57 protein-coding genes (1 of these 57 running past the window's edge) are annotated in these 57,023 nt (G+C 64.4%); 33 read left to right on the forward strand and 24 right to left on the reverse strand.

Annotated features, from left to right (window positions below):
- Positions 1 to 292: MerR family transcriptional regulator (locus Q8814_RS02965; protein WP_330150515.1), on the forward strand; the 292-nt coding region annotated here is incomplete at its 5' end.
- A 100-nt stretch (positions 293 to 392) separates the two neighbouring features.
- A complete protein-coding gene (locus Q8814_RS02970; RefSeq protein WP_330150516.1) occupies positions 393 to 1,928 on the forward strand; it encodes an FAD-binding protein in 1,536 nt (511 codons plus the stop codon).
- 100 nt (positions 1,929 to 2,028) lie between these two features.
- Here the strand turns inward: Q8814_RS02970 and Q8814_RS02975 are convergent, their stop codons facing one another.
- The 3 genes from Q8814_RS02975 to Q8814_RS02985 form a co-directional block, all read right to left on the reverse strand.
- A complete protein-coding gene (locus Q8814_RS02975) occupies positions 2,029 to 2,481 on the reverse strand; it encodes a hypothetical protein (protein WP_330150517.1) in 453 nt (150 codons plus the stop codon).
- Between the two features lie 119 nt (positions 2,482 to 2,600).
- Positions 2,601 to 3,590: an LLM class flavin-dependent oxidoreductase gene (locus tag Q8814_RS02980; protein WP_330150519.1), complete on the reverse strand. Its 990-nt coding sequence runs from the start codon at positions 3,588 to 3,590 to the stop codon at positions 2,601 to 2,603.
- An 88-nt stretch (positions 3,591 to 3,678) separates the two neighbouring features.
- Positions 3,679 to 4,173, reverse strand: a complete 495-nt coding sequence (locus Q8814_RS02985; protein WP_330150520.1) for a flavin reductase family protein — start codon at positions 4,171 to 4,173, stop codon at positions 3,679 to 3,681.
- Positions 4,174 to 4,366: 193 nt separating this feature from the next.
- Between Q8814_RS02985 and Q8814_RS02990 the strand changes: the two genes are divergently transcribed.
- Together Q8814_RS02990 and Q8814_RS02995 are read left to right on the forward strand one after the other, a co-directional pair.
- The gene (locus Q8814_RS02990; RefSeq protein WP_330150521.1) at positions 4,367 to 4,774 is read left to right on the forward strand and encodes a nuclear transport factor 2 family protein; all 408 of its coding nucleotides are present in this window, start codon (positions 4,367 to 4,369) and stop codon (positions 4,772 to 4,774) included.
- Positions 4,775 to 4,803: 29 nt separating this feature from the next.
- On the forward strand, positions 4,804 to 5,328 hold the full coding sequence (locus tag Q8814_RS02995) for a nuclear transport factor 2 family protein (protein ID WP_330150522.1): 525 nt from the start codon (positions 4,804 to 4,806) through the stop codon (positions 5,326 to 5,328).
- 66 nt (positions 5,329 to 5,394) lie between these two features.
- On the opposite strand, the gene Q8814_RS03000 is transcribed toward Q8814_RS02995, so the two are convergent.
- Positions 5,395 to 6,585 (reverse strand): NADH:flavin oxidoreductase, encoded by a 1,191-nt coding sequence (locus Q8814_RS03000; protein WP_330150523.1) that lies wholly within the window; start codon positions 6,583 to 6,585, stop codon positions 5,395 to 5,397.
- A gap of 271 nt (positions 6,586 to 6,856) precedes the next feature.
- On the opposite strand from Q8814_RS03000, the gene Q8814_RS03005 reads away from it, so the two are divergent.
- Positions 6,857 to 7,489 carry a PadR family transcriptional regulator gene (locus tag Q8814_RS03005; RefSeq protein ID WP_330150568.1) on the forward strand — a complete coding sequence of 211 codons (633 nt, stop codon included), beginning with the start codon at positions 6,857 to 6,859 and terminating at the stop codon, positions 7,487 to 7,489.
- 27 nt (positions 7,490 to 7,516) lie between these two features.
- Here Q8814_RS03005 and Q8814_RS03010 read toward each other — a convergent pair whose 3' ends face one another.
- From Q8814_RS03010 to Q8814_RS03020, 3 genes are all read right to left on the reverse strand, one after another.
- On the reverse strand, positions 7,517 to 8,278 hold the full coding sequence (locus tag Q8814_RS03010; protein WP_330150524.1) for an IclR family transcriptional regulator: 762 nt from the start codon (positions 8,276 to 8,278) through the stop codon (positions 7,517 to 7,519).
- A 52-nt stretch (positions 8,279 to 8,330) separates the two neighbouring features.
- Positions 8,331 to 8,972, reverse strand: a complete 642-nt coding sequence (locus Q8814_RS26500) for an FAD-dependent oxidoreductase (protein ID WP_408015812.1) — start codon at positions 8,970 to 8,972, stop codon at positions 8,331 to 8,333.
- A gap of 67 nt (positions 8,973 to 9,039) precedes the next feature.
- Positions 9,040 to 10,014 carry an alpha/beta hydrolase gene (locus Q8814_RS03020; RefSeq protein WP_330150526.1) on the reverse strand — a complete coding sequence of 325 codons (975 nt, stop codon included), beginning with the start codon at positions 10,012 to 10,014 and terminating at the stop codon, positions 9,040 to 9,042.
- A gap of 223 nt (positions 10,015 to 10,237) precedes the next feature.
- On the opposite strand from Q8814_RS03020, the gene Q8814_RS03025 reads away from it, so the two are divergent.
- Complete coding sequence (locus tag Q8814_RS03025; RefSeq protein WP_330150527.1) at positions 10,238 to 11,158, forward strand: alpha/beta hydrolase; 921 nt, start codon at positions 10,238 to 10,240, stop codon at positions 11,156 to 11,158.
- A gap of 57 nt (positions 11,159 to 11,215) precedes the next feature.
- Here Q8814_RS03025 and Q8814_RS03030 read toward each other — a convergent pair whose 3' ends face one another.
- The 4 genes from Q8814_RS03030 to Q8814_RS03045 form a co-directional block, all read right to left on the reverse strand.
- On the reverse strand, positions 11,216 to 11,857 hold the full coding sequence (locus Q8814_RS03030; RefSeq protein WP_330150528.1) for a Dabb family protein: 642 nt from the start codon (positions 11,855 to 11,857) through the stop codon (positions 11,216 to 11,218).
- Entirely contained in the window at positions 11,850 to 12,197 is a 348-nt protein-coding gene (locus tag Q8814_RS03035) for a hypothetical protein (protein WP_330150529.1), read from the reverse strand. The genes Q8814_RS03030 and Q8814_RS03035 overlap by 8 nt, the downstream gene beginning before the upstream one ends.
- Before the next feature lie 123 nt (positions 12,198 to 12,320).
- A complete protein-coding gene (locus tag Q8814_RS03040) occupies positions 12,321 to 13,484 on the reverse strand; it encodes a Rieske 2Fe-2S domain-containing protein (RefSeq protein ID WP_330150530.1) in 1,164 nt (387 codons plus the stop codon).
- Positions 13,485 to 13,603: 119 nt separating this feature from the next.
- On the reverse strand, positions 13,604 to 15,022 hold the full coding sequence (locus Q8814_RS03045) for an MFS transporter (protein WP_330150569.1): 1,419 nt from the start codon (positions 15,020 to 15,022) through the stop codon (positions 13,604 to 13,606).
- 302 nt (positions 15,023 to 15,324) lie between these two features.
- Between Q8814_RS03045 and Q8814_RS03050 the strand changes: the two genes are divergently transcribed.
- Entirely contained in the window at positions 15,325 to 16,779 is a 1,455-nt protein-coding gene (locus tag Q8814_RS03050; RefSeq protein ID WP_330150531.1) for an FAD-dependent oxidoreductase, read from the forward strand.
- 18 nt (positions 16,780 to 16,797) lie between these two features.
- On the opposite strand, the gene Q8814_RS03055 is transcribed toward Q8814_RS03050, so the two are convergent.
- From Q8814_RS03055 to Q8814_RS03080, 6 genes are all read right to left on the reverse strand, one after another.
- Complete coding sequence (locus Q8814_RS03055; protein ID WP_330150532.1) at positions 16,798 to 17,829, reverse strand: ABC transporter ATP-binding protein; 1,032 nt, start codon at positions 17,827 to 17,829, stop codon at positions 16,798 to 16,800.
- The gene (locus Q8814_RS03060) at positions 17,830 to 18,918 is read right to left on the reverse strand and encodes an ABC transporter ATP-binding protein (RefSeq protein WP_408015815.1); all 1,089 of its coding nucleotides are present in this window, start codon (positions 18,916 to 18,918) and stop codon (positions 17,830 to 17,832) included. It abuts the gene before it with no gap.
- A gap of 38 nt (positions 18,919 to 18,956) precedes the next feature.
- A complete protein-coding gene (locus Q8814_RS03065; RefSeq protein WP_330150534.1) occupies positions 18,957 to 19,910 on the reverse strand; it encodes an ABC transporter permease in 954 nt (317 codons plus the stop codon).
- Positions 19,907 to 20,851: an ABC transporter permease gene (locus Q8814_RS03070; protein WP_330150570.1), complete on the reverse strand. Its 945-nt coding sequence runs from the start codon at positions 20,849 to 20,851 to the stop codon at positions 19,907 to 19,909. Before Q8814_RS03070 ends, Q8814_RS03065 begins: the two co-directional genes overlap by 4 nt.
- Positions 20,851 to 22,398 (reverse strand): ABC transporter substrate-binding protein, encoded by a 1,548-nt coding sequence (locus Q8814_RS03075; protein ID WP_330150535.1) that lies wholly within the window; start codon positions 22,396 to 22,398, stop codon positions 20,851 to 20,853. The genes Q8814_RS03070 and Q8814_RS03075 overlap by 1 nt, the downstream gene beginning before the upstream one ends.
- Before the next feature lie 176 nt (positions 22,399 to 22,574).
- Complete coding sequence (locus Q8814_RS03080; RefSeq protein ID WP_330150536.1) at positions 22,575 to 23,123, reverse strand: nuclear transport factor 2 family protein; 549 nt, start codon at positions 23,121 to 23,123, stop codon at positions 22,575 to 22,577.
- A gap of 137 nt (positions 23,124 to 23,260) precedes the next feature.
- Here Q8814_RS03080 and Q8814_RS03085 point away from each other — a divergent pair, with 137 nt between their 5' ends.
- Positions 23,261 to 24,094: an LLM class F420-dependent oxidoreductase gene (locus tag Q8814_RS03085; RefSeq protein ID WP_330150537.1), complete on the forward strand. Its 834-nt coding sequence runs from the start codon at positions 23,261 to 23,263 to the stop codon at positions 24,092 to 24,094.
- A gap of 207 nt (positions 24,095 to 24,301) precedes the next feature.
- A complete protein-coding gene (locus Q8814_RS03090) occupies positions 24,302 to 25,345 on the forward strand; it encodes a hypothetical protein (protein ID WP_330150538.1) in 1,044 nt (347 codons plus the stop codon).
- A 91-nt stretch (positions 25,346 to 25,436) separates the two neighbouring features.
- Here the strand turns inward: Q8814_RS03090 and Q8814_RS03095 are convergent, their stop codons facing one another.
- From Q8814_RS03095 to Q8814_RS03105, 3 genes are read right to left on the reverse strand one after another with little or no spacing between them, the layout of a single operon-like run.
- Positions 25,437 to 25,682, reverse strand: a complete 246-nt coding sequence (locus Q8814_RS03095; RefSeq protein WP_330150539.1) for an SDR family oxidoreductase — start codon at positions 25,680 to 25,682, stop codon at positions 25,437 to 25,439.
- A gap of 31 nt (positions 25,683 to 25,713) precedes the next feature.
- Positions 25,714 to 26,046: an SDR family oxidoreductase gene (locus tag Q8814_RS03100; protein ID WP_330150540.1), complete on the reverse strand. Its 333-nt coding sequence runs from the start codon at positions 26,044 to 26,046 to the stop codon at positions 25,714 to 25,716.
- 44 nt (positions 26,047 to 26,090) lie between these two features.
- A complete protein-coding gene (locus Q8814_RS03105; RefSeq protein ID WP_330150541.1) occupies positions 26,091 to 26,483 on the reverse strand; it encodes a VOC family protein in 393 nt (130 codons plus the stop codon).
- A 345-nt stretch (positions 26,484 to 26,828) separates the two neighbouring features.
- Between Q8814_RS03105 and Q8814_RS03110 the strand changes: the two genes are divergently transcribed.
- From Q8814_RS03110 to Q8814_RS03145, 8 genes are all read left to right on the forward strand, one after another.
- A complete protein-coding gene (locus tag Q8814_RS03110) occupies positions 26,829 to 28,076 on the forward strand; it encodes an ABC transporter substrate-binding protein (RefSeq protein ID WP_330150542.1) in 1,248 nt (415 codons plus the stop codon).
- Between the two features lie 32 nt (positions 28,077 to 28,108).
- Complete coding sequence (locus Q8814_RS03115; protein ID WP_330150543.1) at positions 28,109 to 30,907, forward strand: branched-chain amino acid ABC transporter permease/ATP-binding protein; 2,799 nt, start codon at positions 28,109 to 28,111, stop codon at positions 30,905 to 30,907.
- On the forward strand, positions 30,904 to 31,650 hold the full coding sequence (locus tag Q8814_RS03120) for an ABC transporter ATP-binding protein (RefSeq protein ID WP_330150544.1): 747 nt from the start codon (positions 30,904 to 30,906) through the stop codon (positions 31,648 to 31,650). The genes Q8814_RS03115 and Q8814_RS03120 overlap by 4 nt, the downstream gene beginning before the upstream one ends.
- Positions 31,651 to 31,846: 196 nt before the next feature.
- Positions 31,847 to 32,794 carry an SMP-30/gluconolactonase/LRE family protein gene (locus Q8814_RS03125; RefSeq protein ID WP_330150545.1) on the forward strand — a complete coding sequence of 316 codons (948 nt, stop codon included), beginning with the start codon at positions 31,847 to 31,849 and terminating at the stop codon, positions 32,792 to 32,794.
- 34 nt (positions 32,795 to 32,828) lie between these two features.
- Positions 32,829 to 33,737 (forward strand): SDR family NAD(P)-dependent oxidoreductase, encoded by a 909-nt coding sequence (locus Q8814_RS03130; RefSeq protein WP_330150546.1) that lies wholly within the window; start codon positions 32,829 to 32,831, stop codon positions 33,735 to 33,737.
- A gap of 42 nt (positions 33,738 to 33,779) precedes the next feature.
- Positions 33,780 to 35,030 carry a cytochrome P450 gene (locus Q8814_RS03135; protein ID WP_330150547.1) on the forward strand — a complete coding sequence of 417 codons (1,251 nt, stop codon included), beginning with the start codon at positions 33,780 to 33,782 and terminating at the stop codon, positions 35,028 to 35,030.
- Between the two features lie 9 nt (positions 35,031 to 35,039).
- Positions 35,040 to 35,360, forward strand: coding sequence for a 2Fe-2S iron-sulfur cluster-binding protein (locus Q8814_RS03140; RefSeq protein WP_330150548.1), 321 nt, complete (start codon positions 35,040 to 35,042; stop codon positions 35,358 to 35,360).
- Complete coding sequence (locus Q8814_RS03145) at positions 35,347 to 36,642, forward strand: NAD(P)/FAD-dependent oxidoreductase (RefSeq protein WP_330150549.1); 1,296 nt, start codon at positions 35,347 to 35,349, stop codon at positions 36,640 to 36,642. Before Q8814_RS03140 ends, Q8814_RS03145 begins: the two co-directional genes overlap by 14 nt.
- A 42-nt stretch (positions 36,643 to 36,684) precedes the next feature.
- Here the strand turns inward: Q8814_RS03145 and Q8814_RS03150 are convergent, their stop codons facing one another.
- The 3 genes from Q8814_RS03150 to Q8814_RS03160 form a co-directional block, all read right to left on the reverse strand.
- Positions 36,685 to 37,407, reverse strand: coding sequence for a GntR family transcriptional regulator (locus Q8814_RS03150; RefSeq protein WP_408015816.1), 723 nt, complete (start codon positions 37,405 to 37,407; stop codon positions 36,685 to 36,687).
- 23 nt (positions 37,408 to 37,430) lie between these two features.
- Entirely contained in the window at positions 37,431 to 38,699 is a 1,269-nt protein-coding gene (locus Q8814_RS03155; RefSeq protein ID WP_330150550.1) for a CaiB/BaiF CoA transferase family protein, read from the reverse strand.
- 62 nt (positions 38,700 to 38,761) lie between these two features.
- The gene (locus tag Q8814_RS03160) at positions 38,762 to 38,896 is read right to left on the reverse strand and encodes a hypothetical protein (protein WP_330150551.1); all 135 of its coding nucleotides are present in this window, start codon (positions 38,894 to 38,896) and stop codon (positions 38,762 to 38,764) included.
- Between the two features lie 121 nt (positions 38,897 to 39,017).
- On the opposite strand from Q8814_RS03160, the gene Q8814_RS03165 reads away from it, so the two are divergent.
- Both Q8814_RS03165 and Q8814_RS03170 read left to right on the forward strand, forming a co-directional pair.
- Positions 39,018 to 39,776 (forward strand): SDR family NAD(P)-dependent oxidoreductase, encoded by a 759-nt coding sequence (locus Q8814_RS03165; RefSeq protein ID WP_330150552.1) that lies wholly within the window; start codon positions 39,018 to 39,020, stop codon positions 39,774 to 39,776.
- Between the two features lie 29 nt (positions 39,777 to 39,805).
- Positions 39,806 to 40,174 (forward strand): VOC family protein, encoded by a 369-nt coding sequence (locus Q8814_RS03170; RefSeq protein ID WP_330150572.1) that lies wholly within the window; start codon positions 39,806 to 39,808, stop codon positions 40,172 to 40,174.
- A 114-nt stretch (positions 40,175 to 40,288) separates the two neighbouring features.
- Here Q8814_RS03170 and Q8814_RS03175 read toward each other — a convergent pair whose 3' ends face one another.
- The gene (locus tag Q8814_RS03175; RefSeq protein WP_408015817.1) at positions 40,289 to 41,020 is read right to left on the reverse strand and encodes an IclR family transcriptional regulator; all 732 of its coding nucleotides are present in this window, start codon (positions 41,018 to 41,020) and stop codon (positions 40,289 to 40,291) included.
- 264 nt (positions 41,021 to 41,284) lie between these two features.
- Between Q8814_RS03175 and Q8814_RS03180 the strand changes: the two genes are divergently transcribed.
- The 14 genes from Q8814_RS03180 to Q8814_RS03245 all read left to right on the forward strand — a co-directional run.
- Positions 41,285 to 42,442: a Rieske 2Fe-2S domain-containing protein gene (locus Q8814_RS03180; RefSeq protein WP_408015813.1), complete on the forward strand. Its 1,158-nt coding sequence runs from the start codon at positions 41,285 to 41,287 to the stop codon at positions 42,440 to 42,442.
- Positions 42,443 to 42,531: 89 nt separating this feature from the next.
- On the forward strand, positions 42,532 to 43,716 hold the full coding sequence (locus Q8814_RS03185; RefSeq protein WP_330150554.1) for an acyl-CoA dehydrogenase family protein: 1,185 nt from the start codon (positions 42,532 to 42,534) through the stop codon (positions 43,714 to 43,716).
- A 30-nt stretch (positions 43,717 to 43,746) separates the two neighbouring features.
- Positions 43,747 to 44,658 (forward strand): VOC family protein, encoded by a 912-nt coding sequence (locus Q8814_RS03190; RefSeq protein WP_330150555.1) that lies wholly within the window; start codon positions 43,747 to 43,749, stop codon positions 44,656 to 44,658.
- A complete protein-coding gene (locus Q8814_RS03195; RefSeq protein ID WP_330150556.1) occupies positions 44,655 to 46,328 on the forward strand; it encodes a flavin-containing monooxygenase in 1,674 nt (557 codons plus the stop codon). Before Q8814_RS03190 ends, Q8814_RS03195 begins: the two co-directional genes overlap by 4 nt.
- A 1-nt stretch (position 46,329) precedes the next feature.
- The gene (locus Q8814_RS03200) at positions 46,330 to 48,330 is read left to right on the forward strand and encodes a flavin-containing monooxygenase (RefSeq protein ID WP_330150558.1); all 2,001 of its coding nucleotides are present in this window, start codon (positions 46,330 to 46,332) and stop codon (positions 48,328 to 48,330) included.
- Positions 48,327 to 48,584, forward strand: a complete 258-nt coding sequence (locus Q8814_RS03205; protein WP_330150559.1) for a hypothetical protein — start codon at positions 48,327 to 48,329, stop codon at positions 48,582 to 48,584. The genes Q8814_RS03200 and Q8814_RS03205 overlap by 4 nt, the downstream gene beginning before the upstream one ends.
- A 47-nt stretch (positions 48,585 to 48,631) precedes the next feature.
- Complete coding sequence (locus tag Q8814_RS03210; protein WP_330150560.1) at positions 48,632 to 49,480, forward strand: SDR family oxidoreductase; 849 nt, start codon at positions 48,632 to 48,634, stop codon at positions 49,478 to 49,480.
- An 80-nt stretch (positions 49,481 to 49,560) separates the two neighbouring features.
- Entirely contained in the window at positions 49,561 to 49,818 is a 258-nt protein-coding gene (locus Q8814_RS26505; protein WP_408015814.1) for a hypothetical protein, read from the forward strand.
- A 77-nt stretch (positions 49,819 to 49,895) separates the two neighbouring features.
- Positions 49,896 to 50,783, forward strand: coding sequence for an SDR family NAD(P)-dependent oxidoreductase (locus Q8814_RS03220; protein WP_330150561.1), 888 nt, complete (start codon positions 49,896 to 49,898; stop codon positions 50,781 to 50,783).
- Between the two features lie 317 nt (positions 50,784 to 51,100).
- Positions 51,101 to 51,580, forward strand: a complete 480-nt coding sequence (locus Q8814_RS03225) for a nuclear transport factor 2 family protein (protein WP_330150562.1) — start codon at positions 51,101 to 51,103, stop codon at positions 51,578 to 51,580.
- Between the two features lie 74 nt (positions 51,581 to 51,654).
- Positions 51,655 to 52,593 (forward strand): alpha/beta hydrolase, encoded by a 939-nt coding sequence (locus tag Q8814_RS03230; protein ID WP_330150563.1) that lies wholly within the window; start codon positions 51,655 to 51,657, stop codon positions 52,591 to 52,593.
- A 20-nt stretch (positions 52,594 to 52,613) separates the two neighbouring features.
- On the forward strand, positions 52,614 to 53,486 hold the full coding sequence (locus tag Q8814_RS03235; protein ID WP_330150564.1) for an SDR family NAD(P)-dependent oxidoreductase: 873 nt from the start codon (positions 52,614 to 52,616) through the stop codon (positions 53,484 to 53,486).
- 147 nt (positions 53,487 to 53,633) lie between these two features.
- Positions 53,634 to 55,631 carry a flavin-containing monooxygenase gene (locus Q8814_RS03240; protein ID WP_330150565.1) on the forward strand — a complete coding sequence of 666 codons (1,998 nt, stop codon included), beginning with the start codon at positions 53,634 to 53,636 and terminating at the stop codon, positions 55,629 to 55,631.
- Positions 55,632 to 55,845: 214 nt separating this feature from the next.
- Positions 55,846 to 57,023, forward strand: partial view of a 3-ketosteroid-delta-1-dehydrogenase gene (locus tag Q8814_RS03245; protein WP_330150566.1) — the 5' portion only. Its footprint extends 532 nt past the window's final position; the window shows 1,178 of its 1,710 coding nt (coding positions 1–1,178); its start codon is at positions 55,846 to 55,848; the stop codon falls past the right edge of the window.

The following is a 57,023-nucleotide window of genomic DNA, read 5'->3' on the forward strand; positions in this document are numbered from 1 at the left end:
GCACGCCCTGGACACCCCGCACCGCACGAGCGGCGGCGGTCGCCGGTACTCCCCGCGCGACGTCGAGCTGCTCCGCGAGGTGCAGCGGCTCTCGCAGGACGAAGGCGTCAACCTCGCCGGGATCAAGCGCATCATCGAACTGACCAACCACGTCGAGGCACTGCAGCAGCGTGTCTCGGAGATGTCCGCCGAGATAGCGCAATTGCGCTCGGCGCGGCGCGATCTGGTGCCGATTCCGCGCAGCAGTGCGCTGGTGGTGTGGAAGCCGCGCCACCAGCGCGACCGATCCTGACCGGATACTCTCCCGCACAGCGAGACGAACCACCCCGTACACCCCGCTTCCGGCTTATTGTGACGCGTTCCACATCACGTACCAGCGGAAGGCAGCAAGCATGGTGGATTGGGCGGAAGAATGCGACGTACTCGTCGTCGGATCGGGTGCCGGCGGGTGCAGCGGTGCATACACCGCAGCGCGTGAAGGCCTGTCGGTCACTCTGGTCGAGGCATCCGAATACTTCGGTGGTACCACCGCGTACTCCGGTGGCGGCGGTGTCTGGTTCCCGACCAACGCGGTGCTGCGGCGCGCAGGCGACGACGACACCATCGAGGACGCGCTGACCTACTACCACGCGGTCGTCGGCGATCGCACTCCCCGTGAGCTGCAGGACGCGTACGTCCGCGGCGGTGCGCCGCTGATCGACTACTTCGAGTCGGACGACAACATCGAGTTCATGTTGCTGCCGTGGCCGGACTACTTCGGCAAGGCGCCCAAGGCCCGCGCCCAGGGGCGGCACATCGCCCCGAAGCCGCTGCCGATCGCCGATGATCCCGAGCTCAACGAATCGATCCGCGGACCGCTCGGCCGCGAGCGCAACGGCGAACCGCTGCCCGACGTGCTGATCGGCGGCCGGGCGCTCGTCGGCCGGTTCCTCATCGCCATGCGCAAGTACCCGAACGTGCAGTTGCATCGCAACACCCCGCTCGAGGAACTCGTGGTCGACGACGGCGCCGTGGTGGGCGCGATCGTCTCGAACAACGGGGAGCGGCGCGCGATCCGCGCTCGCAAGGGTGTCGTGCTCGCTGCCGGCGGTTTCGACCAGAACGACGAGATGCGCAGCAAATACGGGGTTCCCGGCGCGGCCCGCGACTCGATGGGGCCGTGGTCGAATCTCGGCAAGGCGCATCAGGCCGGTATCGCGGTGGGCGCCGACGTCGATCTGATGGGGGAGGCGTGGTGGTCACCGGGTCTGACCCACCCGGACGGACGCTCCGCGTTCGCGTTGTGCTTCACCGGCGGCATCTTCGTCGACCAGGACGGCAAGCGCTTCACCAACGAGTACGCGCCGTACGATCGTCTCGGCCGCGATGTGATCGCGCGCATTGAGAGCGGCGAGATGACGCTGCCGTTCTGGATGATCTACGACGATCGCGGTGGCCGGGTCCCTCCGGTGGGCGCGACGAACGTGCCCGTGGTGGAAACCGAGAAGTACGTCGACGCCGGGCTGTGGAAGACCGCCGACACGATCGCCGGGCTCGCCGAGCAGATCGGGGTGCCGGTCGAGGCGCTCGAAGCGACCGTCGCGCGGTTCAACGAGCTGGCAGCGAAGGGTGTCGACGACGACTTCGGCCGCGGCGACGAACCGTACGATCTCGCGTTCACCGGTGGCGGCTCGGCGCTGGTCCCGATCGAGCAGGGACCGTTCCATGCCGCGCAGTTCGGCATTTCCGACCTCGGCACCAAGGGCGGGCTGCGCACCGACACGGTCGGACGGGTCCTCGACACCGCGGGAGCACCGATCGCCGGCCTGTATGCGGCCGGTAACACGATGGCAGCGCCGAGCGGCACCGTCTACCCGGGCGGCGGCAATCCGATCGGTACGAGCGCGCTGTTCGCGCACTTGGCGGTCAAGGATGCGGCGACGCGTTGATCCCCGCGTGACCGGACGTCGCCCCGGGTCTCCACCGACCGGTGCGACGTCCGGCTGCACGCTCCAGGTTCGCGTGTCCCAGGTTTCCGTGCTTCAGGATTCAGGGCCGGGCGACGGTGAAGGTCACGTTCATGTACGGGTAACTGTCGTCGACCCGGGCGTCGACCGTGTAACCGTGCCGGTTGGCGCCGTCGATGCGCGTGCCGTCCGCGTTGGCGACACCGGTGCCGTGGTTGTTCGCCATCAGGACCACGCTCGCGTCTCCCGGCATCGTGTAGCTCACCTGCACACCGAAGCCGCGGCGGTCGGAGCTGGCGGCCGTGACCTGCTGCGTCGTATGCGCCGGTACAACCGTCGCCGGCTCGTCGACCCAGCGCCCGTACGGGTTGCTGTGTGTGTCGAAGACCATCGGAGCGTCGCTGTCGTTCTCGACGGTCATCGCGATGGTCGGAACGTCGGTGGGCAGCGTCTCGCTGCTCGCCGTCGCCGGGGCGCCGAGAGCGACGGCAGCGGTGAAAGCGAGGCCGGCAAGGGCCCGCGTGCGGTGTCTCATCGTCCTCCTAGGGGCTGAGGTCGGTGAACTTTCATCCGACCGGCCGTCGAAGTGTACCGGCCGGTAGGGAACTATGGCAGGACCGTGACCGAGTTGCCGCCGTACGCGAAACGGCAGTCTCAGGCGGGTACGAGTTCGCTGACCTCGGCCACCAGTTCCAGCGACCGCAGCCAGGCGTCGCGGCCCGGCGCCGACGACACCACGATCAGCTCGTCGGCCTGGGCGCGCTCGGTGAACCGATCGAGGTAGTCGCGCACCTCGCCGGGTGTGCCGACCGCCGTGTACCGCAGCATCGTGAGCACCTGCTGACCGGCGGGGGAGTCGAGCAGCAGGTCGATCTCCTCGTCGGTGAAGGTGCGGCCGCGGCCGACCATCTGCACGACACGGGCCCGCTTGGTGGCCTCGAACAGTGCCCCGGCCTCCTCGGTGGTGTCGGCGGCGATCACACCCACGCCGGCGATGACGTACGGCTCGGGGTGCTGCTCCGACGGCTGGTACTCGCGGCGGTACAACTTCACCGCGTCCTCGAGGGCCTGCGGCGCGAAATGCGATGCGAACGCGTACGGAAGACCCAGCAACGCAGCAAGTTTCGCGCCGAAGAGGGAAGAGCCGAGAATATAGAGCGGAACGTCGGTGCCCTTGCCGGGAACCGCATCGACGCCGGGGATGCGCGAGTCGCCGCGCAGATAGGCCTGCAGCTCGAGCACGTCCTGCGGGAAACTGTCGGACGACGACGGATCGCGGCGCAGCGCGCGCATCGTCTTCTGATCGCTGCCCGGCGCACGTCCCAGACCCAGATCGATACGACCCGGATGCAGCGTCGCGAGGGTGCCGAACTGCTCGGCGATGGTCAGCGGCGAATGATTGGGCAGCATGATCCCGCCCGCACCCAGACGGATCGTCGAGGTGTGCGCCGCGACGTGCGCGATGAGCACACTCGTCGCCGACGACGCGATGGTCGGCATGTTGTGATGCTCGGCGTACCAGATGCGCCGGTACCCCCACCGCTCGGCGAGCTGCGCCATCTTCACACTCGCAGCGAAACTGTCGCGGGCGGTCTCGCCCTTGCCGATGTGTGCCAGGTCGAGGATGGAGAGGGGAACGGTCACCGAGAATCCTTCGCGTCCGGGCCCGGCACCGGCCGCCGGGCACACCTGGGTGCAACGAGGCCGAGCCGGGCTCTATTCCGGATTCGCGTTACATGCGTGAGTAGTGGCCGTATTCGCCGCGGTAGAACAGCAGCGGCCCGCCGTTGTGCAGCGTGGTCAACCCCGTGACACGGGCGATGACGATGGTGTGGTCACCGGCGTCCACCTCGTTCTCGATGGTGGCTTCGACCCGGGCCAGTGCCCCCTCGATCGCGGGCGCGCCGTTGTCGCCCGGTGCCCAGCGGATCCCGCGAAACTTGTTGCCGCCGCTCACGGCGAACGCCGCGCACAGGGTGCGCTGGCTTTCGGCGAGCACGTTGATGGCGAACGTGCCGATCTCCCGGATCTTCGGCCATGTCGTCGAGGTCCGGGCCGGGCAGAACGAGACCAGCGGCGGGTCCAGCGACACGGACGAGAACGACTGGCAGGCGAAGCCGAGGGGATCGCCGCCGTCGAGTGCGGTGATGACCGTGACACCCGTGCAGAAGTTGCCCATCACGTCGCGCATCGTCCTCGGATCGAGCACAGTGTGTTCCGCCGCCATGTAGTTTCCTCTCGCCGATCGGTTGCCTCCAGTGTCCGCTACACCCGCGGCCTGCCGCGAGCGGCCTCCCGCTGAGCGGCCGTGCATCGGTCTCGCAGCACTGCGACGAGGCCGGGAGTCTGCCCTACGAGAACCTCCCGATCAACGGGAAGCCCGGCACGTGGGTGGATGGTGCCGCCGTAACGTCGCGCCCATGCCAGGTACCGACACCGACACGACCGACTCGTTCGCCCCCGCACCCGACGCGATCCGCGGGACCGTCGAGGCCTACCTCGCCGCGCTCCGCTCGGGTTCGTCGGCCGCCATCGTCGCGCTCTACGCCGACGACGCGACCCTCGAGGATCCGGCCGGCACCGCCCCGAAGGTGGGGCGGGACGCCATCGCACAGTTCTACAGCGCGCTCGACGGCTCGCCGCAGAAGGCGGAACTGCTGACGCTGCGCGTCAGCGGAGCGAGCGCGGCCTTCCACTTCCGGGTCACCTCACCGGTCGGCGACCACGAGTACGAGGTCGAACCCATCGATGTGATGACGTTCGACGAGCAGGCGCGCATCACCAGCATGCGGGCCTACTGGTCCTCCGAGAATCTGCGTCAGCTCTGACCCCGCATCCCTCGACGAACGGAGAAGCAGTGACCGACACTCTTGCCGGACTCACCCTGACGCCCGCGGAACAACTCGTGGCGCTCGAGGAGATCAAGAAGGTGTTCGCAGCCCGACTGCGCATCATGGACAACAAGCAGTGGGATCTGTACCCGACGCTGCACACCGACGACGTCGTCAGTGAAACCTTCCACGACGCCACCGACGACCACAGTCATCTCCCGCCCGCGCAGCGGCCGGGAGCCGTCGTGGGTGGGGAGGCGCTGAAGAACATGATCCGGACGTTCCTGGACGGCCCGGTCTCGGTGACCACCGCCCACCACGGCCACAACCCGGAAATCACGCTCACCTCGGATACCACGGCCACCGGCATCTGGGCGATGGAAGACGTGCTGTGGTGGACCAACGGTGATGTGGAGGAACACCTGCACGGTTGGGGTCACTACCATGAGGAGTACCGCAAGGTCGACGGGACGTGGTTGATCAGCTATCGAAACCTCACTCGGCTTCGGGTTGATCACACGCCGGCGTTCTACTCCTACCGAGGGAAATAGCCGACTGTCGTATTCGTGAACGAATCAGGGCCGAGCAGTTCACTGCCCGGCCCTGATTTCTATCCGTCAGTGCACGAGAGTGGGTGCCGCCAGTACACAGCGGGTGCCGGTGAAGATCGTGGGCATGCACTTGTTGCAGTGGATGCACAGGGAGCGGTGGCCCTGGTCGTCGGCGATCCGGTTGACCAGGTCGGGTTCGCGCAGCAACGCCCGTGCCATCGCGACGAACTCGAAGCCTTCGGCCATGGCCGTGTCCATCCCGGCGCGGTCGGTGACACCGCCGAGCAGAACGAGCGGCATCTTCACCGCCGCGCGGATCTGGCGAGCCTGTTCCAGCATGAACAGGGGTTGATAGGGATACGATTTGAGGAAGTGCTTGCCCACCAGTTTCATTCCGGTGCGGACGGGTTCACGCATCACCGCGGCGAACTCGCGCAGGGGTACGTCTCCCTTGAACAGATACATCGAATTGAGCAGCGAACTACCCACAGTGAGTTCGATGGCATCGAGTGAGCCGTCCTCCTCGAGCCATTGGGCGACCTGCACCGCCTCGTCGAGCCAGAAGCCGCCCGGCACACCGTCATCCATGTTCAGCTTCGCAAGGATCGCGATTTTGCCGCCGACGGCTTCGCGAACCGTGCGTGCAGTCTCACGCACCAGGCGGGCGCGGTTCGCCAGCGACCCGCCGTACTCGTCGTTTCGCTTGTTGATCTTCGGGCTCAGGAACGAGCTTGCGAAATAGTTGTGACCGAAGTGGATCTCGACCGCGTCGAAGCCCGACTCGACCGCGAGGCGGGCGGCATTCCCGTGGGCCAGACGGATCCGTTCGATGTCGTGGAGTGTCGCTCCATGAACAGTGCGCATACTGAGTGGGTTGAGTTGACGAGACGGGCCGAGTGCCGACGACCCGTTGCTTGCACCGTTGGCCACGGGGCCGGCATGCCCGAGTTGAGCTGAGGCCGCAGCACCCTCGGCGTGGATCGCGTCGGTGAGTCGCCGCAGGCCGGGGACCGCTTCAGGGCGCATCCAGAGCTGATCCGCCTCTGTCCGGCCCTCCGGTGCGACAGCGCAATACGCGACCGTGGTCATGCCGACGCCTCCGGCCGCCGGACGACGGTGATACTCGATGAGATCGTCGGAGACCAGCGCACCGGGAGTGGCGGCTTCGAATGTTGCGGCTTTGATGATGCGATTGCGCAGTGTGATCGGACCCAGCTGTGCGGGTGCGAGTACGTCGGGGATGTCACGGGGGGTCACGATGTCTCCTTGTCGGGCGGCCGGGCATCAGGTGCCTGCGGAAGCTGGGCGTCGGCTTCGGACACCGGCACGGCTTCTTCTGTGGGGACGCTGGGAAATGCCGGGTCTGCCGACGCTATCCGCGTCGAGGTGGTGATGAGGGGTGTCCATCCCGCGTAGCGGGAGATTCGTGACGCTGGATGCTCACCGTCGTTGTTACGCTTTCGTAGTGTCAGAATCCGGTGCCGACCAGTATCCCGCCCTGCCCGCCACGAGTTGGGCTGTCCTGGGCATGCTGTCGTTCGGCGAGGAACTCACCGGCAACGACCTGAAGAAATGGGCTGATTGGAGCATCGGGTTCTTCTACTGGAGTCCGTCCGTCAGTCAGGTCTATGCGGAACTGAAGAAGCTCGAGAAACTCGGATTCGTGCAGTCCCGGGTGGTGAGTGAGCCGGGTACACGCGGCCGGCGGGTCTACGCGATCACCGAGTCCGGCATCGACGCGGTACGCACGTGGTCGCGTGAGGCGCCCGTGGAGATACCGGTGCTCAAACACGGTGTCATGCTGCGGATGTACATGGGGCATCTCAACGACCCGGAGCAGCTGAAGGCGATTGTGCGCGACCACATCGTCAATCTCGAAGACAAGTTGCGCCGAGCCGGCGAACACGCCGAACACTCCGATCGTGAGCCCGGATGGGGGTTTTCACAGATGAGCCTGCGATGGGCCGAACGATACTTCGAGGCCGAAATCGAGCTGTCGAGGCAACTTCTCGACGACATCGATGAAGCCGCAGATCGTTTTGCTCGCAGTGACATCGGCGAGTTCGGTATGCCACTTCCGCAGAATCCGGGAAGCTGGAAAGGCGTGTCGGACGGGTCGGATCGAGACCCGTCCGACGACGCGGGATGCGCCGAGCAGTAATTGTCGGGCGCCCGCAACGGCTGCCTGTCAGGCGTATTGGGGCTCTCGTGCGCTGGGGGCCATGCGCAGGGGCAGGCGGCGCTGGAGTGTCGGAGCGACGTGGTTGCGGTCGAGCTTGCGCCAGATCGCGGTGGCGGTCATCCGAACCGGTGCGGTCAGGCGATGGTCGAAACGCAGGTGAGGCAACGGTCCGCACACGGATACTGCTGCGACCGCGGAGCCGATGGGGCCGATGGGAACTGCGATACAACCGAACCCGGGTAGGGATTCTTCTCTCTCGTAGGCGATCCCGTGCTCCCGGATGTCGTCGTAGGCGTCACCGGGTGTGCCCGAGTACGCCAGAAGCGATTTGCCGAGCGCAGTGGTGTCTGCCCGGCGCCGGCCACCGATGCGGGTGGGCACGACCGTGGCCAGTCGCCCACCGAGCTTTTCGAGATAGACGAGATCGTCCCCGTCGAGGACTGCGAGGTGGACGACGAATCCGGTGACACGGTGGAGTTCCTGCAGGTGCGGTAGTGCAGTGGTGTGCAGCCTGTCCTGGTGGACGGCGAGTGAGCCGAGTTCCATCAGGCGTAACCCGAGGGTGTAGTCACGACCTTCGCGGTGGAGCCAACGCATCGATACCAGTCGCTCGAGCATGCGGTGGGCAGAAGAACGGGGGAGACCCGTTCGGCGCACGATCTGGGCGAGAGTGAGACGGCCTGGGCCGTCGAACGCGTCGAGTACGAGACCGACGCGCTCGAGGACTGCGCTGGGTGTCGTGTGGTCGACTCCGACTTGGATCGTCATAGTTGCTCCTACAACCGCGGCGCCTGTGAGCGCGTACACGTGGGTGTTTCGATTAGGAATAGTGCCACATGCGCTCACCGTTGTGAAGCAGGTCACGAGAAGTGCCTGCCGAAGTTCGCGATCCACCGCGCCGATCTCCGACGTTCAGTCGGTGTGTCGAGCCGCGTGGGCTCCCGTGATCCGGCCGAACACGATCGCATCGGCGATGTGGAAGCCTCCGTCTTTCGCCCAGCTGAACGTCGAACTGACAGTCGACCGTGCCCGAGTAGCCCGTCGACGCAGTGCAATCCGCCGTGGCATTCGCTGCCCGGCAATTCCGGATACTCCGCGCCTGCGGAGTTGTAGTCGCCGTGGGGGCCACTGCGACACCGAGCGACTCCACCCACGCAGACACCTCTCGGGAGCCGTGTGCCCATGCCAGAACGACGGACTCGGGCAATGCCCCGTCGCCGCACAGCGCGCGGAGATACACCGCTACACGCTCGGGATCATCGTGGTGGAACCAGCCACCACCGGATACTCGCGTGTTTCCCCCGGCTTCGGTGGCCGCCGTCTTCTCCAGTACGACGACGGTGGCGCCTGCGTCGTGGGCCGTCAGTGCAGCGGCGCAGCCGGCGGCACCCATGCCGATCACCACCACATCCACGTGCTCGGTATCGCGGTTCTCCGCGTGTGATTCAGAATTTCGGGGCATCGTCGTCTCCTCGGCGTGTCGGGAGGGGCGCCGGATAGCGCCGCCCGTGGGAACGCTGTGTGCGTGGTCAGCCGGAATGTGCGAACCGGGCGGCGACCAGAGCGCCGACCTCCGTCATCGCGGCGCGAGCGCGGGCCAGGGCGTAGGTCTGCATGAAGAATCCGTGCCCGACGCCCGGGTAGCGGATGATCGCCGTCGACACGCCGGCTTCCTGCAGACGCCTCCCGTAGTCCTCGACCCCGTCACGGAGGGGGTCGGCGTAGCCACAGACCACGACGGCCGGCGGGAGGTTCGTGAGATCTTCGGCAAGAACAGGCGTTCCGTATTCATCGTCCGCGGCGGGATCGTCTCCCAGATACAGGGATTTCATCCAATCGATGTCGTCGGCTCGAAGAAACGGGCTGTCGCCGAAGCGCCGCATAGACGGGCGGTCACAGCGACGCTCGAGGCCCGGGTACACCAGGATCTGCTGTGCGATGTGAGGACCGTTGTCGTTCCGTGCCCGCAGGGCGGTAGCCGCTGCCAGACCACCTCCGGCGCTGTCCCCACCGACCCCGATACGCGTCGGGTCCACACCTCGATCGTGTGCACTGTCGTGTAGCCACTGCAGTGCGGCATAGGCCTCGTCGTGGGCGACCGGATACCGGTATTCGGGTGCGAGCCGGTATTCGACGTTGATCACCACGGCCCGTGTCGAGTCTGCGACTTCACGCGCGAGAAGATCGAACGAGTCGAGCGTGCCCATGATCATGCCTCCGCCGTGAAACCAGAGCAGCGCGGGAGCATCGTGTTCCGGTGTGGAGTGAGGGCGGTAGATGCGCACCGGAACGACGCCGTGGGGGCCGGTGAATTCGACGGCCTCCACCGAACGCATCTCGGGGCCGGGCGGCCGGGTGATCGACTCGAGTGATCGGCGGGCGCTGTCGATTCCTCTGTCCTGCAGGGAGCCGCCGCGGCGCGCGCGGATTGCTTCGACCAACTGCAGGGCGTCGGGGTCGTAGACGTCGTCGGGTGAGGGAGCAGTGCCGGGAGAGACGGCCATCGTGTCGATTCCTCCACGTTCCAGACGATGCACGGCGGGTGACCGTGCTGCGGATGTGCTTCACGGTTCATCGTCGACATCGAATCGGTCCGAATGAAGGTGTCGTCCCACTGAGCGTGACGAAGAGTTCTGCTGAGGTAGCCGACCGCTGGCCGGGAGACAGGGTTTCGGACCGCTCGACAGCGGACCTAGCGTGACGTCGCACCACGACGAGGAGACCGACATGTCATTGCACCCTGAAGCTGCGTCCATGCTGGAAGCCCTGAACTCCGGATTTCCCGACGTCACGACGGTTCCACCTCCGGAGTTGCGCGACGTCATCCGTAGCAGGCGCGCGCCGCTCCAGCATCTTCCTGCCATGCGCGAGGTGCACGACCTCACCATCGACGGCCCGGGCGGAGCCCTGGCGCTGCGTATCTATCGCCCCGAGAGCACCGAGCCCGAACTCCCGGTGGTCGTGTTCGCGCACGGCGGCGGATTCGTCTTCTGTGATCTCGACAGCCATGACGAATTCTGTCGCTCGATGGCCGAAGGAGTGGGTGTCGTCGTCGTGTCCGTCGACTACCGGCTTGCGCCTGAACATCGGGCACCCGCCGCGCACGAGGACATGTACGCTGCGCTCGAGTGGGCTGCCGACAACGCCACCACTTACGGTGGTGATCGGTCACGGATCGTGCTCGCGGGCGACAGTGCCGGCGGCAATCTCGCCGCGACGGTCGCGATTGCGGCTCGCGACAACGGCGGACCAGCCGTGTTCGGTCAGGCGCTGTTCTACCCGGTGATCGACGACGATTTCGACACCGAGTCGTACCGGAAATTCGGGTCGGGGTACTACAACACGACCAAGGCGATGAAGTGGTACTGGGAGCAGTACGCTCCGGACGGTACCGACGATGCCCGAGTGGTCCCCACACGGACCGGATCCCTTGCCGGACTACCTGCGGCCGTGGTGATCACTGCAGAGCTGGATCCGCCGTGCTCTTCCGGTGACGACTATGCGGAACGACTTGCAGCAGCGGGGGTGCGGGTTCGTCATCGGCGATTCGACGGTCTCTTCCACGGGTTCTTGACGTTCCCTTCGCTGTCGCTGACCGAGTCTGCACGCCAGGAGATCTGGAAGATGATGCGCGGACTGTTCGACTGAGTCGTCCCGACCCGCAGTGGCCCTCGGACTGTCATCGACAGTCCGAGGGCCCTTGCACTATTCGACGACGATGTCGTCGACGGTGCAGAACGTGTGGCACACACGATCGCGCACCACCGACTCAGGGCATTCCGGGTCGAACCAGCGGTCGACGACACTCCAGTGGACGGGGTGGTTCAGGTACTGGCCCATGAGCGCCGCGCGGTCGGTGAACTCCTGTTCCCAGACGTGTGTCCACTCGGTGCTGCCGACGGAGTCGGTGACCCGGCTCAGGCGCCACGCGACGATCGAGGATATGTAGTCGGGCATCTTCAGCAGGTCGCGTTCGAATCGCTCCACGGCGTCGGCAGCGACGCTCGGATCCACTCGTATAAGCAACGCCCGGTAGAGTGTTCGCGGCTCGTTCAGTCGCGCCTGCGCGGGACGTGCGGGATATCCGACCCCGTCGACCCTGACTGTGATGGGACCTCGAAGCGCCGCGTCGAGTTCGACGGTGTGGCGGGCGGCGACCTCGGCCGAGGGGAAGTGAAGGTGGACAAGTGCATCCCCACCGTTGATCACTCCGGGAAGGGTCGGCGCGACGAGTTGCCGTAATGCACCGAGTTCCTTGACGGCGATTCGTACCGTCTCGATGTACTCGGCGCGATCCGAGGCGTCGGCGGCCTCGGCGAAGTGCACGACTCTGATCACGTTATACATCGGAAAGCCCTTCGACATCAGCAGACTCGGCGGCCATGGTGCGCGAGCGTTCGATGACCAGCTCGTCCATTCTCGACCACCACCGGCCCAGGTCGGGGTCCCGCCGGCCCTGTCGGGTCATCTGCCACCACGACTCGACGCCGTCCACGGTCCACGTGATGGTGACGACGTTGGTTTCGTCGTCGGACCAGATCGGTGGGCTCACGAGAATCCGATCGAGAGTCATCCCCCGTTCGTGCCCGCCCGGTGCGTACTCCTCGATGTATTTGTCGACGAACGCGCGCGCACATCCGGCTTTTGTGACCACGCGGTCGACCACGAATATCTTCTCGTCAGCCATATCGAAAACCCTATGGTCCGTCAGGGTGCCTTCGTAGGCGGTATCCCGCTTCGCGGGATGATTTTCTGATAGAAAAAGGCAGGTCCAGACGGATTCCGTATGGACCTGCCATGAAATGTCGTGTCACATTGCCGCGTGCGGTTCGGCACCCATCCTCGCCAGGTTCTCGTCTACCTCTTGCGTCCAGCTCGACACCGCCCGGGTTGTGTCGAGTTCGAATTCGAAACGCTTGGTCATGTCGCTCGTGACATCCTCGACGTCGACGTAGAACTGGCTGTACCAACGACGGAGCTGGTACACCGGTCCGTCTTCCTCGGACAGCAGCGGGTTGTCGATCGAAGTCTTGTTCTTCCAGATTTCGACATCCTGCTCGAAGCCGACCTCCACGCCCGCGGCGAACTGGGCGGCCATCTCATCGGCCTCGGCATCGGTCAGACCAGGGAGCTTCTTGACCATGGCGCCGTACTGCAGGACGAAGGAATCATTCGTCACGGGGTAGTGGCAGTTGATGAGCACTGTTTCGATCTTCTGGCCGCTCGATTCGTTCTCGAGCCAGTCGATCATGTACGAGGGGCCGAAGTACGAGGCATACGACTTGTTGGGAATGTCCGGGTTGCCGTAGTTGGTACCCAGTGCGATGTCCTGTCGCCCTTTCGAGTTCATCATCTGGGTGGCGACGTGTCCCTCGAACACGTTCTTGAAATAGACCGGGAACGCATAGTGCACGTAGAAGAAATGGGCCATATCGACGACATTGTCGACGATCTCGCGACAGTGCGAACCCTTGATGAGGATCGAATTCCACGTCCAGTCAGACCATTCCGACGAGCCGACACCCTCGATCTCCGGGATCGTCACGTCCGGCGGGGGCGGATTGCCCTGCGGGTCGTGCCAGACGAACAGCTGCCCGTTGCGCTCGAGGGTGAGCCACGCGCGTGTCTTCGCCAGCGGCGGTACGCGGCGAGCGTAAGGAATATCGGTGCAGCGTCCGTTGCCGCCCCACCGCCAATCGTGGAACGGGCACGCGACCGAGTCACCCTTGACCGTTCCCTGTGCAAGGTTGCCGCCCATGTGCCGGCAGTATGCATCGAGAACCTTCAACTGCCCCTTGCTGTCGGCGAAGATGACGAGGCTGGAGCCGAACGCGTCTACCTGATGTGGCTTTCCGTCCCGGAATGTCCGCGCAAGGCCGAGGCAGTGCCATCCCCGAGCGAACCGGGTGGGTGGTGCCGCTGCCTCGATCTCGCGTACGTCATCGGATCCGGCTTCGACTGTGCTCTGTGACATGAGTCCTCCGGCTGCAGATGGGGCGGTTGGTGTGATGATCGTCATGGTGATGGACTGTCCGGGCGGAAGAACAGAGAGCGTCCCGCTGGTCGGAACACTGCCGGATGCGGGGTTCCCGGTCAGGCGGGAGCGGTCGACATATCGGCACCGTCTTCGTCGCCCACCGTGTCTGCCACGGTGACCGCCTCAGGCTTCGGACGGCCGATGAACAGGCAGATGGCCGCCACGACCAGCGAACACAGGACGAACCATCCCACGGCAAGGTTGAACGACGTCAGGGTGGGCATCGTGGTTCCCGGGACGGTCCACATGGAGAGCATGACCGACACGATGGCCACGCTCACCGCCGAGAACGCCTGCCGGGCGGTGGCCAGCACGCCGGTCGTGACACTTGTGACGTCCTCGGGGACCGACTCGATGACGATCTTCGGGTAACCGGTGTATGCGAATGCCGTTGCGACGGCGGCGACAACGAAGACACCGATCATGACAAGCAGCGACTTGTGACCGACGAGGATCATGAGATTGGCGACGGCGAACAGGGCGGCCCCGATGAAGAATGCGGTGCGGCCGCCCCAACGTCCGGCGACCATCCCGGCTACCGGAGAAGCTGCGAACCCGACAATGGCACCGATGCCGCCGATGAGACCCGCAACGGTCGCGGACATCCCGAGGCCGACGGGCAGGGACGTCGGAGCCTGGATAACCATCGGGGTGACGATCTGCACGGCTCCGACCGGACCGAGGGCGAGTACCGACACCGCAATCAGATTGAGCGACATCTGCTTGGTGGCGAGTACCCGGAGGTTGACGAGGGGTTCTTGCTGATGCAGTTCCCACACTGTCCACACGGCCAGGATCGCGAGGCCGCCGATGATGAGACCGACGACACCGAAACTCGTCCAACCCCGTGTCGGTCCTTGGGTGATGCCGTACAGAAGTGCGATCAAGCCCGGCGTCAGCAGCGCGGCGCCCAGATAGTCGAATCGTGGAAGTTCTGTGCGTGTGTGGGTTCCGGGAAGGACGAGCCAGGCCACCACAGAACCCACGACGGCGAGAACGGCCGCAAAGACGAAGATCATGTGCCAGTCGGCCACATCGAGCAGTACCCCTGCGATGAAGTAGCCACCCGATCCGGCGAGAAGCGCCGCTCCGCTGATGTATCCGACGGCGAGGGACACCTTCCCTGAGGGCAACGCTTCACGTGCGAGGCCGTAACAGAGCGGAAGGATTGCGCCGGCAGCGCCCTGCACACCCCGGCCGATGATGACGGCTCCCATCGAATCGCCGAAGATGCCGATCACCGAACCGAGTGTCGATATCAGCATGGCGATGACGAGAACCTTCTTACGGCCGTACATGTCGCCGAGACGGCCGCCGACGAGCGCAGTGGTCGCGGCCACCAGCATGTAGGCAGTCACTGCCCACCCGGTCGTCGACGCCGGTGCATCGAAGATCTCGCCGAACCGGGGCAACGCGATGAAGATCATCCCGGCTTCGAATGCGCTCACACATTCCGCCAGGACCAGAGCGGCAATGACCGAGGCCGTTGATTTCGACGCCGTTGCGCCATCGAGGCGACCGGTGAACGACCGGGGTGAGGAATCGGACATCGATTGTTCTCCTGAGACGAGACGGGGGTGGTTCGCCGCCTGAGGCGGCGACAAGCTGTGGACGAAGGCGGATCACGCCGGCCGAACACGAGTTGATACGAGTGTCGGAGGTCACTGACGCGATCACCCCGTCCACGGACCACTGAGCGGGAGGTTATCTCCCCTCGAACATCCCGGCGGTGAGACCGTGCGGCACGTTGCGATGTCGTCTGTTGGAGGAGATTCACATGCTTGTAGACACCGTCCGTCCGATTCCCGAATCCGAGATCGCGGCGTGGGACGCCGACGCCGACGTCGTGATCGCAGGCTATGGGGTGGCCGGCGCCGCGGCCGCGATCGAAGCCGCGCGCGCGGGTGCCGAGGTGCTCGTGCTCGAGCGGTCAGGAGGTTGGGGTGGTGCAGCATCGATGGCGGGCGGGTTCATCTATCTCGGCGGTGGGACGCCGCTGCAGAAGGCCTGTGGATTCGACGACACGGTCGAGAACATGAAGGCGTTCATGAAAGCAGCACTCGGCCCCGCCACCGATGACGAGAAGATCGACGTCTACTGCGAAGGCAGTGTCGACCATTACAACTGGCTCGTCGAAGCCGGAGTGCCGTTCAAAGAAGAGTTCTGGGGGGAGCCGGGCTGGGAGCCGGGCGGCGACGAAGGGCTGATGTACTCCGGGGGAGAGAACGCAGCACCCTTCAAGGACCTGATTCCGCCCGCACCGCGCGGGCATCTTCCACAGATGGACAACAAGAAGACCGGGGAACGCGGCGGTGGTTACATGCTCATGAAGCCGCTCGTCGACACGGCCGAAAAGCTGGGTGTGAAAGCCGAATACGATGTTCGCGTCCAGACTGTCGTGGTGGACGAGGATGGTCGTGTGGTAGGCGTGGTCGCGCGACGGTACGGTCACCAGTTCACCGTTCGAGCACGCCGCGGTGTCGTGCTCGCGATGGGAAGCTTCGCGTTCGACGAAGACATGGTGCGCGACAATGCTCCGGTTCTCGTCGGCCGTCCGGGTTCCGCGATCGACGCACACGACGGCCGCGCGATCCGGATCGGGCAGGCACTCGGAGCGGCGACGGCCCACATGGATGCGGCAGAAGTCGCCGTCCATACCTCACCGCAGCTGATGACCCGAGGAATCATCGTCAATGCGCACGGTCAGCGATTCATCACCGAGGACACCTACCCGGGCAGAATCGGACAGGCGATGTTGTTCCACCAGAACAACGAGGCATTTCTGATCATCGACCAGCAGGCACACGATGAAGTGCTGAAGCTGGGATCGACCGGACTGCAACCGACGTGGGTGTGTGAATCCGCTGCCGAACTCGAGGCAGAGATGGGACTACCCGGCGGAGCGCTGACCTCTACGGTGAATGTCTACAACATGCACGCCGAGAACGGATCCGACCCACTGTTCTCCAAGAGCGAGAAATGGGTGAGGCCCATCGGAACGCCGATCGCCGCCTTCGATCTGCGGGGAATGACGAGTGGCTTCCCCTTGGGGGGATTGAAGACGACCGCGGATTCCGAAGTCCTCCATGTCTCGGGGGAGAAGATCCCGGGGCTCTTCGCGGCGGGGCGGTGCACCACCGGTGTCTGTGCCGGCGGTTATGCCAGTGGCGCCAGCCTCGGTGACGGCAGTTTCTTCGGCCGTCGCGCCGGTATCAGCGCCGCGCGCAGGTAGGGAAGCGACCCCCAACGCTCAGTCCGTACCTCCTTCCGGGGCGGCGTGGATATCGGTGTCCAACGGAGAGTGGCATGCGACGAAGTGCTCGGGACGGACCTCCCGCATCTGCGGTTCCGTCTCGGCACACACCGCAGCAGCGCGGGGACACCGCGTGCGAAACCGGCATCCGCTCGGCGGGTCGATGGGCGACGGCAGGTCGCCGGACAAGGTGATCTCCGCGGGCACTACATCGGGATCGGGTTCGGGGATCGCCGACAGCAGCGCCTTGGTGTACGGATGCAGCGGTTCGGCATAGAGCAGGTCGGGGGAGGCGACCTCGCATACCTTGCCTAGATACATGACCATGACTCTGTCGCTGACATTCTTGACCACAGCAAGATCGTGGGCGATGAACAACAGCGTGAGGCCATAGCGTTCCTTCATGTCCTCGAGGAGGTTGAGGATCTGGGCCTGTACCGATACGTCGAGTGCGGACACCGGCTCGTCACAGATCACCAGCTCGGGCTCCACCACCATGGCGCGGGCGATGGAGATTCGCTGACATTGACCACCCGAGAACTCGTGCGGTCGTCGGTCTCCCGCGACGTCCGGGTCGAGTCCGACAACGGAAAGAATGTCGTCGACCATCGATTGCTTCTCCGCGCGGCTGCGACCACCGGCCACATCGAGGCCCTCGGCGACAATGTGCCGCACCTTGCGTAGCGGGTTGAGGCTCGAAATGGGGTCCTGAAAGATCATTTGAAGGGTGCGCCGTGCCGATCGCAGTTCCCGAGGGGACATCGCGGCGAGGTCGACTCCCTTGAACTTCACCTCTCCCGATGTAGGTCGTGGGAGTTGCATGACGGCCTTGGCCACGGTCGACTTGCCGCAGCCCGATTCGCCTACCACACCGAGTGTTTCACCACGCTTGATGTCGAAGCTGACGTCCGATACAGCCTGCACCTTCCCGGCGCGCCCGGTGTCGTACTCCATGACCAGATTGCGGACGGTGAGCAGTAGGTCGTCGGCATCCGTCTCCCGCAGGTGCGCGGTTCCTGTTCCAGCCATCTAGAGCACACTCCTCGAGTCCACGGAAAGACCTGCGGCGGTCTGCCCTTCATCCAGATTGGTTGTCCATGCGTCGTCTCCAGCCGGTGTGCCGACGGGGAAGAAGCACGCGTGGCGGTGCCGATCTCCGGCGTTTCCTTCTGCGGTCAGCGTCGGCGTCTCCGTGAGACAACGCGGTCGGGCATGCGGGCAACGTTTCGCGAATGCACATCCCGGCGGTGGATCGATGACAGTGGGAGGACGCCCCGGAATTGCACGCAGCCGAGTGTGGCTGGGGTCGGAGATGCGCGGGATCGATCCCACCAGCGCACGCGTGTACGGATGGCGCATCTCCCGGAAGAGCACAGTGGTCGGGGCCTGCTCGACGACTCGCCCCGCGTACATCACGGCGATCTCGTCGGATCGCCCTGCGACGACCCCGAGATCGTGCGTGATGAGGACCATCGCCATGTCCTGTTCTCGCTGTAGGCGCTCGAGGAGCGAGAGAATCTGGTGCTGCACTGTCACGTCCAGTGCTGTTGTCGGTTCGTCGGCGATCAGCAGACGAGGAGAACACGCCAGTGCGAGGGCGATCACCACACGTTGACGCATTCCGCCCGACAAGTTGTGCGGATACTGTTTCAGTCGCTTGCGCGGTTCCGGAATACCGACCAACTCGAGCAGTTCCTCGGCCCGGGCCAGCGCATCGGATTTGCTCACCGGCAGATGACGACGCAGTGTCTCGGTGAGCTGTGCGCCGATCGTCAGTACGGGGGTGAGCGAGGTCATCGGGTCCTGGAAGACCATCGCCAGCTGCGCACCCCAGAGTTGGCGAGCCTCGCCGCGTCCGAGCGCGGCAGTGTCACGGCCTTCGAACTCGATGCGTGAGCCCGGTTGCACCACAGCACTGGGAGCGAGGATGTTCATCACTGCTCGCGACAACACAGACTTGCCGGATCCGGATTCGCCGACGATGCCGAGGGTGCGGCCCGGCACGACGTCGAGAGTGACTCCGTCGACCGCGCGCACCATGCCGCGCGGGGTGTCGAACCAGACCCGCAGGTCGGTCACCGACAACGTCGGTGCGTCCGCACCCTTTGGGCGCTGCAGTACCTGTGTCACAGCACCGGTGTCCTTTCCGTTGGCGGTCACAGCGACGACTCCCGGCCCACACGTCCGCGTGCCCAGTCACCGACACGGTTGAGGGCGAACACGGTAAAGAAGAAGAATGTGCCGGGTACGAGCACCAGCGCAGGATTTTCGTAGAGGCTTTCCCGCCCGGCCGCGATCATCCCGCCCCAGCTGGGCGCCGGCGGGGGAACGCCGAGACCGAGAAAGCTCAGTGAGCCTTCGGCGACGACGAGAGTGGCGGCGACGACGGTGGCGAAGGAGACCACCGGGAGCAGCGCGTTGGGCAGGATCTCGCGCCAGAGTATCCGGGCACTGGTTGCACCCATGGACTTTGCCGCGATGACGAATTCCCGCTCCGCGTAGGCGATCGTGTTGGCGCGGGCGATGCGGGCGAACGTGGGTGCCCCCACTGCACCGAGCCCGATTGCGAGCGTCACGGCGCTCGGTTCCCGCAGTGCGACGAGCGCGATCAGCAGAATGAGTGGTGGAAAGGCGAGGATGGTGTTGGTGGTCAGATCGAACACCACGTCGAATGCACGACGGAAGTAACCCGCGACAAGGCCTGCTGCCGTGCCGGTCACCATGGCAACCAGCGTTGCGCCGATCGCTACCGCCAGCGACACCCGGGCGCCGTACAGGGCACGACTGAGCTGATCGCGGCCGAGTTGATCGGTGCCGAGGATGTGCTCGGGATTCTGGAACGGCGGCAGGGAGTACAGGTCGCCGATCGCGTCCGGGGCCGGCAACGGCAGCAGGTCGACGAACACCGCTGCAAGCACGATCACCACCAGCCAGCATCCGCCGAGGAAGGCACCGATATCGCGTCGGCGACGGCGACGCCGCCTGGGCGGCGCAGTGTCGGCGGGCAACGGAGTGAATTCGTCGACGAGAGGAGTCTCGTCTGTCGGTTCCAACGTGGGAGTCGGTTGTTCTCCGACAACCGGCGCGGATTCGTCCAGGCTGCGGCTCACGAGGTCCTCACTCTCGGATCCAGAAGCGGATAGGTCAGGTCGACAAGGGCATTGAGCAACACATATGCCACAGCCACTACCAGCACGATTCCTTGAACCAGCAGAAAATCCCTGCCGGTGATCGCGGTGATGACCAGCGTGCCGAGCCCGGGAAGCGCGAACAACGTCTCCACGATCACCGTTCCACCGATCAGACGTCCGAGCGATACGCCCATCACGGTCAGAAGCGAAAACGCAGACGGACGAAACGCATGTATCAACAGGATTCGAGGGGTGGAAAGACCACGAGCGCGGGCGGATAGGACGAAATCCTGTTGCAAGGTGGCCACCATGTCGTTTCGGAGCAACCTGATGAACCCGACGGTCTCGACGGCGGCCAGTGTCACGACCGGCAGAACCAGCCCGCGCACGTGCGGTACGAAGCCTTCGGACACCGGTGTCCACCCGGTGACCGGCAGGGCTCCCAGGCTCACAGCGAAGACGAAGACGAGCAGCACACCGAGAAGGAAACTCGGAATCGACAGGGTGATCGAGCACAGGAACGTCGCGATGCGGTCGACGATGCCGCCGGGTCGATATCCCGAGTAGACGCCGACCGGGATCGCGATGAGCAGGGCGAGGACGATGGACAGCGTGGCCAGTTCGAGGGTGACGGGCAGGCGTTCGAGGATCGACTCGGTCACCGGTACCTGCGACTGCATCGAGCGTCCGAGATCGCCTTGTAGTGCACCGCCGAGCCACCCGAAGAATCGCTCCACCGGCGACCCGTCCAAGCCGAATCGTTCCTCGGCGGACGCACGCATCTCCGGAGTCGCACCTTCGGGGAGGACGGAGGCGAGGCGGTCACCGGGGATCGTCTCCAGCAGGACAAAGGTCGTCACACTCACCAGCGCGAGTACCGCAATAAGTTTCGCAATCTGGCGAGTTGCGGATTTGTACATCACTGCACCCAGGCCAGCTCAGGTCGAAACCAGTACTGGTACGCCGGTTCGACACCGTGAACGTTCGCCGGACTGATCAGGTCGGTGCGGGCATGGCGCCAGAATCGGTAGGCGTTGGTGTCGACCAGTTCGTTGATGGCGGTCTTGTATGCGTTCTCCACCGTTGCCGGGTCGTTCGAAGTGTGGGTGAGGTCGAGAGCCTCGTCGACGGTCGGGTTCGAGTAGCCCGAGTTGTTGGACGATCCTCCGGTTCGGAAGACCTTGTCGAGATTGTCGGGATGCGCGCCCCCCAGGCCACTGACGATCAGGTCGTAGTCTCCGGACATCATCGCGGTAGCAAAGGCCGCGCCCTCGAGCGGGACGATGTGCACGCGCAGACCGTCGACCTGCTGCAACTGGGACTGGATCAACTCGGCCGTCTGGCTCAACACCGGGCTTCCGGCAGTGAGAACGTAGGTCAGTTCGAGGTTGGCGCTGCCGGTGCGTGTGCGATAGTCGTCGATGAGCCGCTGCGCCCCTTCGACATCTCGCGCGGGCCATGCCGATGCCGGATCGTAGAGCGGGCTGTCCTCCGGTGTGAAGCCGGAAGCCGCTGGTTCGCCGGGATAGATGGCGTTCATGATCTGCTCGTTGTCGATCAGTTTCGCAATCGCGGTGCGCACATCGGGATCGGCGAGGGCACCACGGTGGCTGAGACGCACTCCGGTTCCTCCGAGCAGCGGTGCGTGGACGACGTTCATGCCGGCGCTCTCTGCTCGGTCGGCATACTTCTGCACAGTGACGGCCATGACGTCGACCTCGCCCGCCTGCAGAGCGTTGAAGCGCTGGTCGTCGGCGGGAATCGTCTTGAGTACGAGACGGTCGACGTAGGGCCGAGGCTGGTCCCAGTAGCCCGGATTGCGATCGAGAGTCATCTCCGTGCCACGTGCCCAGGAGGTCAGTGTGAAAGGTCCGGCGCCCACCGGGTTACTGCCGAAGTCGGGGCCTTTCTCTTTGATCGCGGTGGGGGAGGCGATATAAGCGAGAGCTTCGGTGAGGCCGAAATCGAGCTGATAGTTCACATTCTTCGCCGTGACCGAGAGCGTCGTCGGATCGACGACCTCCCAGTCGATGGTTCTGGCGACCGAGGCGCTCGGTGACAGCAACGCGGGATCGAGAGAACGGTCCCAGTTGAAGGCGACGGCGGCTGCGTCGAAAGGAGTGCCATCGGTGAACGTCAGGTCGGGCCGCAGCTTCAGGGTCCAGACCTTCCCGTCCTCGGTTGTGAACGACTCTGCCATTCCCGGCTCGATCTCACCGGTTTCGATGTCGTAGTAGAGCAGTGCGCCGTACACCGCCTGACACGGAGCTACGCCGATACCGATCGCGCAGGTCGCCGGATCAACCGATTGCGCTTCGGTGTTGAACGAATACGCGAGGGTGCCACCGCGTACGGGGTCACCGACGGGTCCCGCGGAGGACGACGCCTCACCACCGCAGGCGGATGTGAACAGGGTGATGACGGCACCGATGGCGACGGTCGCCGCCAGGCCGGGTCGAATTCTCACAGCGCACTCCTCGGTGAAACCGGTAGCTGGGTATTGTGCGGACAAAGGCCGAAGGCCGCGAGTGGATTAGGACACGTTCCGCAGCGGCACAAGAACTGTTTGTTCCACTGAGCGGGCGGGCGCATCTGCCACCCATGTCATTCCACCCGTCGGATTCATTGCTGCTGTAGTACGAATCAGCCGATCACACCGTCGCCGTCCAGCTCCGATGCCATGGCGTACACCGGATCGGTGCGGTCACCGCGCCCGGGCACGGGGCCCGAGCCGGGAGAGCCCGGCGGAATACCGATCTCAGTGATCAGTTCGGCGATCACTCGCCTTTCGGCGATGCGCCATACCCGATCCTCTCGCCGTTCGAATCGATCTACGTATCGACCGTGACCCACGAAGTTCCGTGATAGGCCATCTGCCGGATCTCCCCAGTGATAGGTCAGCACATAGGATTCCGCGACTGCCGCATCCCTCGACACCTCGCACAGGTGATTGGACATCACGTGCCGGGTTCCATGCATCTGTGCCAATCCCGGCCAGCACCACTCGATGAACTCGTCCACAGTGCCCGAGAAGCCGACATGATGGTCGATGGCATCGCTGTGGTAACACGCGCGAACCAGGTCGCGGTCCATTCGATCGATCCCACGGCAGTAGCGGAGGACCACGTCTCGGATTGCCTGACGATCGAGCAACTCCGAAAGGCCGACGTGTTCCTCTGTCATCTTCGTCATGGTCGGATTGTCGGCCTCGGCCCGATATCGGAGAACGTTCCGTTCTACACAGCGGTCACGGACGTGAAGGATTCTCATGTCCGCTGAATGGACCACTGTGTACCCCGTGTGGGAATCCCCACTCAGAATCTTCACTCATGCGACATGGAGTAGTGATTTTCACCAGTGACCGCGGGATCATGCCGGCGACATTGGCGAAGGCAGCCGAGGAGCGTGGCTTCGACACAATCTACGTTCCCGAGCACACCCACATCCCAGTGAAGCGGGAGGCGGCTCACCCCGGAACAGGAGATGCGAGTCTGCCCGATGATCGATACATGAGGACTCTCGATCCCTGGATCGCTCTTGCAACGGCAGCCCAGGTGACCGAGAAGATCGAGTTGTCCACGGCGGTGTGCCTCCCCGTGCAGCATGACCCGATCGCATTGGCCAAAACACTGGCAACCCTCGATTTCCTGTCCGACGGTCGAGTGAGTATGTGCGCTGGTTTCGGTTGGAACGCAGATGAACTGGAACATCACGGTGTGCCGTTCACGCGGCGACGCACGGTGTTGCGCGAGTACGTCGAAGCCATGCGCGCGCTGTGGACCGAGGATGAAGCAGCGTACGAAGGCGAGTTCGTCTCGTTCGGTCCGTCGTGGGCATGGCCGAAGCCGAAGCACCATATTCCCTTGATCATCGGCGCGGAGGCAGGCCCGAAGACGCTCGAGTGGATCGCGGCGCACGCGGACGGTTGGCTGAGCACACCACGCACCGACGATGTGGTCCTGCGAGCACACGAGCTCAATGACGCGTGGGAAGCTGCAGGTCGCAGCGGGAAGCCGATCATTCGTGCGCTCGCTCCTGAGGCCGACCGACTTGATGAGTACGAAGCTGCTGGTGTCACCGACGCATGCTGGGGCGTGGGTGACGGGTCGGAGGAACAGGCGATGAAGGTACTCGATGAGGTCGCCGGCAAGTTCGATCTATGAGTATCGTCATCGCGGTTCTCGCTGCTTGCGGGATCGTGATGACGCTGCGTCGTTGCTCGGCCGGCTTCGGCGCCTACGGCTCCCCGTTCGGGAATGGGCCTCCCGCCTGATGGAACCACGTCTCGTCCGCACGTCGCAGCACGCCTACCTTTACTTCAATTGCCGTTTCTTCCAGGTGAATACCTTTGGTAGATAGGAGCTCCCCACATGACCACCGCTGAACGCCATCCGATGATCCCTGTCGCCCCGCCTTCCCTGATCGAGGACTTCTACACGCCCGAGGAGATCGAGACGATCTTCTCGGTGATTCGCCAGAACGGACCGTGGCGTCTGATCCTCGCGCACCACTTCTCGTCGACCGAGGAGTACCTGGCGATCTCGGGTGGCAACAACCGGAAGGCCGATGCGACACTGTCGGATTTCGTCGCACCGGTGTTCCGGGGATTCTTCGGCAACGAAGGCGTCGTCTTCTATCCTGAACTGCAGGACATTTACTTCGGGAGCAAGCTTCTCGACACCGCGAAGTCTCTCCATGGGGCGAAATACGGCATGGTGCACGACCTTCTGTTCAACCTGTCCGGGCCGTCGCACAGCTTCGACGCCGGCCACTTCGACACTGCCGTGTTCCGCGGCATGGGTCTGTTCAACACACCGATCTGGCTTCTGGCGATCATGTCGAAATGCGGTCTCTTCGACGAATGGGAAGTTAAGTCGGCGCAGGTTCTGACGTACTTCAACAGGTCCGATATCGACGGCGGGTTCACCTACTGGCCCGACGGGCCGGACGAGGATCCGGCGCGGATCTCGGCACCGTTCTGGAATACGGCGTTCCTGACCGACAATTCGCGGATGTACCACCGTCGTGAAGGCAACGGCGCCCGCGACCAGCGCGACTACCCCGAGCTGGACATCACCACCGAATTGCACTCCACTCCCGACGGACAATGGTCTATCCGCAACGGCGACAAAGAGATACGCCGGTTCGGAGAAGCCGACATGCGCATGCTCGTGCACTACACCGCACTGCTGTTCGACGACCTCGACGATGTTCGCCGCTATCAGGACCACACCGACGATCTCACCCGGGAGAAGGTTTTCGGGATGCTGATCGACGACATGCGCGCCAAGGGGACCACAGTCGAGGAGCCGAGCGACCCGATGAACGACACCGCGTTCGTGGCACGCCTGACCGAGTTCTACAAGATGGCTCCGAGCCGGTATCCGGCCGACGCCCCACTCGACGTGCAGTGAACAAGAACCGCTGACGCGTGTCCACCCCGAACTCGGGTTCGGGGTGGACACGAAGCGAACTACGCTTGCGCGCAGCGGCGTCGATGAACCGTCACCGGTCGGGCAAAGACGGATGCATCCGTATCCCGCCGTCGATGCGGATCGTCTCCGCATTGAGACACGGATTGTCGAGACAGGCCGACGCCAGTGCCGCCACCTCGTCCGTGCTTCCGAGACGGCGGGAAAACAGTACGTCCTGTGCGAGCCTCGCCTTGTACGTTGCCGACGTGTCGGAATTGCCGTAGATCGGGGTGTCGATGAATCCCGGTGCGATCGTGTTGACGCGGATGCCGTGCACAGCGAGTCTCGGGCCAATGACAGCGTCAGCCCTACCAGTGCTGCTTGGTGGCCGAGTACGCGACTTGACCTTCAAGGTCGTGCATGCGATGGTCATCGTCGCTTCCGGTCACTGTCCGTTCGGTGTGACCGACGCCGGCCGAAGCCACAACCCGGCGGAGCGGACCCGGCGCGACCGCGGTGTCGACCAGTGCGGCGACCTGTTCGGGCACGCTCGCGTCGCAATGGACGAAGGTGCCCCCGACTTCGCCGGCCACGGTCTTACCTGCTGCGGTGTGAACATCACCGATCACGATATGTGCACCCTTGCTCGGCAAGGCCGCGCGCAACAGCGGCGCCATTCCGGGCGCTCCACCGGTGACCACTGCGGTCGTCCCTATAACGTCTGCATGTGCAACACCTTTCGGATCTACAGATTCTGGGCGATCTCGATCAGGTGCCCTTCCGGATCCTTCACGAATGCCACTGCGAAACCGATGTCCGGCATCTGCTCGATCGGTGTGTCGACGGTTCCTCCCGCCTCCTCGACGGCGCGCACGGTGGCGGCGACGTCGGGCACGTTGAACCCGAGCACGGCTTCGCCGGGCGGGGGAGTGGGCCGCTCGATATAGCGCCACACGATCAGGGACGAATCGTCACCGCGCCCGCTGGTGAGGATGATCTCCTGGACGGCGTCGCGACCCGTGCCCACAGTGAGACGGTTCTTCTCCGTCATCTCGAAGGCCGCGCGGTAGAACGCGGCCTGTTTTTCGATGTCATCGACGAAGATCTTGGTGAATGCGAAACGTGTGTCGCTGCTCATGAGCGTCCTCGAGGGTAAGGGCAAACGTGTCGCCCGAAGCGGTGGATACAACCATCCCATTGGGCCGGAGGTCGCACGCGGCCGCAACGAGATAGTCCACTGAGCGGCCATTCACGACTGTGTCCCATGCTGTTTCGGAACAGCTGTTGTCGGACTCGTCGAGATTTTCCTGGCCGCGGGACCTTCGTCGGCCATCCCGCTCAACGGGAGACCCCCGCCCGCTGGACGTTCTCGTGTCCTCATAATTCAGCGCCATGTCGCACGTGATGTACATCACTGAAGCGACAAATAGTGCTCGAGGTCTCACCTGCTTGGGCATCGCCATCGTGTGAAGGAGTCGACATCATGAATTCGAGCGGTAGAAATCGGCAGTTTCGAACAATCGCCGGAGTGAGCGCACTACTGCTCGCTGGAATGCTCGGCGCCACAGCCTGCGCCGCCGAAGAATCGGACGACGCGCCTGCGGCGGGGGCGGCTGCCTCTACGTCTGCGTTGCCGAGCGATCCGGCCGGCGGAGATCCGGTGAAGATCGGCTTCGTCTCGACGGAGGGAGGATCGGCGGTATCGCTGCCGGAGATGCGCGAGGGAGCCGAAGCTGCAGTCGCATACCTGAACAACAACGGTGGCGGGCTTGCAGGACGGCCCGTCGATCTTGTGGTCTGCAAGCAACAGGAAGAACCGACGTCGGCGACGGCCTGCGCGAACCAGTTCGTCGAACAGAACGTTGCAGCCGTGCTGTCGCCCGGAACGTCCATGGGACCCGCGATCGTTCCGATTGTCATCGGTGCAGGTATCCCGTACGTCACGCTCAACGGTGTAGCGCCGATCGAACTGACCTCACCCGACGTCGCATCGCTGTCTGCGGGTCTGCCGGGAACACTGACCGCAGCCGCCACGGCTGCGCAGCAGGAGGGCATGTCCAAGTTCACGATGTTCGCCAGCAACGGCGGCGGGATCGCAGCGATGATCGACCAGATGGGCAAACCGATCTTCGAGGGCTTCGGGGTTCAACTCGAGGTGGTTCCGGTCGCTCTGGGAATTCCGGACCCCACCCCGGTCGTCACGTCGGGGCTGGCGAGCAACCCCGACGGAGTCAGCTTCATCGGTGATGCCGCCACCTGCACCTCGGTACTGAAGGCGGTCCAGACGACCGCACCGACAGTGACGAAGGTGTTGATCCCGACCTGCCTGGACGAGAACGTCGTCAAGGCGATCGGGATCGACAATGTTCAGGGCAATATCGGTATCACCGCGACCGACGCGTTGTCCGACCGACCCGACACCGTGTTGTTCCGCTCGATTCTGGCGGAGTACGCCCCCGACCTGTCGCCGACCGGTTACGGCTCGACCGGCTATCAGACGGTGATGGCGCTGGCCGGTGCAACGGACAGCATCACCGGCGACGTGGACGCCACGTCCATCCGTGAGGCCCTGCGGACAGCCCAGAATGTGGAGATGCCCGCAGGTGGTGGAATCACCTTCACCTGCAACGGAACTGCACTCCCGATGATGCCGTCGATCTGCTCCTCACAGATGCTGATCGGTGAGATCAACGATCAGGGCATCCCCGAGAACCTCACGGTCACGGGCTGACGGCCCCGGCCAGAATCTCACAAGGAAGCAATATGACCGACCATCTTGCGTATCTCGTGCTGGGCCTCGGCAACGGAGCCGTGTACGCGGCCATCGGGCTCGCGCTCGTGATGACGTTCAAGAGTTCCGGCGTCGTCAACTTCGCCACCGGCGCCGTGGCCCTCTACACCGCCTACACCTACGCGTTGTTGCGTACGGGTGAGCTGATGGTCCCGATACCGGGGCTCCCCCGAACGGTCGATCTCGGTGGACCGCTCGGGGTTGCCCCGGCCATGGCCGCGTCGCTCGTGATTGCGGCGCTGCTCGGCATCCTCTTCTATGCCCTGATCTTCCGGCCGCTTCGTCACGCGCCGGTGATCGCCAAGGCCGTGGCCTCCATCGGTCTGATGATCGTGCTACAGGCGTTGATCGCATTGCGCGTCGGAACCGAGATCGTCGCGGTGGAACCGATCTTCGCCCTCGACAGCATCGCCATCGGTTCCATGCAGGCGCCGACCGACCGGATCTGGTTGGCTGCCGCCGTCGTCGCGGTCGCTCTGGTGGCAGCGCTGGTGTTCCGGTTCACTCGCTTCGGGACCGCGACGGAGGCTGCGGCCGAGTCGGAGAAGGGTGCTTATCTGACGGGGCTGTCACCGGACCGGATCGCGTTCAGCAATTGGGCGCTGTCGTCGGTGGTGGCCGGCCTCGGCGGCATTCTCATTGCGCCGATCGTGGCTCTGAATCCTGTTGCGTATTCCATGTTCATCGTTCCCGCACTCGCTGCGACTCTCGTCGGGAACTTCCGTTCGATCTGGCTGACCGTGGTCGCAGGCATCGCGATCGGTGCGTTGCAGGCCGAGACCACGAACCTGCAGGCAATCTTCGACTGGTTCCCGCGCGCAGGCGTGGCCGAGGCGATCCCGCTGCTGCTGATCCTCGTGTTCCTCGTCTTCAAGGGACGGCCGCTACCCGACCGTGGCAGCATCGTTCGGCAACGACTCGGCCACGCTCCGCGTCCCGAGCGGATCGCCGCCCCTGCGCTCTTGGCTGTCGCGGTCGCCGTCGTCGCACTGATGGTCACCGGCGGCAGTTACCGCGCCGCGATCATCACCAGCATCATCTTTGCGGTAATCGCGCTGTCACAAGTGGTGGTCACCGGATACACCGGGCAGGTGTCGTTGGCACAGCTCACGCTCGCTGGAGTGGGTGCCTACTCGGTCAGCGTGCTCAACACGCATCTCGGTATTCCGTTCCCGTTCGCGCCGCTCATCGGTGCACTGTTCGCGATGGTGATCGGAATCGTGATCGGCCTACCGGCCCTCCGGGTGCGAGGACTGCCCCTCACCGTGGTCACACTCGCGCTGGCGGTGTTCCTGGAAGCCTTCTGGTTCCGGAATCCGCAACTCAACGGTGGTGTTGCAGGTTCCCCGGTGGACACACCGCGAGTATTCGGAATCGACCTCGGAATCGGCGCGGGGGAGGGTTATCCGCGTCTCGCCTTCGCTCTGATGTGTCTGACGGTGCTCGTTGCGGTAGCTCTCGGTGTGGCAGGGTTGCGGCGCAGTCGTCTGGGAACCGACATGCTCGCGGTTCGAGCGAACGAGCGGTCTGCTGCTGCATCGGGAATCAATGTCCCTCGTACCAAGCTGACGGCATTTGCCATCGGCGCCTTCCTCGCCGGACTTGCCGGATCCCTCATGGCATACCAGCAGACGCTGGCGACGCCCGAACCGTTCACCGTGTTCCTGGGAATCACCCTGTTCGCGATCATGTACATCGCCGGTATCACCTCCGTCACGGGCGCCATCGTGGCCGGGATCATCGCGCCGGGCGGCCTGTTGTTCCTGTTCGTCGACCGCTTCCTGCACATCGGTGACTACTACGCGGTGATCAGCGGAATCCTGCTGATCGTCACAATCATGGTCAACCCGGACGGAATTGCGGGGAAGCTGCCCCGGATCCCGTGGCCGTCGGCGCGAAAGTCACCGGTGGGCACAACACCGAATATCCGGGTGACCGAACCGGTGGTCGCGCACTCGCCGTCGACCGCGGTGGGCGATCCACTCCTGTCCGTGCAGGGACTCAGCGTGAAATATGGTGCAGTAGAAGCAGCGTCGGACGTCACTTTCGATGTTCGGGCCGGGGAGATCGTCGGACTCATCGGACCGAACGGCGCAGGAAAGACCACCGTCATCGACGCGATCACCGGTTTCGCGCCGGCAACCGGGGCCGTCATCCTGGACGGGGTGGACGTCAGCAACCTACGACCGTACCGACTCAGCCGGAGCGGGCTCGGCCGCAGTTTCCAGGACGTCGAGCTGTACGACGACCTGTCGGTCGTCGAGAACGTGACCGTGGGTGCAGCGCGAGGCGAGGAGTCCTCCGCAACCGCGGTCGCGGAACGGGTGCGCCTGGTGCTCGACACCGTGGGGCTCGGCGATGTCGCGGATGCCGAAGTGTCGACCCTCTCGCAGGGCAGGCGTCAACTGGTGTCGGTCGCCCGCGTGCTGGTCTCGTCCCCGAAGGTGGCCCTGCTCGACGAGCCGGCGGCGGGCCTCGACAGCTCGGAGAGCCGCTGGCTCGGCGATCGCCTCCGCGCCGCACGCGAGGCGGGTACGTCGATTCTTCTCGTCGATCACGACATGGAACTGGTCCTCACGATCTGCGATCGTGTCGTCGTTCTGGATCTCGGACGAGTGGTGGCATGTGGCACCCCCGAGGAGGTGCGGGCCGACGAGCGCGTGATCAGTGCCTATCTGGGACTCCCGGTCGATCAGATGGATCCCGGGCACGACGCGATTCCCGAACTCGCGGCCGCACCCACCCATGATGCACAGGAGGCGCTCTCGTGAACGGACTGACGATTCGGAACCTTTCGACGGGTTACTTCCCTCAGCGGCCGTGCGTCCGAGGCGTGGACCTGGACGTAGAAAAAGGAACGATCACCTGCCTGCTGGGGCCCAACGGAGCGGGAAAGACGACACTGTTGCTGTCCCTCGCGGGTCTGTTGCCCCGGTTCGGTGGCGAGGTGATCGTGGACGGGGCGGCAGTCGCCGCGGGTCGTCCGCGTGACGCCGTGCGGTCCGGCATGGTGCTCGTCCCGGACGACCGTGCACTCTTCCGGGAACTGAGCACGGTCGACAATCTCCGTCTCGCAGTACATGAGCGGCGTCGCCGATCCGATGCTGTCGGCGAGGTGCTCGAATACTTCCCGGCGTTGGAGAAACGACTCCGTGTCGCCGCGGGCCGACTTTCGGGCGGTGAACAGCAGATGCTCGCCATCGGGCGGGCACTTCTGCAACGACCGAAGGTACTGCTGATCGACGAATTGAGCATGGGACTCGCTCCGGTGATCGTCGACGAGATCCTGTCGGTGCTGCGTCGGTTGGTCGAGGAACGGGAGATGTCTGTCGTTCTCGTCGAGCAGCACGTTCGCCTCGCCCTCGAAGTCGCCGACCGTGCCGCCGTGCTGGTGCACGGTTCGGTGGTGCTGGCGGACTCGGCCGACTCCCTCGGACGAGACCCCGGCTTGATCGAACGGGCCTATCTCGGGGACACGACCATGGCCCGCACCGGGATCGGAGGAGTGCTGTAGTCAGCGCGTCTACATGTCCGAAGCCGCGGAGCAGGAAGCTGGCCGCTCAGCGGGAGGCCTCCTCCCACGGCATTTTTCGAAACATATGGTCCCTCATGACAGTTGTTGTGACATAGCTCACGGCCTTCGGCCGTCGTCACGCCGCACACCACACCGTGGACATCAGCGCCCGGTCTCCCTCACTGGAAGGTTCGACATGACCAACGTAGTTGCCGACACTGCTGCCGCCGTCGCCGAAGCGGGCGCGCACGTCATCGAACCCCGCAAGATCTCGAGTGGTTTCTCATGGCCCGAGTGCCCACGCTGGCACAACGACACGTTCTGGTTCACCGACATGTACACCGCGACGCTGCGGACCTTGGACGCGGACGGGAACGCGACAGTCGTAGTCGACGCGTCGGGACGCCGCGCCGGAACGGACGTGCCGATCACGCTCGGCGGATTCGGATGGCTTCCGGACGGGCGACTCATCGTCACGTCCATGCACGAAAAGCTCGTCCTCGTGCACGGGGGAAACGGCCCGGATGATCTCGAAGTTCTCGTGGATGTCTCCGAGTTCGCGCAGGCTGCGATCAACGACATGGTCGTCGATGCGGACGGACGCGCCTACGTCACTCAGCTCGGGTTCGACCTCTTCGCAGGCCAGGATCCGGTGCCGTCTCCGATCATCGTTGTCGAACCCGACGGCACAGCCTCCACGGCGGACGAGGTGGGTCCGTTGCTGTGCGCCAACGGCATCGCGATCAGCGCAGACGGGACGAAGGTCTTCACCGCTGAGGTGATGGCGCAGAAGATCACGGTCATCGACCGCGCCGCCGACGGGTCGCTCTCCAACCCTCGCCCGTTCGCTACCTGCCCCTTCATGCCCGATGGCATCGGCCTCGACGAGAGCGGCGGCGTGTGGGCGGCGATGCCCGGAAGCGGCTACGTGGCCCGGTTCACGGAGGAGGGCATGACGGATGCGATTCCGCTGCCGTTGGAGAACGGCGTCGCGTCGGCATGCTTGCTCGGCGGTCCCGATCGCTCGACGCTCTACATGACGGTCGGCGTCGAGGTCTTCGACTTCGAAAAATCCGCCCGAGAAGCACAGGGCACCATCTGGGTTGCCGATGTCTCCACACGCGGCGGCGACACCCGTCCCTGACACGCATCATCCACTCCACATTCGAGGACATCTCATGACAACACTGGATTTCAGCGATCGCGTGGTCGTGATCACCGGGGCGGGCCGCGGCATCGGCCGCGCTCACGCCGAACTGCTGGCCGCCCTCGGCGCCGCCGTGGTCGTCGGCGATCTCGGCGCCACCGTCGACGGTTCCGGAACCGAAGGTGACGACCCCGCCGGCGAGGTCGTCGAGGCGATCACCGCGGCCGGTGGGCGCGCTGTTGCGTGCTCGGCCGACGTCGCCACCGAAGACGGTGCCAACGCACTGGTCGACGCAGCACTCTCGGAGTTCGGACAGTTGGATGCGGTGATCAACAATGCCGGCATCGTCCGCACCGCACGGTTCGACGAGGTTCCCTACGAGGAGTATCAGCGGCACCTCGACGTCCACTACTTCGGTGCGCTGCGAGTGTGCCGCGCGGCGTGGCCGCATTTGCTGAAGTCGCCGGCCGGCCGTGTGGTGAACACCATTTCGCAAGCGATGCTGGGTAATCCGGACATGTCCCACTACGGGGGATCGAAGGGTGCGTTGTTCGGTCTGACCCGCAACCTCGCTGTCGAGGGTCTGGCCGCGGGTGTGATGGTCAATGCCATCGCCCCCGGCGCGGGGACCCGTATGGCCGAAGCCTCTGCCGACAGTCTTTCCCCGGAGGTTATGGAGTACATGCGTATCCAGCTGCGCCCGGAGCACGTCGCACCGGTTGCTGCCTACCTCGTCCACCCGGACTGCACAGTGACCGGTGAGGTCTTCAACGTGGCCGGTGGAATCGTCAACCGGCTTGCACTCGTCAATACGGTCGGCATCCATGATCCGTCTCTGACGGTCGACACCGTCGCCGAACGCTTCGACGAGATCATGGCGATCAGCCCCGATGCCATGCCGCAGGTCGTCGCACCGGCCGAGGTTCCCGCCTCGTCCTGAGCAGCATCCTGACGACACCGGTTCAGCCCCAGGAGAATTACAGTGAGCTCAACGGAAACATCCACGAATACCGCCGATCAGATGGTCGACACTGCATATCCCTTCGCCGCCGTCCCGTCGAACGAGGCCGCCCAGCGGTATATCGCGATCGCGGCCGATCGTCCGATGACCAAGATGACGATGCCGATCGGCGGCGATGTCTGGGTCATCCACCGCAATGCCGCGGCGCGAGAAATGCTCAGCGATCCCCGATTCGTCCGGGGGCCCTTCCGTACCGGAGAGCGAGCCGTGCCCTACTTCGTGGAGTTCCCGGACTTCCTGAAGTCGACGATCCAGTTCGAGGATCCGCCGCACCACACCAAGCTCCGCAAGCTCGTGCAGAAGTCGATTTCCCCGAAGCGTGTGCGTGCCATGCGGGAATCGGCTGTGGAGTTCGCCAACCAGCTGATCGACGCGATGATCACGAAGGGTGCGTCAGCGAACCTCGTGAGCGACTACGCCGTAGCGTTGCCGATCCAGATGCTGTCGAACCTGCTCGGTGTTCCCCCGGAGGATCGGCCGAAGTTCCAGAAGTGGAGTGCGGCCACGCTCGCGGTGGCGAACATGCCCGAGGACGAGGTCGTACAGAATATGACCGAGCTCTTCATGTATCTGACCGCGCTCATCGAGGACCGTCGCAAGAATCCCCGCGAGGACCTTCTCAGCGATCTCGCCAACGCACCGGACAAGGACGATTCTCTCACCGACGGTGAGATCCTGCCTATCGCGATGATCCTGATCGTCGCGGGCTTCGACAACACTGCGAACTTCATCTGTTCAGGTGTGCTGTCGCTGCTGCGTCACCCCGACCAGTTGGAGGTCCTGCTCGAGGACGTCGACACGGTGGCGCCCACCGCCGTCGAGGAGATCCTCCGAAACGGTCGCATGGCCATCTACGACACCGTCGCGGGTGGTGGTGGTCTGGTTCCGTTCGTGGCCACAGCGGACGTGGAGATCGATGGTCAGATCATCGCCGAGGGTGAGGCTGTGCTGGTGGACCCAGCCGCAGTCAACCACGACGGCATCGCGCTCGAGGACGCAGGCAAGTTCGACGTGCGCCGGAAGAACAATCCGCAGCTGACTCTGAGCTACGGCTTGCATCACTGCCTCGGTGCCCCGCTCGCGCGGATGGAGATGCAGGTCGCGATCACCGAGTTGTTCAAGCGACTTCCAGGCCTCACACTGGCCGGCGAGGTCGTCGTGGACAACGACAACCTCACCCTTCCCATCGTCGATCTTCCCGTCACCTGGTAGGGAATCGACATGCCCAAGGTCTTCTATTCGCAGCCCGACGGGACAGAACGGATGATCGACGGTACGGCCGGAGACTCCGTCATGTCGACGGCCGTCCGCAACGGTGTCGCAGGAATCGTTGGTCAGTGCGGTGGCTCGCTGTCGTGTGCGACATGCCACGTCTACCTCGCCGACGACGATCAGGAGCATTTCGATCCTCCGTCGGAGGACGAGGACGACATGCTGGACTGCACGGCCAGTGATCGAGAGGATTCGTCGCGGCTGTCGTGCCAGCTGATTCTCTGCGAGGGCATCGACCTTCACGTGACGGTCCCCGATGAACAGACGTGAGTTCGCCGAACCTGTATCGGGCAGTGGAGGTCCACCACGCAGTGTGGCGGTCGTCGGTGCCTCACACGCGGCGGTGCATCTGGCAGATAGGCTCAGGCTCGGTGGCTACACCGGTGCGCTGACACTGATCACCGACGAGCCGCACCTGCCGTACCAGCGTCCGCCGTTGTCGAAAGCGTGGCTGAAAGGCGCTGCGGTGCCGGACTCGCTGGTATTGCGCGCCGCGGACCACTACGTGGGGAACGGTATCGAACTGCTCCGCGGTACGGCGGTCCACCACATCGACCGCGAGAGCGGAGGTGTCGTCGTACACGTGTGTGACTCCGACGGAGAACACAGCACAAGGGCTTTCGATCGTCTGGTGCTTGCCACCGGTGCACGCGCACGTCGTTTGGACATCCCCGGTTCCGGCCATCGCGACGTTCTGGTGCTGCGCGAACTCGACCATGCCCAGCGCATGGCGGAGCGTGTCGGGGCCGGACCGGTGGTGGTGATCGGCGGTGGCTTCATCGGGCTCGAGGTGGCCGCCACTCTCCGAGGTCTGGGCACGGACGTCACGGTGGTGGAGGCGGGCCCGCAGCTGATGGGCCGTTCCGTCGGGCCGGGAACCGCCGAGTTCCTGCTCGCGGCGCACCATGAGATGGGTGTCGATGTACTTCTCGGGGCGACGCCCACGGAGTTCGTCGTCGACGGCGACCGGATCCGCGCGGTCCGACTCGCCGACGGTCGCCAGATCCCCGCAGCGTCAGTGATCGTAGGTGTCGGTGCGGAGCCCCGGACGGAACTCGCCGAGCAACTCGGTCTCGAGTGCGAACGCGGTGTCGTCGTCGACGAACATTGTGTGACCTCAGATGGTCGAATTCTTGCCATCGGGGACTGCACCGTGCAGGAATCCCGCGGCGGCGGTCGGGTTCGCCTCGAATCCGTCGACAACGCAACCGAACAGGCCAACATCGCAGCGGCCACCCTGCTCGGCAGCGTGGTGCCCGATCGGCCCTGTCCGTGGTTCTGGTCGGACCAGGGCCCATGGAAGTTGCAGATCGTCGGATTGGTGAAGACGCACACCGACACGGTGGTTCGGACGGATCCGAGCAAGCCGTCGCGTAGCGTCGCCCTCTACTTCGAGGACGATGTACTCGTCGCCGCCGAATGTGTCAATGCACCGGCCGACTTCGTCGCGTTACGATCCGCGCTAGCGCGGGGCTTCCGGCCGTCGCGAGAAATGCTGGCGGACACGTCGGTTCCGCTGAAGAAGCTGTTGTCCGCGGTCCGTTCCGCGTGAGAACTCGATGAGCCGGCACAGCACCGACGGTGCTGTGCCGGCTCATGGCGCCTCGGTGCTGTTCGTATTGCGCAGGAGCATGTTCGCGCCTGCCTCGCCACCGCGTCGATGCTCGTCCATCAGCGTGACCAGACGCTCGTTGTCGTGGTGGGCAAGCGCGTCGATCATGGCCTCGTGTTCGGCCACGACCCGTCGTCGCACCTCGGCATCGAAGAGGTACGCGGCGTGGTAGGGCATGGCCAGCCGCCACAGACGACGGATCTCCGTCACCACCAGACCCAGGGGCGAACGGTCGAACATGGCGAAATGGAACTCTTGGTTCGCCAGACGCATCTCCAGAAGGTCGGCGCGTTCCGCCGCGTCGGAAACACGGTCGCCCAGCGCGCGGATCTCGGTGAGAGCGTCGTCGTCGAATGCGGGCAGGGAAGCGAGGACCTCGCGTTCGAGGACGTTCCGCATCAGATAGATCTGGTCGAACTCCGACTGCTCGAGTCTGACGATCGCGTATCCGACGTTCCGACGGTGTTCGACAAGTCCCTGTGAGGCCAGCCGGCTCAGCGCCTCCCGGATCGGGAGACGACTGACACCGAGCCGTTCGGCCATCAATTCCTGCCGGACCGGTTGGCCGGGAAGCAGATCACCGGTGACGATCATTCGCTCGATCTCCGTGCCCACCCAATCGGCGTCGCGGACGGACGAGTCGCGCTGCCGGTCTGCCGGTGTAGCCCGTCGGTTCACCTTCGTCCCTTCTCTGCCGCTTCGCATCGACCGCTCGTGGCGACGATCGGTCATGCGTTGCCGAGCGCACCACCGGTCTTCAGAACGACGATGTCCTCCTCGCTGTAGCCCATCGCGCCGAGCACCGCTCCGGTATCGGCTCCGAGCGACACAGCCCTGCGAGGTGTACGCGTCGCAGTCCGGCCGAGCTTGATCGGCACACCCAGGCCACGATAGTCGACGGTGTCCAGGAAGAGTCCGCGGTGAACGGTCTGGGGAGCGGTGAGCGCCTGGTCGACCGTGTTGACCGGGCTGGCGGCGACCCCGGCCCGGTCGAGTTCGGCGGAGAGGTCGTCGCAGTTTCGTGCAGCGATATGTCCGCCGAGCAGGCCGGAGAGTTCGTCCCGGTTCTGCGAGCGCGCACCGTTGGTGACGAACCGCGGATCGTCGGCGAGTTCCGGCACGCCAAGGGCGGTGACCAGCAAGCGGAACTGCCGGTCGTTGGCCGCGCTGACGAAGAAGTCACCGTCGCGAGCAGCGAAGACCTGATAGGGCACGACGCTCGGGTGATAGTCGCCGGTACGCTGTGGCACCTTGCCGCTGGAGACCCAGTTGGAAGCGTGCGGATGCAGGAGCGAGATCACCGAGTCGAGGAGCGTGATGTCGACGAGTTGCCCGCGTCCGCTGCCGTCGCGTTCCCTCAGCGCGAGCAGGATGCCGCTGACCGCCATGTGTGATGCGACGATATCGACGATCGGCACTCCGACGCGCAGCGGGTTGCCGTCCGGATAGCCGTTCACGCTCATCAATCCACCGAAGGACTGCAGCACTGCATCGTACCCCGGTAGACCGCCCATCGGTCCGTCGACGCCGAACCCGGTGACCCGGCAGTACACCAGCCGGGGATTCTCCTCGGCGAGCACGGTTTCGTAGTCGAATCCCCAGCGGGCCATCGTGCCTGCCTTGAAGTTCTCGATCACGACGTCGGCGCCGCGCAGCAGATGTGCAAGTACCTCTCGTCCGGTATCGGTCCGGAGGTCCAGGCAGATGTTGTCCTTGCTGTGGTTGAGACCCGCGTAGTACGCGCTGCTCTCGCCGTCCTCATCGAAGGGAGGACCCCAACCACGCGTTTCGTCGCCCGAGGGCGCTTCGACCTTGATCACCTCGGCGCCGTGGTCGGCAAGAGTCTGAGCGGTGTACGGCCCCGCCAGTACCCTGCTGAGGTCGAGCACTCGCAGTCCTGCGAGCGCGCCGGTTCCGGTGTTCTGCTCGGCCGCGCGCCACGCGGCACGACCGTCGATCGTGTACGTCGTGTCGCCTGTTGAAGTGGATACGTTCATGCCGGGCTCCCGTTCGTGGTCGGTGTATTGCGGTGCGGGGTCCGTCCTCCCACGATCACGTCCTAGACGTCGGCACTCTCATCGAGGATCAGACCGGCGAGGTCTTCTGCCCGGAACTGTTCCGAGCCGTGGCGGTCGCGCCAGCTCCACAGCGACGTGGCGCTTTCGCTCGCGGCGTCGGGAGAAGTCGAAGCCATGCGGCGACGTTAGCAGAGGTGGAGACTATTTTGGATCCAATATTGATTGACAAAATTCGGTCGGTTGCTGTGCACTGGCCTACACCAGAAGTCGCCGTACTGCCGGCGGGAAGGAGCACCTGTGTTCAGCTTGACGGGACATATCGCACTTGTCAGCGGAGGCGGCCAGAGTGTCGGTGAAGGAATCGCGAAAGTTCTTGCGCGGCAGGGGGCGGCGGTGATCGTCAACGACCTGTTCGCAGAACGTGCCGAAAAGGTCGCGGCCGCGATCGTCGAGGAAGGGAACGTGGCCGTGGCCTCGGCCTTCGATGTCACCGACTTCGACTCCACACTCGAACACGTGCGGGCCGCGGAAAAGGAACTCGGCGGGCACGTCGACATCGTGGTCAACAATGCCGGGGTGGCGGAAGGCCGTGTCATCAAACCGTTCCGGGAACTTTCTCCCGAGGAGTGGCGGGCCCCCATCGACCTCAACATCTTCGGTGCGATGAACTGCATCAAGGTCGCCCTCGACGGGATGTGCGAGGCGGGCTGGGGGCGAGTCGTCCAGATTTCGTCGGGCTCCGCCCGAACAGGCCAGAACATCAACCAGACGATGTACGCAACGGGCAAGAGCGGCATCGAGGGCTTCATCCGTCACCTGGCAGCCGAAACCGGCCAGTACGGCGTCACCGCGAACATCGTGGCGCTCGGTCACCAGAAGAACCTCGAGGACAAGATGAGCCCCGAGATGATCGAGCAGATTCTGCAGACCATCCCGATCGGCCGCCTGGGCGACCCGCTCGAGGTCGGCGCGTTCTGCGCCTACCTGGCGTCGAACGAGGCCGGCGGTGTCACAGGACAGACGATGGACTTCAACGGCGGGTCCCAGACGCGATGACGGCACCAGGCTCGCATCCGCAGACCAGGATGTCGCTCAGCGCGTTGCGCGTGACCGACCTCGATCGCGCGGTCGAATTCTACGTTCGGGGTTGCGGATTCGTGCACGATAAGGACCTCACGACCTCCACGTTTCGGGCAGTGATCGTCCGGGCCGGTGCTGCCGGACTCGAACTCGTAGTGCCGACGGACGGCGGCGCAGACGCCGTGCCCGACCACGGCAACATGCTCGTCAAGGTCGTCGTCAACACCACCGACATCCGCGAGCAGATGGCCAGGGCATGCGCGCACGGAGGCGTGGAGGTGACCCCGGTGACGACGCTCGATGGCTATGACATGACGATCGGGACTGTACGCGACCCTGATGGCTACCTGGTGGAATTCGTGCAGCGCAACTGACATGAAGGGTAACCGACCCGAAGGCTCCGACTCGAGGTACCGCAACGGCGGTGGTGGTGGGCAGGCCCACCACCACCGCCGTTGTCAGCGGAAGGACCGACGCTGATAACTCGGTCAGTGGCGCGCGAGGTCCGTCGCCACACACCGCTGCCAGATCTCGCCGGCGACCACGCGCAGTGGAGCAACCATCTTCTGGAGGTCCAACGCACCGATCGGCGCGCAGACCGAGAGCCCTGCCAGGTTGCCGTACATGTGGTCGGGAGGACCGATCGAGACCCCGACGCAGGCAATGCCGGGGAACGCTTCACCGCGGTCGAAGGCAGCGCCGTGGTCGCGAATCTGTGCCATCTCCTTGTCGAATCTGACAGCCCCGGAACGGGCGACGGCCGGGTCTTCGGGTGCGCCGGCGGCGTCGCGTAGTGACGGGGGCTGTGCGGGTGCCGCATAGGCCATGATGACCTTGCCGACCGCCGTCAGGTGGGCGGGTACTCGTTGGCCGACGGCAGTCGGTGTCGAACCCGATGCGCGGCCGTTCACCTTGGCGAGATAGACGGTGTCGTCGCGGTCGACGACCCCGAGTTGGATGGTGTACCCGATCCGCTGGGCGAATCCCTGCATCACGGGGCGCGCCTGGTGTAGGAGCCGATTCTGGTTGAGTGCGGCCTGCCCCATTTCGTATGCCTTCAACCCCAGCTCGTAGGTCTGTTCGGGCGACCGGGCGAGCCACCCGGCATTGGAGAGCTGCTCGAGCAGACGGTGCGCCGACGACCTTGGAAGCCCTGTGCGCGCCGTGACCTTGGCCAGGGTCATCGGACCTGTGCTCAAGGCCTCCAGAACCAGCGACATCCGGTCCACGACGGAAACCGGCAGCCCATCAGTGCGTGATGTACTCAACTCATCCTCCTGACACCCGCGGCGGGTGTGACATGCCTCACGGTACCTGTGGTGCGTGTAGCGCATCAATCGTGTGACGACCGTGCCAGCCGGCAGGGCGCTCGTCGAAACTGGCCTCCCGTTGTGCGGGAGACCGACGTCACAGGACCTTTTCGGCTTGCCAAGCTGACCATCACGCGGCGGGTGAGTGTCGCGATCAGTCGATCAGGAGGCATCGTGAGTTCTACCGACACCGAGGATCAGGTTCGCGTCATCGACACCGGCACACCGCCGGAACGCTACGCCCGCGGGTGGCACTGCCTCGGACTGATACGCGACTTCGCCGACGGAAAGCCGCACCAGGTCGATGCATTCGGGACCGCCCTGGTCGTGTTCGCAGGGGAAGACGGGCGACTCAACGTTCTCGACGCATACTGCCGGCACATGGGCGGAAATCTGGCGCAGGGAACAGTCAAGGGAAACGCCATAGCTTGTCCGTTCCATGACTGGCGATGGCGAGGTGACGGAAAATGCGCCTCGATTCCCTACGCACGCCGGGTGCCGCCGATTGCCAGGACGCGGGCGTGGACGGTGGCGGAAGTGAACGGCCAGCTCTTCGTCTGGCACGACCCTCAGGGTGGCAAGCCGCCCGCGGAACTCGCGATTCCCGAGATCCCCACCTACGGCGACCCCGGCTGGACCGACTGGGTATGGAACTCGATCGAGGTCACCGGATCGAATTGTCGCGAGATCGTGGACAACGTCGTCGACATGGCGCACTTCTTCTACGTGCACTACGGAATGCCGACCTACTTCCGTAACGTCTTCGAGGGGCACACGGCGACACAAGTGATGAGGTCGCTTCCTCGCGCTGACGCTGTCGGCGTGAGTACATCCACGAACTACAGCGCGGAAAGCCAATCGGATGCATCGTATTACGGTCCGTCATACATGATCGACAAGCTGTGGATCGGCGGCAGCGATCCCGATGCTGCGCCGAACGTCTACCTGATCAACTGCCACTACCCGATCACGCCGACGTCGTTCCGGCTCCAGTACGGCGTAATCGTGGAGAAGCCGGAGGGAGTCCCCGGAGAGCAGGCCGACCAGATTGCTCGGGCGGTCGCCGACGGCGTCGCGATCGGGTTCGAACAGGACGTGGAGATCTGGAAGAACAAGTCACGGATCGACAACCCGCTGCTCTGCGAAGAAGACGGCCCCGTGTATCAGCTTCGTCGCTGGTACGAGCAGTTCTACGTGGACGTCGAAGACATCCGGCCGGAGATGGTCAACCGGTTCGAGTACGAGCTCGACACCGAGCGGGCGCTGAAGAGCTGGCAGGCGGAAGTGGACGACAACCTCGCTGCCGGACGCAGCGCCTTCGCGCAGCACTGACCAGGGGCTCACGCGTCTTCCGCCCAGCAATACGGACCGCGACCCGACGCGCGGCGCGATCCCCATCCGACCTTTCACAGGAGAATTCCATGAGTTACGAAGTGCTCGACAGAATTGTTGCGATCGCCGACGACCTCCGAGCGGGATCCGAGGAATCCGACTCGCTCGGCCGACTGACCGACGACATGGCCAAGAACCTCCGCAATACCGGCATCATCCGATTGCTGCAGCGTAAGAAGTACGACGGCTACGAGGCGCACCCCCGCGAGTTCGCCGAAACCGTCATGAAGACCGCAAGCATCTACGGATCCGCGGGATGGGTCGGCGGAATCGTCGGCGTACATCCGTGGCAGCTGGCGTTCGCGGACCCCAAGGTGCAGGACGAAGTGCTGGGCTCGGACACCGACACGTGGCAGGCATCGCCGTACATGCCGGGCGGCATCGCCGTTCCCGTCGACGGCGGATACCGGATGTCGGGAAGGTGGCAGTTCTCGTCCGGAACCGATCACTGCGACTGGATCTTCCTCGGAGCGATGGTCGGTGACGAGGACGGCAGGCCGCTCATGCCGCCCGTCGGGCTCCATGTGATCCTCCCGCGTGCCGACTACGAGATCATCGAGGACTCGTGGGACGTCGTCGGCCTGCGTGGTACGGGGAGCAAGGACATCGTCGTCAAGGATGCCTTCATCCCGGACTACCGGGTGATGAAAGGCCAGGATGTAATCGACGGCACCGCGGCGAAAGAGTACGGCGTCACGGAGACCCTGTACCGGATGCCGTGGTCGACGATGTTTCCGCTCGGCATCACCTCCGCGACCATCGGTATCTGCGAAGGTGTGCTCGCCGCAGGCATCGAGTACCAGCGCAGCAGGGTCGGGGCCACAGGTACCGCCATCAAGGACGACCCGTATGTGCTGCACGCACTCGGTGAAGCGGCATCGGAAATCGATGCGGCCCGCCAGCAGTTGCTCGCCAACCTCGACCGCATCTGGGACCTCGTCGACGCAGGCAAGGAGGTCGACTTCGAAACCCGCGCCACATCACGACGCAATCAGGTGCGCTCCGCATGGCGGGCTGTCCGCGCCGCGGACGACATCTTCGACCGATCCGGCGGCAATGCACTCCGCGTCGACAACCCGCTGCAGCGGTTCTGGCGCGACGCACACGCCGGCCTGCACCACGCCATCCACGTGAGCAGCACGCCGTATCACGCATCCGCCATGGCATCACTCGGGGTAGATGTCCCGAACGGTCCTCTGCACGTGATGATCTGACGCTTCTCCGCCTGCTTCGAAAGGAACACTGTGACTGAGATCAAGAGCCTCGGATACGTTCGAGTCCAGGCGACGGACATGACGCGCTGGCGTGAGCTCGGATTCGAGGTGCTCGGGTTCGCCCCTGGCTCCGGGCCCGAGGACGACGCACTGCACTTCCGCATGGACGAGCGCCTGGCTCGTATCACCGTCGAGCCCGGCGACACCGACCGTGTCACCGCGGTCGGCTGGGAGGTCCGCGACGGTACTGCGTTGCGAGCACTTGCCGATCGCCTCGATTCTGCGGGATGCGACTACACACCCATGCCGTTCGAGATGTGCGAGCGGCGCCGGGTGGAGGGCGGACTCACGATGACGGACCCCGGCGGCACACCGCTCGAGTTCTTCTTCGGCCCCGCACTCGACCACAGCCCCGTCGTCACGCGCTACGGACAAAAGTTCGTGACCGGGGCACAAGGACTCGGACATGTGGTCATGCCGACCAGCGCCTTCGACGAGTCGTTCCGCTTTTACACCGAAGTACTGGAGTTTCTCCCGCGCGGTGCGTTCAGGCTGCCGACGCCCCCCGATGTGGATCCCTTGCGAATCCGATTCCTCGGCGTCAACCAGCGTCATCACAGCCTTGCGATCATGCCGAGCCCCGAGGATCGTGATCCCGGGTTGATCCACGTCATGGTGGAGGTCGACTCCCTCGACGCAGTGGGCAGGGCACTCGACCAGGTTCAGGCGCGGGACTTTCCGGTGTCCTCGACACTGGGCCGGCACACCAACGACAAGATGGTCTCGTTCTACGTCGGAGTCCCGGGCGGCTGGGACATCGAATACGGCACCGAGGGAATGCTCGTCGACGAGACGTACTACACGGCGGAAGAGATCACCGCGGACAGCTACTGGGGCCACGAATGGTTGTGGGCCAAGCAGATGAAGGACGCCACAGCATGACCCCGCCGGCCGATTCGGGACAGGGGACCCGCCCCGACAAGGATGTGAACACCGTGGACACGCGCACATGCGATGTCGATGCGGTCGTGATCGGTGCCGGCATCTCCGGTCTGTACGCGGTGTACAAGCTTCGCGCACGCGGAATGAGCGTGCACGGCTTCGAATCTGCGGCAGGAGTGGGTGGTACGTGGTTCCACAACCGCTACCCGGGTGCGCGCTGTGACGTCGAGAGCATCGACTACTCGTACTCGTTCGACGAGGATCTTCAGCAGGAGTGGACGTGGTCGGAGCGGTTCGCGACCCAAGAGGAAATCCTGGCGTATCTCGAGCACGTGGCCGATCGGCACAACCTGCGCGGCGCCTTCGAGTTCCTCACCCGCGTCGACTCCACCGTGTACGACGAAGATTCCGGCTTCTGGACGGTCACGACGGACACCGGGCGATCGGTGACCGCCAGGTTCTGCATCATGGCCACCGGCGTGTTGTCGGCGACGAATCGCCCCGACATCCCGGGTCGCGATTCGTTCACCGGCGAGTCGTATCACACAGGCGAATGGCCGCACGATCCCGTCGACTTCGCAGGCAAGCGCGTCGGCGTCATCGGAACGGGATCGTCGGGTATCCAGTCGATCCCGGTGATCGCACAGGAAGCCGAGCAGGTCGTCGTCTTCCAGCGCAGCCCCAACTATTCGATCCCTGCGGGGAATCGCCCGCTGAGCGACGAGCAGATCGCCGAGGTGAAGGCCTCGTACCCGGAGCGGCGCCGCCTCGCGCGACTGAGCGGCGGCGGCACCCCGTTCACCCCGTATCCCAAGGGGGCGATGGAGGTCGACGAGGCGGAGCGACGCAGGGTGTACGACGAATGGTGGCAGCGCGGCGGCTACCTGTTCGCGAAGGCGTTCCCGGACCAGACCGTCAGCATCGAGGCGAACGACAGCGCACGTGAGTACGTCGAGGCGAAGATCCGCGACATGGTGAACGACCCGGAGGTCGCGGACCAGCTGATCCCCACCGACCACCCGATCGGGACGAAACGGATCGTCACGGACGACGGCTATTTCGAGGCGTTCAACCGGGACAACGTGGCGCTGGTAAACCTCCGCAGCACACCGATCGCGGAGATCACCGCAGACGGTGTCCGTACCAGCGACAGTCACTACCCGCTCGACATGCTCATCTTTGCCACCGGCTTCGACGCGATGACCGGTGCCTTGTCGCGAATCGACATCCGTGGGCGCGATGGTCGAACCTTGCGCGAGGAGTGGGCCGCGGGACCACGCACGTATCTGGGACTGGCGTCCCACGGTTTTCCCAACATGTTCTTCATGGTCGGTGCTGGCAGCCCGAGCGTGCTGGCGAACATGGTGCTGATGGCGGAACAGCAGGTGGACTGGATCTCCGACTGTCTCGATCACCTCGACGAGCACAACGCCCGGGCGATCGAGGCCGGCGAACAGGCCGTCGACGAGTGGGTCGCCGAATGCAACGAGAAGGCAGCGGGCACCTTGTTCCCATCCGCCAACTCCTGGTACATGGGCGCAAACATCCCCGGCAAACCACGGGTCTTCATGCCGTACATCGGCGGCTTCGCGAACTACGGCAACATCTGTGCGGAGGTCGCCGCAGCAGGCTACAAAGGGTTCGACATAGTGGGGGCGGAGGGTACCTGAGATGACCGCCTCACCTTCGGCGGTCGGATCCCGAGTCGCCGACGACCATGAATCACAACTGCACGCGGCGATCGACATCTGCGATCCTGCGCCGCTGCTCATGTCTCTGGTGCACGTCACAGGCGACACCGGATTGCTCGACGAGTTCGGGTCGCGTCTGACGATCGGCGAACCCGGCAACCACTACCGCACCGGTACCCGGCCGACCACCCCTCCGGGGCAGTACCCGGACGACGTGGTCGCCGATATCCGGGCACGTGCGCACGAACTGCTCACTCCCGAGATGGACGATCGGCTCGGCGTTCCCGAGCCGGAGCTGTTCGGCCGGATGGCGAACGTGGCGACCTCCGAGCGCGTCGACGAGGAGTTCGTGCCGATCCTGCGCGAACAGGCCGGGTTCGTGCTCAGCGAACGCCGGGTGCCCGTCACCGTGACACCGCCCGCCGATTTCTCGGTCATCGTCATCGGTGCGGGGATCGTCGGCATCAACGCAGCGATCAAGCTGCAGGACGCAGGGTTCCGCTACCAGGTGTTCGAGACGCGCCACGAGATCGGCGGAACGTGGTCGCGCAACACCTATCCGGGTGCTGCGGTCGATACACCGAGTCATTACTACTCGTACTCCTTCGAGCTGAATCCGGACTGGTCGAAGTACTACCCGTCGGGTACGGAGTATCAGAAGTACTTGAAGGGGGTCGTCGACACCTACGGGATCGCGGAGAACATTTCGTTGAGCACCCGGGTGCTGTCCGCGCACTGGATCGACGACGAACACGTGTGGGAGGTGACCGTCGAATCCGCCGATGGGACTCGCGAGGTGCACCGTGCGAGAGCGGTGGTGACCGCGCTCGGCATGCTCAATTCACCGAACATTCCGGATGTCGAGGGAATGGACTCGTTCGCCGGCACCGTCGTTCACACTGCGGAGTGGGACGAAAACCTCGATCTGACCGGCAAACGAGTCGTTGTGCTCGGTACCGGTTGCACCTCCGTTCAGGTGGTGGCCAGCATCGTCGATCGGGTGAAGTCGCTCGACGTCGTGGTGCGGTCGCCGCACTGGATCGTTCCGGAGAAGAGCGTCGTGAACGACGTTCCCGAGGGTGAGAAGTGGGCGCTCGCGCATATCCCGCGGTATCACGAGTGGTTCCGGCTGCGGTCGTACTGGTTTGCGTCCGACAATCTGTACGCCATGCCGCGGATCGATCCCGAATGGGCACGGACGCACTTCTCGGCGTCGCCTGCCAACGAGATGGTGCTCGAGACAGCGCTGAACCATCTCCGGTCCAGCTTCGCCGACAGGCCGGATCTCGTGGAAAAGCTGACACCGGATTTCCGGCCGTACAGCAAGCGAATCATCAAGGACCCCGGTTTCTTCCGCGCCCTCGCCCGTGAGCACGTGGCCCTGCACCGGGCATCTTTTCAACGGGTGGCACCCGACGGTGTGGTCACCACCGAGGGCGAGTTCATACCCGCCGACGTCATCATCCTGGCAACGGGTTTTGCGTTGGAGTTCACCACGTCGATCGATATTGCCGGACGGGACGGACGCACGCTCGCCGGCCAGTGGAAGAACGGCAACGACCCCCGTGCCTATCTGGGTATCCAGGTGTCCGGATTTCCGAACCTCTTCGTCACCGCCGGACCGAACTCGGCGCCGAACCACGGTGCAGGACACAATATCCTGAGCGAAGAGCACGTCCACTACATCATCGAATGCCTGCAGTACCTCGTGGAGAACGGGCACGACGCACTGGATGTGCGGCAGGACGTGCTCGACGAATACAACCGCAAGGTAGACGAAGCCCTCGACAAGACGGTTTGGGTACATCCCGGCGCGGAGATCAACGGGTACTACCGAAACAGCGAAGGACGTGCTGTCGTGCCGTGCCCCTGGCGTCTGGTCGACTACTGGACACTGCTGCGGGAGCCGAATCCGAAGGACTTCGACTTCATCGACCCGGCCACACCGCGTGACGAGAGAAATGGAGATGCCTCGAAATGACGATGCAGCCTCTGACGTGCGAGGAATGTGGGATCGGCGTCCTCGTCGAGAAGTTCAGCCCCGCCCACACGTCGATCCAATGGGAATCGGACACGTCGTGGTGTCCGTTGATGCCGGAGCAGTTGTCGCTCGGTGACCATCGTCGAGAATGCGCCGCACTGCGCAGCACCATCGACCGCGCGGTGGCGTCTCTCGAACTGAGCGAGACCCGTATCGAGTTGCCTGTCGGCCCGGATCTGCCGCGGCTGCACTGACGAATAGTGCCGCCGGACGGTGGCATTCAGAGTTGTGAAAGGGTGCTGTGGGCATTTATGCAGTGACGGGATCTGCGTCCGGTATGGGACGCGCGGTGACGGAGCAGCTCCGCGAAGCCGGGCATACCGTCATCGGCGTCGATCTCGAGGAAGCCGACGTCGTAGCCGATCTGTCGACCGGCCATGGTAGAACGCAGGCGATACGAGCGGTTCTCGAGTCGTCGGGTGGCCGGCTGGACGGTGTTGTGCTCGCGGCCGGTCTCGGACCGGCCCCTGGCCCGGACCGGCCGCGGTTGATTGCCCAAGTCAACTACTTCGGTGTCGTCGATCTCCTGGAAGGGTGGCGAGGTGCGCTCGCAGCAGCGGGCGGGGCCAAGGTGGTCGTGTTCTCCAGTAACTCGACCACGACCACGCCGGCGGTGCCTCGCCGCACGATCAACGCATTCCTCGCTGGCGACGCGGACCGGGCTGTGAAGTCGGTTCGCCTGTTCGGGAAGGTTGCTCCGTCGATCATCTATGCGGGCTCGAAGATCGCGGTCAGCAGGTGGGTGCGACGCACTGCGGTTCGACCGGAATGGGCGGGCTCGGGTATCCGGCTCAACGCTCTCGCGCCGGGGGCGATCATGACCCCGTTGCTGGAGAAGCAGCTGTCCACTCCGTCCGAGGCGAAGGCCATCCGGTCGTTCCCGGTGCCCGTGGGAGGTTTCGGTGACGCTGAGAAGCTCGGTGCGTGGGTGGTGTTCATGCTGTCGGACAACGCGGACTTCCTCTGCGGAAGTGTGGTTTTCGTCGACGGCGGTTCCGATGCGTACTTCCGCGCCGGTGATTGGCCGCGCTCCGTTCCGGTCCGCCGGATCGTGCCCTATCTCTATCGGTTCATGAAGTTCGGTCGTTGACCGAGGAATGTCGGACGGTTCGAAGACGAAGACCGGAATCGAGTGACCCGGGCGACGGGTGGCAGTGGGGAGCAACTCATGTGAGCATCCTGACCTACGCCGGCGAGGGCAAATTCTCGAGGCTGGAGGACATCTACGGTGTCACCAGCTTCCTCGACCTGATCAAGAACTGGGGGAGACGCGCCATGGAGTTGGGCACGTTCGATTCGACTCAGCGCGGCTGGTTTGCTCAGGTCTACCCCGAGACGGTCCCGCAATCCGTTCCGACTGATGTGAGAGATGTCGAGAGGCGGGTGTCTGTTTCGCCGAGGTTCCGTACAAGATTGCTGTTCCACTGAGCGGGCTCAGACGCTGCGGGCGGCACGTTACGGGATCAGGCTGGCGACAGTAGCCTTTCAGAGAGTCGAGGAAACGCATGAGTGGAGTGTTGGCAGGGAGAACTGCGCTGGTGACCGGCAGCAGCCGAGGCATCGGTCGTGCTATCGCGCAGCGCCTGGCATCGGAGGGCGCCACCGTCGTGGTCACTGCGCGTGGCACCACACCCTCGGTGTCCATTCGCGAGGGGAAAGCCACGACGATCCCCGGTTCGCTCGAGGAGACCGTCGAGCTGATCGAGGCAGCGGGCGGGAAGGCACTGCCCATTCCCGCAGATCTGGAGGATGCCGAGGCGCTGGACACACTTGTCGACCGTGTGGTCGATGAGGTCGGAAGTATCGACATCCTCGTCAACAACGCCGGTTTCGCGGACTACGCGTCGATCGAGAAGATGAGCCCTGCGACGTTCGATCGCACGATGGCGCACTATCTTCGTGTTCCGTTCCTGCTGTCGCAAGCGGCGATTCCGCATATGCGCAAGCGAGGAGGCGGCTGGATCGTCAACATCGGTTCCTCGACGGGCCTGAGCCCGATCCGGCCCTTCCGCGACTACAACAAGACCTCAGGTGATGTGATCTACGCGTCTGCCAAGGCGGCGCTGCACCGCTTCACCCAGGGTCTGGCGGCGGAGGTGGTCGACGACAACATTGCTGTCAACGTGGTCGGGCCGTCCACCGCCATCATGACGCCCGGGGCCGCCGCCTTGCTGCCCGAGGGCTACGACACGGAACCGGTCGAGTACCTCGTCGAGACGGTGCTGGCCATGTGCACACTGCCGGCCGAGGAGCGCACCGGGCATGTGGCGTTCAGTCTGCACTTTCCCTGGCACGAGAAGCTGGAAGTCAAGAGCCTCGACGGTTGTGAGACGCTGCCGCCTCTCGAGCCCCCGTCGTGGGCGAACCCCAACATCGCGCCGTCCGGACTGTAGCGGCCGAGTACGCGTCCACCATCCATCGAGTGAACGGAGGCCGTCGCCGACTTCCTCGTCAGGAATGTCTGCGCCGCACAAAGATGACCGGCACGACAACACAGGAGATCACACTCGACGCCGCAGAGCGTTCCCTCGCGATCCACGAGATCGAGAAGGTGTTCGCTGCCCGGCCCACAAGGTCGACCGTCGCTGGTTGATCGCGTACCGCAACCTGACTCGATTGCGGGTCGACCACACGCCGGGATTCTTCGACTACACAAGGTGATTCCCCGATTGCTTGCGGGGCGGTATCCACCACGACAGGAGAGCACACCATGCAGATTTCATTCGCCGCAGGAGATGTCGCGGCACTCGTCGGGGCGTGGTGGTACCACTACGACGAATGGAATGCCGATTCGCTGCGCGCACTGATGACCGGCGACATCGCGTTCCGATGTGCCAGCGACACCGGAGCCACGGACTACGAGGACTTCATCCGAGTCGACCTGCGCGGTGCCGACGCAGTGATGGCGTGGAAGGATGATCACCGTCGAAACAGCCCGTATCCGTTGCGTCACAATGGGACGAACGTGTTCCTCACCGAGAACCGAAACGGGGAGGCATCATTCACGTCGTATCTCTTCGTCACGAAGATCGTCGACGGGCGACCGTACAACGTTTCGAGCGGTGTCGTTCGCGGCACCGTTCGTGCCGTGGACGGACGTCTCGCGTTCAGCAGCGTTGAAGTCGTGCTGGACACACAGGAGTCCGTCCGCTTCGCCGACCACCCGGGTCATACTGCAACCGTGGCCTGACCGGGTTCAGCATCGATCCATCCGACCGGGGCGTTTCACGCGTCCCGGTCCCGCCATGAAATGGACGACCGAAGATGCCGCTTTCACCGGAGGCCCAGCAGATCGTCGACGCGTCGGCTCGGCGCATGGGCAAACCGATGTACGAGATCCCTGTGCCGGAGTTGCGCGCAGTGCTGGCAGCCGGTGCGATCCCGGCGACCACGCCGATCCACCACAGTGAAGACCTCCTCGTGCCGTCCGCTGCCGGCGGGGTACCGATACGGATCTATCGACCCTCCGACGACGAGGGTCTGCCGGTGGTCCAGTGGATGCACAGCGGTGGGTTCGCCGTCGGAGGTCTCGACCAGAACGAGGAGTACCTCCGCAGCCTCAGCAACGCTGCCGGCGTCATCGTCGTCTCCGTCGACTACCGATTGGCGCCGGAGCATCGGTATCCCGCGGCGCTCGATGACTGCCGCGCGGTATGGGAGTGGATGATGACGGTTCCTGATGCCCTTGCGTCGGCGGACGTCCGTCGTGCGGTCCTGGCAGGGGAAAGCGCGGGGGGCACCCTGACCTTCGCGCTCGCCCAACAGTTTCGGGACAGGGGCCTCCTGATGCCTGCCGCGCAGATCAGCATGTACGGCACCGCGACGATGCAGGTCACCAATCCCGAATTCGAGACCGTTCTCCTGTCACCCGCCGACTGCCACCGGTTCTGGGATCTGTACGTGCCCGATTCTGCCGAGCGCGACTCACCGTACGTCAACCCGGCTGCTGCGACCGATCTGAGCGGACTGCCGCCGGCGTTCGTCGTCACCGCCGAGATCGACCCCACCCGAGACGGCACCGAGAAGTACGCGCGGAACCTGCAGGCTTCCGGTGTCGAGGTGGAACTGCGCCGCTACGACGGCATGATGCACGGCTTCGCGACGATGACCACTGCTCTGCCACCGGCACGGCAGCTGTTCGAACACCTCGTCGCGTACTTGAACCGTATTCCGGCATCCGACTCTGCCGCGGATCGCCGATGAGTCGCAGAGGAGAGAATGACATGTCCACAGCACAGCAGAGGTTTTCCACCGGAACCGCATTGGTGACCGGCGGAGCAGCAGGGATCGGAGAGGGCTTCGTACGCCACCTGGCCGCACTCGGTATGACGGTCGTTGTGGCCGATATCGACGAGCAGAAAGCGGTCGAGGTCGCGGACGCGGTCATCCGTGAAGGGGCAGCCGCAGAGGCCTATCGGATCGACGTGACAGACGCCGACGCGGTGGACGAGATGGCCCGGTATGTCTTCGACCGGTACAGCAGCCTCGAACTCCTGGTGAACAACGCGGGTGTCGAGAACGCAGGTCTGTTGTGGGAGGTGAGCATCGACCGGTGGCGCAAGGTTATGGACATCAACGTCGACGGGGTCTTCCACTGTCTTCGATCGTTCGTACCGCGGATGATCGAAGCCGGCACGCCTGCGTGCATTGCGAATCTGTCGTCGGTCGGTGGGCTCAACAGTGTGGCGGTCCAAGCTCCCTACATCGTCAGCAAGCATGCTGTGCTGGCTTTGACGGAGTGTCTGCATCAAGAGCTGTCTCTGGTGAAGGCGCCGATTCAGGTGTCGGCCGTCCTTCCTCACTCCATTCGCAGTCAGATCTTCCTGGCTGCCGAACGGGATGCACCCACCCAGAACGAGACTGCCAATGCGGTCTTTGCCGCAATGCAACGTGCCAACGTCGAATCGGGTCTCGACCCCGTCGTTGCTGCCGAACACATGACCGAAGCCATCGCGCGCGGCGACTTCTGGGTGTTCTCCAACGACGAAGTGTGCACACAGATGGCGGCCAACCGGGGGCGGCAACTGCTCGAGTTGGCACCACCGGCGGACCCTCGTGTGATGTTGAACAAAATGGGCGTGTCCGCTCCGGCGTGAACCGTTCGATATCGGCTGACCGCTGAACGGGCAGCGGGCTTTTCTCCTGTACTTCAATGCGATTGGCTCAGAAGAGTGTGCAATGCCTGGGCCGTGCAGGCCAGGCGACGGTGCAACTCGATCTCGATTCCGACCGGAAGGAAATCCATGACCTCCACATTCACCCCGAGTGGACCCGCCCGAGACTCGATCACCCCCGAGGCTCTTCGGTCGGCTATCGCCGTTGCGGATCCGGGTGCACTGTTGATGTCCATGGTGCATGTTTCCGGCGACCTGTCGTTGCTCGACGAGTTCGAGGAGCAGGTCGCACACGCCAAGCGCGCACAGGCTGGGGGCGGGACTGCGACGCAGACACACTACGGTGCGCAGAGCGGCGCCGTAGCAACTCCACCCGGCCAGTTCCCCGTCGAGATCGCCGCCGCCATCCGCGAGCGGGCAGCGGAGGTGCTCACGTCCGGATTGTCTGTGCAATTGGGCCTGCCCGAACCCGAATTGTTCCGCCGGATGGCCTCGCTGTGCACCGTCGGCACAGTGGACGAAGAATTCGTGCCGCTTCTACTCGAACAGGCAGGGTTTCAGAAGGCGCAACGGCGAATTCCGGTGACGAGAACACCGGCGCCGGATTTCGACGTGATCGTGATCGGTGCGGGAATGATCGGCTTGAATGCGGCGATCAAGCTGGGAGAGGCGGGTTTTCGCTACACGGTGTTCGAGGAGCGGGATGAGCTGGGAGGGACGTGGTCGCGCAATACGTATCCCGGTGCGGCGGTCGATACCCCGAGTCATTACTACTCGTATTCCTTCGAACTCAATCCTGACTGGACGCGTTACTACCCGACGGGGCCCGAATACCTCACCTACATGCAAGGTGTGGCCGAGAAGTACGGCCTGTACCGGAACATCGAGTTCTCGACCTCGGTGATCTCCGCCGAATGGATCGAGGAAGAGCAGAAGTGGGTCGTGGAGACCCGCTGCCAGGACGGCAGTGTCGTTCCGTACACCGCGAGTGCTGTGGTCACGGCGCTGGGAATGCTCAACTCTCCCAATATTCCTGATATCGAAGGTATGAACACTTTCGAAGGACGGATCGTGCACACGGCGGAGTGGGCTTCGGATCTCGACCTGGTGGACAAGCGGGTCGTCGTGGTCGGCACGGGATGCACGGCGGTGCAGGTGGCTCCGAACATCATCGACGAGGTCGCCAGTCTTGATGCGCTCGTCCGCAGTCCCCATTGGATCGTGCCGGAGAAAGCTGTGGTCAACGACGTTCCCGAAGGGGAGCGGTGGGCGATGCGGCATCTGCCGTACTTCCAGAACTGGTTCCGGCTCAAGGCGTACTGGCTCGCGTCCGACAACCTGTACCCGGTTCCGCGAATCGATCCGGAGTGGGCCGCTACCCATCTTTCGGCCTCACCCGCGAGCGACCTGGTCATGCAGACGGCATTGCAGTATCTCGAACGGTCCTTCCCCGACCGACCCGACCTTTGGGAGAAGTTGACGCCCGACTTCCGCCCCTATGCCAAGCGCATCGTCAAGGACCCGGGATTCTTTGCCGCTCTCAACCGGGAGAACGCCACATTGCATCGGGCAGCCCCCGCGCGGATCCATCCGGGGGGTGTGACGACCACGGACGGCGTGTACATCGAGGCAGACGTGATCATCCTGGCCACCGGGTTCCATCTCGAATTCACCACGTCCATCGACATCATCGGACGGAACGGTACGAAGCTCGCCGATCTGTGGAAGAACGGCGACGACCCACGGGCGTACCTCGGGATTCAGGTGTCCGGCTTTCCCAACCTTTTCGTCACGGCAGGCCCGAATGCGGCTCCCAACCACGGTGCAGGGCACAACATCACAAGCGAAGAACATGTGCACTACGTCGTGGAGTGCCTGCAGTACCTCGTCGAGCACGACTACGCGTCCATGGACGTCGATCCGGAGGTGCAGGCCGAGTACAACCGTGAGGTCGACGAGGCGCTGGACCGGACCGTCTGGGCGCACCCCGGTGCAGAGGTGACCGGTTACTACCGAAACAGCGCGGGCCGCCCGGTCGGGCCGTGCCCGTGGCGCCTGGTCGACTACTGGACCATGCTGCGCGAGCCGTCGGTCGACCATTTCCAGTTCACTCGGCATTCTGTATAGTCGGCGGCTCGCCGAGCTACTCGGGCGCCCACCTGCCACCGCGGGTTGGCGCCCGACGCGTAGGCACGCCACTGGGACGTGGGTGTCGCCGTGAACGCTGGAGATGCGGACACGTGGGATATCCCGGTGGTCGGGAGCACCTGTGCCGATGGAGAAGTGGCTCGCATAGCGTCTCCTACCAGCATGTGACACTCAGGTACAAGGAGAACTCTCGATGGCGAAACGCGCCGTACCGCCCCTTACCCCCGCCCGCGACACAACCGTGGACCTGCTCGTGATCGGCTCGGGTACGGGCATGGCCGCGGCGTTGAGTGCGAAGGAACTCGGTCTGTCCTCGCTCATCGTCGAGAAGACCAAGTACGTAGGTGGCTCCACCGCGCGCTCGGGCGGCGCGTTCTGGATGCCCGCGAACCCCGTGCTGAAGGAAGCGAAGACCGGCGACACGGTCGATCGTGGCCGCACCTACGTGCGCTCGGTGGTCGACGGCACCGCTCCCGTGGAGCGCGGCGACGCGTTCGTCGACAACGGCGCCGAGACGGTGGCGATGCTGCAGCGCACCACGCCGATGAAGTTCCTCTGGGCCGAGGGCTACTCCGACTACCACCCCGAGCGTCCCGGTGGTGCCGCCGTCGGCCGCACCTGTGAGTGCCGCCCTTTCAACCTTTCGCAGCTCGGTGCGGAACGTGGCCGGCTGCGCCCGGGTCTGATGGACACCGGACTCCCGATGCCCACGACCGGCGCCGACTACAAGTGGATGAACCTGATGGTGCGGACTCCCGTCAAGGGTTTCTCGCGAATCTTCCGTCGCCTCGCTCAGGGTGTGGCCGGACTTGCCGTCAAGCGTGAGTACGCCGCGGGTGGGCAGGCCATCGCAGCGGGCCTGTTCGCGGGCGTGCTGAACGCGAACATCCCGGTGTGGACGGAGACGTCACTGGTGCGGCTCGTCAAGGACGGCGATCGGGTGACCGGCGCGGTTCTCGAGCAGAACGGCCGCGAGGTGACCGTGACCGCGACGCGCGGCGTGGTCCTCGCCGCCGGCGGCTTCGACCACGACATGGCGATGCGCCGCAAGTTCCAGTCCGAGCGGCTGCTCGACCACGAGAGTCTCGGTGCCGAAAGCAATACCGGTGACGCGATCAAGATTGCGCAGGAGATCGGCGCCGACATCGACCTGATGGATCAGGCCTGGTGGTTCCCCGCCGTCACACCGACCAAGCCGGGCAAGCCGCCGCTGGTGATGCTGGCCGAGCGGTCGCTGCCGGGTTCGTTCATCGTCGACCAGACCGGTCGTCGCTTCACCAACGAGTCGTCGGACTACATGTCCTTCGGACAGCTCGTCCTCGAGCGCGAGCGCGCGGGTGATCCGATCGAGTCGATGTGGATCGTGTTCGA

It is taken from the genome of Rhodococcus chondri (assembly GCF_036327435.1).
GTDB classification, from domain to species: domain Bacteria; phylum Actinomycetota; class Actinomycetes; order Mycobacteriales; family Mycobacteriaceae; genus Rhodococcus; species Rhodococcus chondri.

What these genes read in the sequence shown, in the direction of transcription:
- Q8814_RS26500 (WP_408015812.1), bottom strand. Translation starts at nt 8,972, where the DNA reads ATGCCCCGAAATTCTGAATCACACGCGGAGAACCGCGATACCGAGCAC.
- Q8814_RS02975 (WP_330150517.1), bottom strand. Translation starts at nt 2,481, where the DNA reads ATGAGACACCGCACGCGGGCCCTTGCCGGCCTCGCTTTCACCGCTGCC.
- Q8814_RS03085 (WP_330150537.1), top strand. Translation starts at nt 23,261, where the DNA reads ATGCGACATGGAGTAGTGATTTTCACCAGTGACCGCGGGATCATGCCG.
- Q8814_RS03170 (WP_330150572.1), top strand. Translation starts at nt 39,806, where the DNA reads ATGTCGCTCAGCGCGTTGCGCGTGACCGACCTCGATCGCGCGGTCGAA.
- Q8814_RS02985 (WP_330150520.1), bottom strand. Translation starts at nt 4,173, where the DNA reads ATGGCGGCGGAACACACTGTGCTCGATCCGAGGACGATGCGCGACGTG.
- Q8814_RS03195 (WP_330150556.1), top strand. Translation starts at nt 44,655, where the DNA reads ATGACCCCGCCGGCCGATTCGGGACAGGGGACCCGCCCCGACAAGGAT.
- Q8814_RS03150 (WP_408015816.1), bottom strand. Translation starts at nt 37,407, where the DNA reads ATGCGAAGCGGCAGAGAAGGGACGAAGGTGAACCGACGGGCTACACCG.
- Q8814_RS03040 (WP_330150530.1), bottom strand. Translation starts at nt 13,484, where the DNA reads ATGTCACAGAGCACAGTCGAAGCCGGATCCGATGACGTACGCGAGATC.
- Q8814_RS03240 (WP_330150565.1), top strand. Translation starts at nt 53,634, where the DNA reads ATGACCTCCACATTCACCCCGAGTGGACCCGCCCGAGACTCGATCACC.
- Q8814_RS03220 (WP_330150561.1), top strand. Translation starts at nt 49,896, where the DNA reads ATGAGTGGAGTGTTGGCAGGGAGAACTGCGCTGGTGACCGGCAGCAGC.
- Q8814_RS03160 (WP_330150551.1), bottom strand. Translation starts at nt 38,896, where the DNA reads ATGGCTTCGACTTCTCCCGACGCCGCGAGCGAAAGCGCCACGTCGCTG.
- Q8814_RS03145 (WP_330150549.1), top strand. Translation starts at nt 35,347, where the DNA reads ATGAACAGACGTGAGTTCGCCGAACCTGTATCGGGCAGTGGAGGTCCA.
- Q8814_RS03080 (WP_330150536.1), bottom strand. Translation starts at nt 23,123, where the DNA reads ATGACGAAGATGACAGAGGAACACGTCGGCCTTTCGGAGTTGCTCGAT.
- Q8814_RS02990 (WP_330150521.1), top strand. Translation starts at nt 4,367, where the DNA reads ATGCCAGGTACCGACACCGACACGACCGACTCGTTCGCCCCCGCACCC.
- Q8814_RS03010 (WP_330150524.1), bottom strand. Translation starts at nt 8,278, where the DNA reads ATGACGATCCAAGTCGGAGTCGACCACACGACACCCAGCGCAGTCCTC.
- Q8814_RS03030 (WP_330150528.1), bottom strand. Translation starts at nt 11,857, where the DNA reads ATGTATAACGTGATCAGAGTCGTGCACTTCGCCGAGGCCGCCGACGCC.
- Q8814_RS03020 (WP_330150526.1), bottom strand. Translation starts at nt 10,014, where the DNA reads ATGGCCGTCTCTCCCGGCACTGCTCCCTCACCCGACGACGTCTACGAC.
- Q8814_RS03225 (WP_330150562.1), top strand. Translation starts at nt 51,101, where the DNA reads ATGCAGATTTCATTCGCCGCAGGAGATGTCGCGGCACTCGTCGGGGCG.
- Q8814_RS03175 (WP_408015817.1), bottom strand. Translation starts at nt 41,020, where the DNA reads ATGTCGCTGGTTCTGGAGGCCTTGAGCACAGGTCCGATGACCCTGGCC.
- Q8814_RS03025 (WP_330150527.1), top strand. Translation starts at nt 10,238, where the DNA reads ATGTCATTGCACCCTGAAGCTGCGTCCATGCTGGAAGCCCTGAACTCC.
- Q8814_RS03140 (WP_330150548.1), top strand. Translation starts at nt 35,040, where the DNA reads ATGCCCAAGGTCTTCTATTCGCAGCCCGACGGGACAGAACGGATGATC.
- Q8814_RS03200 (WP_330150558.1), top strand. Translation starts at nt 46,330, where the DNA reads ATGACCGCCTCACCTTCGGCGGTCGGATCCCGAGTCGCCGACGACCAT.
- Q8814_RS03185 (WP_330150554.1), top strand. Translation starts at nt 42,532, where the DNA reads ATGAGTTACGAAGTGCTCGACAGAATTGTTGCGATCGCCGACGACCTC.
- Q8814_RS03005 (WP_330150568.1), top strand. Translation starts at nt 6,857, where the DNA reads ATGCTGTCGTTCGGCGAGGAACTCACCGGCAACGACCTGAAGAAATGG.
- Q8814_RS03090 (WP_330150538.1), top strand. Translation starts at nt 24,302, where the DNA reads ATGACCACCGCTGAACGCCATCCGATGATCCCTGTCGCCCCGCCTTCC.
- Q8814_RS03055 (WP_330150532.1), bottom strand. Translation starts at nt 17,829, where the DNA reads ATGGCTGGAACAGGAACCGCGCACCTGCGGGAGACGGATGCCGACGAC.
- Q8814_RS03125 (WP_330150545.1), top strand. Translation starts at nt 31,847, where the DNA reads ATGACCAACGTAGTTGCCGACACTGCTGCCGCCGTCGCCGAAGCGGGC.
- Q8814_RS03130 (WP_330150546.1), top strand. Translation starts at nt 32,829, where the DNA reads ATGACAACACTGGATTTCAGCGATCGCGTGGTCGTGATCACCGGGGCG.
- Q8814_RS03235 (WP_330150564.1), top strand. Translation starts at nt 52,614, where the DNA reads ATGTCCACAGCACAGCAGAGGTTTTCCACCGGAACCGCATTGGTGACC.
- Q8814_RS02970 (WP_330150516.1), top strand. Translation starts at nt 393, where the DNA reads ATGGTGGATTGGGCGGAAGAATGCGACGTACTCGTCGTCGGATCGGGT.
- Q8814_RS03070 (WP_330150570.1), bottom strand. Translation starts at nt 20,851, where the DNA reads ATGTACAAATCCGCAACTCGCCAGATTGCGAAACTTATTGCGGTACTC.
- Q8814_RS03205 (WP_330150559.1), top strand. Translation starts at nt 48,327, where the DNA reads ATGACGATGCAGCCTCTGACGTGCGAGGAATGTGGGATCGGCGTCCTC.
- Q8814_RS03105 (WP_330150541.1), bottom strand. Translation starts at nt 26,483, where the DNA reads ATGAGCAGCGACACACGTTTCGCATTCACCAAGATCTTCGTCGATGAC.
- Q8814_RS03230 (WP_330150563.1), top strand. Translation starts at nt 51,655, where the DNA reads ATGCCGCTTTCACCGGAGGCCCAGCAGATCGTCGACGCGTCGGCTCGG.
- Q8814_RS03035 (WP_330150529.1), bottom strand. Translation starts at nt 12,197, where the DNA reads ATGGCTGACGAGAAGATATTCGTGGTCGACCGCGTGGTCACAAAAGCC.
- Q8814_RS03110 (WP_330150542.1), top strand. Translation starts at nt 26,829, where the DNA reads ATGAATTCGAGCGGTAGAAATCGGCAGTTTCGAACAATCGCCGGAGTG.
- Q8814_RS03115 (WP_330150543.1), top strand. Translation starts at nt 28,109, where the DNA reads ATGACCGACCATCTTGCGTATCTCGTGCTGGGCCTCGGCAACGGAGCC.
- Q8814_RS03050 (WP_330150531.1), top strand. Translation starts at nt 15,325, where the DNA reads ATGCTTGTAGACACCGTCCGTCCGATTCCCGAATCCGAGATCGCGGCG.
- Q8814_RS03155 (WP_330150550.1), bottom strand. Translation starts at nt 38,699, where the DNA reads ATGAACGTATCCACTTCAACAGGCGACACGACGTACACGATCGACGGT.